42 protein-coding genes and 1 rRNA gene (1 of these 43 running past the window's edge) are annotated in these 57,671 nt (G+C 53.5%); 29 read left to right on the top strand and 14 right to left on the bottom strand.

Features of this window, described 5'->3' with window-relative positions:
* The 3 genes from FJM65_RS10445 to FJM65_RS10435 form a co-directional block, all read right to left on the bottom strand.
* On the bottom strand, positions 1-585 hold the 5' portion of the coding sequence (locus tag FJM65_RS10445; protein ID WP_239022922.1) for an OmpA family protein. Its footprint begins 147 nt before the window's first position; only the first 585 of its 732 coding nucleotides appear in the window; it begins with the start codon at positions 583-585; its stop codon lies beyond the left edge, outside the window.
* Positions 586-798: 213 nt separating this feature from the next.
* Positions 799-1,695, bottom strand: a complete 897-nt coding sequence (gene accD / locus FJM65_RS10440; protein ID WP_140621728.1) for an acetyl-CoA carboxylase, carboxyltransferase subunit beta — start codon at positions 1,693-1,695, stop codon at positions 799-801.
* A gap of 150 nt (positions 1,696-1,845) precedes the next feature.
* Positions 1,846-2,904, bottom strand: coding sequence for a class I fructose-bisphosphate aldolase (locus FJM65_RS10435; RefSeq protein ID WP_140621469.1), 1,059 nt, complete (start codon positions 2,902-2,904; stop codon positions 1,846-1,848).
* A gap of 343 nt (positions 2,905-3,247) precedes the next feature.
* Between FJM65_RS10435 and FJM65_RS10430 the strand changes: the two genes are divergently transcribed.
* Entirely contained in the window at positions 3,248-3,901 is a 654-nt protein-coding gene (locus tag FJM65_RS10430; RefSeq protein ID WP_140621468.1) for a DUF4136 domain-containing protein, read from the top strand.
* Between the two features lie 73 nt (positions 3,902-3,974).
* Here FJM65_RS10430 and FJM65_RS10425 read toward each other — a convergent pair whose 3' ends face one another.
* The 3 genes from FJM65_RS10425 to FJM65_RS10415 form a co-directional block, all read right to left on the bottom strand.
* The gene (locus FJM65_RS10425) at positions 3,975-4,991 is read right to left on the bottom strand and encodes a M28 family peptidase (protein ID WP_140621467.1); all 1,017 of its coding nucleotides are present in this window, start codon (positions 4,989-4,991) and stop codon (positions 3,975-3,977) included.
* Complete coding sequence (gene cysS / locus FJM65_RS10420; protein WP_140621466.1) at positions 4,981-6,477, bottom strand: cysteine--tRNA ligase; 1,497 nt, start codon at positions 6,475-6,477, stop codon at positions 4,981-4,983. Before cysS ends, FJM65_RS10425 begins: the two co-directional genes overlap by 11 nt.
* A 103-nt stretch (positions 6,478-6,580) precedes the next feature.
* Positions 6,581-7,675 carry an endonuclease/exonuclease/phosphatase family protein gene (locus FJM65_RS10415; protein ID WP_239022921.1) on the bottom strand — a complete coding sequence of 365 codons (1,095 nt, stop codon included), beginning with the start codon at positions 7,673-7,675 and terminating at the stop codon, positions 6,581-6,583.
* 380 nt (positions 7,676-8,055) lie between these two features.
* Here FJM65_RS10415 and FJM65_RS10410 point away from each other — a divergent pair, with 380 nt between their 5' ends.
* The 3 genes from FJM65_RS10410 to infB all read left to right on the top strand — a co-directional run bounded on the left by FJM65_RS10410 (position 8,056) and on the right by infB (position 12,897).
* The gene (locus tag FJM65_RS10410) at positions 8,056-8,529 is read left to right on the top strand and encodes a ribosome maturation factor RimP (protein ID WP_239022920.1); all 474 of its coding nucleotides are present in this window, start codon (positions 8,056-8,058) and stop codon (positions 8,527-8,529) included.
* A 7-nt stretch (positions 8,530-8,536) separates the two neighbouring features.
* Entirely contained in the window at positions 8,537-9,790 is a 1,254-nt protein-coding gene (nusA, locus tag FJM65_RS10405) for a transcription termination factor NusA (protein WP_140621464.1), read from the top strand.
* A gap of 119 nt (positions 9,791-9,909) precedes the next feature.
* Complete coding sequence (gene infB / locus FJM65_RS10400) at positions 9,910-12,897, top strand: translation initiation factor IF-2 (protein WP_140621463.1); 2,988 nt, start codon at positions 9,910-9,912, stop codon at positions 12,895-12,897.
* A gap of 208 nt (positions 12,898-13,105) precedes the next feature.
* On the opposite strand, the gene FJM65_RS10395 is transcribed toward infB, so the two are convergent.
* The 3 genes from FJM65_RS10395 to mscL all read right to left on the bottom strand — a co-directional run bounded on the left by FJM65_RS10395 (position 13,106) and on the right by mscL (position 14,967).
* The gene (locus tag FJM65_RS10395) at positions 13,106-13,459 is read right to left on the bottom strand and encodes a hypothetical protein (protein WP_140621462.1); all 354 of its coding nucleotides are present in this window, start codon (positions 13,457-13,459) and stop codon (positions 13,106-13,108) included.
* A 92-nt stretch (positions 13,460-13,551) separates the two neighbouring features.
* On the bottom strand, positions 13,552-14,502 hold the full coding sequence (locus FJM65_RS10390) for a DUF3078 domain-containing protein (protein WP_140621461.1): 951 nt from the start codon (positions 14,500-14,502) through the stop codon (positions 13,552-13,554).
* A 15-nt stretch (positions 14,503-14,517) separates the two neighbouring features.
* Complete coding sequence (gene mscL, locus FJM65_RS10385; protein ID WP_140621460.1) at positions 14,518-14,967, bottom strand: large-conductance mechanosensitive channel protein MscL; 450 nt, start codon at positions 14,965-14,967, stop codon at positions 14,518-14,520.
* Between the two features lie 170 nt (positions 14,968-15,137).
* Between mscL and FJM65_RS10380 the strand changes: the two genes are divergently transcribed.
* From FJM65_RS10380 to FJM65_RS10300, 17 genes are all read left to right on the top strand, one after another.
* Positions 15,138-15,920 carry an enoyl-CoA hydratase/isomerase family protein gene (locus FJM65_RS10380; RefSeq protein ID WP_140621459.1) on the top strand — a complete coding sequence of 261 codons (783 nt, stop codon included), beginning with the start codon at positions 15,138-15,140 and terminating at the stop codon, positions 15,918-15,920.
* A gap of 33 nt (positions 15,921-15,953) precedes the next feature.
* Entirely contained in the window at positions 15,954-17,450 is a 1,497-nt protein-coding gene (locus tag FJM65_RS10375; protein ID WP_140621458.1) for a lipopolysaccharide biosynthesis protein, read from the top strand.
* Between the two features lie 15 nt (positions 17,451-17,465).
* Positions 17,466-17,918 (top strand): dUTP diphosphatase, encoded by a 453-nt coding sequence (gene dut, locus FJM65_RS10370; protein WP_140621457.1) that lies wholly within the window; start codon positions 17,466-17,468, stop codon positions 17,916-17,918.
* 114 nt (positions 17,919-18,032) lie between these two features.
* Positions 18,033-19,040, top strand: coding sequence for a sugar nucleotidyltransferase (locus FJM65_RS10365; RefSeq protein ID WP_140621456.1), 1,008 nt, complete (start codon positions 18,033-18,035; stop codon positions 19,038-19,040).
* A 3-nt stretch (positions 19,041-19,043) separates the two neighbouring features.
* Positions 19,044-20,801 carry a tetratricopeptide repeat protein gene (locus FJM65_RS10360; protein WP_140621455.1) on the top strand — a complete coding sequence of 586 codons (1,758 nt, stop codon included), beginning with the start codon at positions 19,044-19,046 and terminating at the stop codon, positions 20,799-20,801.
* Positions 20,794-21,546 (top strand): DUF4292 domain-containing protein, encoded by a 753-nt coding sequence (locus FJM65_RS10355; protein ID WP_140621454.1) that lies wholly within the window; start codon positions 20,794-20,796, stop codon positions 21,544-21,546. Before FJM65_RS10360 ends, FJM65_RS10355 begins: the two co-directional genes overlap by 8 nt.
* Positions 21,547-21,622: 76 nt before the next feature.
* Complete coding sequence (locus tag FJM65_RS10350) at positions 21,623-22,858, top strand: murein hydrolase activator EnvC family protein (protein ID WP_140621453.1); 1,236 nt, start codon at positions 21,623-21,625, stop codon at positions 22,856-22,858.
* Positions 22,859-23,631: 773 nt separating this feature from the next.
* A complete protein-coding gene (gene tatA / locus FJM65_RS10345) occupies positions 23,632-23,844 on the top strand; it encodes a twin-arginine translocase TatA/TatE family subunit (protein ID WP_140621452.1) in 213 nt (70 codons plus the stop codon).
* 31 nt (positions 23,845-23,875) lie between these two features.
* Positions 23,876-24,094, top strand: coding sequence for a Sec-independent protein translocase subunit TatA/TatB (locus FJM65_RS10340; RefSeq protein ID WP_140621451.1), 219 nt, complete (start codon positions 23,876-23,878; stop codon positions 24,092-24,094).
* Positions 24,091-25,530, top strand: a complete 1,440-nt coding sequence (gene gatA, locus FJM65_RS10335; RefSeq protein WP_140621450.1) for an Asp-tRNA(Asn)/Glu-tRNA(Gln) amidotransferase subunit GatA — start codon at positions 24,091-24,093, stop codon at positions 25,528-25,530. Before FJM65_RS10340 ends, gatA begins: the two co-directional genes overlap by 4 nt.
* An 8-nt stretch (positions 25,531-25,538) precedes the next feature.
* Entirely contained in the window at positions 25,539-27,056 is a 1,518-nt protein-coding gene (locus FJM65_RS10330) for a lytic transglycosylase domain-containing protein (protein WP_140621449.1), read from the top strand.
* Positions 27,057-27,300: 244 nt separating this feature from the next.
* Positions 27,301-29,574, top strand: a complete 2,274-nt coding sequence (locus FJM65_RS10325; protein ID WP_181163690.1) for an NADP-dependent malic enzyme — start codon at positions 27,301-27,303, stop codon at positions 29,572-29,574.
* Positions 29,575-30,165, top strand: coding sequence for a Holliday junction branch migration protein RuvA (gene ruvA / locus FJM65_RS10320; protein WP_140621448.1), 591 nt, complete (start codon positions 29,575-29,577; stop codon positions 30,163-30,165).
* Positions 30,166-30,184: 19 nt separating this feature from the next.
* Entirely contained in the window at positions 30,185-37,357 is a 7,173-nt protein-coding gene (sov, locus tag FJM65_RS10315) for a T9SS outer membrane translocon Sov/SprA (RefSeq protein ID WP_239022919.1), read from the top strand.
* Positions 37,358-37,415: 58 nt separating this feature from the next.
* Positions 37,416-37,796, top strand: coding sequence for a glycine cleavage system protein GcvH (gene gcvH / locus FJM65_RS10310; RefSeq protein WP_140621447.1), 381 nt, complete (start codon positions 37,416-37,418; stop codon positions 37,794-37,796).
* 50 nt (positions 37,797-37,846) lie between these two features.
* Positions 37,847-38,197, top strand: coding sequence for a VanZ family protein (locus FJM65_RS10305; protein WP_239022918.1), 351 nt, complete (start codon positions 37,847-37,849; stop codon positions 38,195-38,197).
* A 485-nt stretch (positions 38,198-38,682) separates the two neighbouring features.
* Complete coding sequence (locus FJM65_RS10300; protein WP_219855975.1) at positions 38,683-39,972, top strand: M28 family metallopeptidase; 1,290 nt, start codon at positions 38,683-38,685, stop codon at positions 39,970-39,972.
* Positions 39,973-40,047: 75 nt separating this feature from the next.
* Here the strand turns inward: FJM65_RS10300 and FJM65_RS10295 are convergent, their stop codons facing one another.
* Positions 40,048-40,929: a YicC/YloC family endoribonuclease gene (locus FJM65_RS10295; RefSeq protein WP_140621446.1), complete on the bottom strand. Its 882-nt coding sequence runs from the start codon at positions 40,927-40,929 to the stop codon at positions 40,048-40,050.
* A gap of 132 nt (positions 40,930-41,061) precedes the next feature.
* On the opposite strand from FJM65_RS10295, the gene purQ reads away from it, so the two are divergent.
* The gene (purQ, locus tag FJM65_RS10290) at positions 41,062-41,754 is read left to right on the top strand and encodes a phosphoribosylformylglycinamidine synthase subunit PurQ (RefSeq protein WP_140621445.1); all 693 of its coding nucleotides are present in this window, start codon (positions 41,062-41,064) and stop codon (positions 41,752-41,754) included.
* 723 nt (positions 41,755-42,477) lie between these two features.
* Positions 42,478-44,019 (top strand): SulP family inorganic anion transporter, encoded by a 1,542-nt coding sequence (locus FJM65_RS10285; protein WP_140621444.1) that lies wholly within the window; start codon positions 42,478-42,480, stop codon positions 44,017-44,019.
* A gap of 106 nt (positions 44,020-44,125) precedes the next feature.
* Here FJM65_RS10285 and FJM65_RS10280 read toward each other — a convergent pair whose 3' ends face one another.
* Genes FJM65_RS10280 through FJM65_RS10270 form a run of 3 tightly spaced genes read right to left on the bottom strand, consistent with a single transcriptional unit; the run spans position 44,126 to position 49,577 of the window.
* Positions 44,126-45,277, bottom strand: coding sequence for a serine hydrolase domain-containing protein (locus FJM65_RS10280; protein WP_140621443.1), 1,152 nt, complete (start codon positions 45,275-45,277; stop codon positions 44,126-44,128).
* Positions 45,278-45,292: 15 nt separating this feature from the next.
* Positions 45,293-48,481, bottom strand: coding sequence for a hypothetical protein (locus FJM65_RS10275; protein WP_140621442.1), 3,189 nt, complete (start codon positions 48,479-48,481; stop codon positions 45,293-45,295).
* A gap of 4 nt (positions 48,482-48,485) precedes the next feature.
* Positions 48,486-49,577, bottom strand: coding sequence for an NAD(P)/FAD-dependent oxidoreductase (locus FJM65_RS10270; RefSeq protein WP_140621441.1), 1,092 nt, complete (start codon positions 49,575-49,577; stop codon positions 48,486-48,488).
* An 85-nt stretch (positions 49,578-49,662) separates the two neighbouring features.
* Here FJM65_RS10270 and FJM65_RS10265 point away from each other — a divergent pair, with 85 nt between their 5' ends.
* The 6 genes from FJM65_RS10265 to FJM65_RS10240 all read left to right on the top strand — a co-directional run bounded on the left by FJM65_RS10265 (position 49,663) and on the right by FJM65_RS10240 (position 57,316).
* Positions 49,663-50,298, top strand: coding sequence for an MBL fold metallo-hydrolase (locus FJM65_RS10265; RefSeq protein ID WP_140621440.1), 636 nt, complete (start codon positions 49,663-49,665; stop codon positions 50,296-50,298).
* 21 nt (positions 50,299-50,319) lie between these two features.
* On the top strand, positions 50,320-51,027 hold the full coding sequence (gene pssA, locus FJM65_RS10260; protein WP_140621439.1) for a CDP-diacylglycerol--serine O-phosphatidyltransferase: 708 nt from the start codon (positions 50,320-50,322) through the stop codon (positions 51,025-51,027).
* Positions 51,024-51,275, top strand: a complete 252-nt coding sequence (purS, locus tag FJM65_RS10255) for a phosphoribosylformylglycinamidine synthase subunit PurS (protein WP_140621438.1) — start codon at positions 51,024-51,026, stop codon at positions 51,273-51,275. Before pssA ends, purS begins: the two co-directional genes overlap by 4 nt.
* A gap of 110 nt (positions 51,276-51,385) precedes the next feature.
* On the top strand, positions 51,386-54,829 hold the full coding sequence (gene porU / locus FJM65_RS10250) for a type IX secretion system sortase PorU (RefSeq protein ID WP_239022917.1): 3,444 nt from the start codon (positions 51,386-51,388) through the stop codon (positions 54,827-54,829).
* A 49-nt stretch (positions 54,830-54,878) separates the two neighbouring features.
* Positions 54,879-56,015: a type IX secretion system outer membrane channel protein PorV gene (porV, locus tag FJM65_RS10245; RefSeq protein WP_140621437.1), complete on the top strand. Its 1,137-nt coding sequence runs from the start codon at positions 54,879-54,881 to the stop codon at positions 56,013-56,015.
* 17 nt (positions 56,016-56,032) lie between these two features.
* Positions 56,033-57,316 carry a M16 family metallopeptidase gene (locus FJM65_RS10240; protein WP_140621436.1) on the top strand — a complete coding sequence of 428 codons (1,284 nt, stop codon included), beginning with the start codon at positions 56,033-56,035 and terminating at the stop codon, positions 57,314-57,316.
* A 280-nt stretch (positions 57,317-57,596) separates the two neighbouring features.
* On the opposite strand, the gene rrf is transcribed toward FJM65_RS10240, so the two are convergent.
* A 5S ribosomal RNA gene (rrf, locus tag FJM65_RS21810) occupies positions 57,597-57,671 on the bottom strand; the annotation flags it as partial.

The following is a 57,671-nucleotide window of genomic DNA, read 5'->3' as shown; positions in this document are numbered from 1 at the left end:
CGAGCCGTCTACACCCAGGCCTTGGGCATAGGTCTTTACAGCCTGCGCACGGCGCTCCGACAGTTTCTGGTTCAGCTCGTAAGAGCCGGTGTTATCGGTGTGGCCTTCAATAATCACGTCGGTGCCAGGGTAGTTCTGCAGTGTTTTGGCCAGCTTCTGGATGTCCTGCTTGGCAGAGGCGCTCAGTTCCGCAGAGTTCACCGCGAAAAGTATACCCGAGTCGAAGTTCACACGGATGGCCTCGCCCACGCGCTCCACATTGGCGTTTTCCATCGACTTCTCCAGTTCCTCAGCCTGCTTATCCATGCGGCGGCCAATAACTGCACCTGTTGCGCCACCCACCGCGGCACCCACAATGGCACCGGCGGCAGTGTTGCCCAGCCTGTTACCAATCAAACCGCCCAGCACTGCTCCACCACCGGCTCCAATCAAGCCGCCCTTAGTGGTTTTGCTCATCCCTTTCTTTTGTGTCTGGGTAGTGGTTTCTGTATTTCCTGAGCCAGCAGCAGGGGCCGTTGTTTTACAAGAGGAGAACAACATGGTAGTAGCCAACATGGCACTCAGGGATAGTTTAAGGAATTTCATGGTTGTAGAATTTGGTAAATGTGTGTTTGTTGTTTTTAGTTTCTGCTATTGGCGCAAGGCTGTTGCCCCGCTTACACCTGCAAACGCAACTCTTGTGCCAAAACGTATATACCGGCTGTTTAATATTTGCCTTACCTTATATTCTTTGGGAGGCATAAAAAAAACCTGCCCGTTTACTGCGGGCAGGTTCTGCAATGGCAGTTTATACTTCTATCAGGAAGCTTTCTCGGCTTTTTTGTTCTTGGCAGGCACCGTCACGTCCTCCGGCAGCAGCACCATGCTCAGCAGCTCGCTCAGGCGGGCCTTCAGCTGCTTGCGGTCGATGATAAAGTCCAGGAAGCCGTGCTCCAGCACGAACTCAGCGCTCTGAAAGCCCTTCGGCAGGTCCTTGCCAATGGTCTCCTTGATCACGCGCGGACCGGCAAAACCGATCAGGGCGCCCGGCTCGGCAATGTTAAAGTCGCCCAGCATGGCATAAGAGGCTGTTACGCCACCTGTGGTTGGGTCGGTCAGCAGGGAGATGTATGGCAGTTTCTCTTCGCTCAGCAGCGCCAGCTTGGCCGAGGTCTTTGCCATCTGCATCAGCGAGAAGCCGGCCTCCATCATACGCGCGCCACCTGACTTCGAGATCATCAGAAAAGGCGTGCGGGTTTTGCGGGCGTGGTCAATGGCGCGGGCAATTTTCTCGCCAACCACCGAGCCCATCGAGCCGCCGATAAAGGCAAAGTCCATACAGGCGATGGTCAGGTTCTGGCCATTTATTTTGCCGTAGGCTGTGCGCACCGCGTCTTTCAGGCCGGTGGCCTTTTGGGTGGCGGCAATACGCTGCGGGTATGGCTTGGAGTCCACGAAGTTAAGTGGGTCGCCTGAGGTCAGGTTCTCGTCCAGCTCCGTAAACTCGTTGTCGTCAAACAAAATGGCAAAGTACTCTTTAGACCCGATACGGTCGTGGTGGCCGCACTGCACGCAAGTGTTCAGGTTCTTGCGGTGCTCGGCCATACTGGTCACGGTTTTGCAGCTAGGGCATTTGTACCAAAGTCCGTCCGGGGTTTCCTTCTTTTGCTCAGTAGGCGTCTGGATTCCTTTATCAGCTCTTTTAAACCAAGGCATCATAGTTAACGGCGTGCGTTCTGCACATTAAAGTTATGGCTATACTTAACAGTAAAGTATAAAATCAAAAAGTGGCCTGCCCCAGCCACCCAACAGGTTTGGCACAGGCAGGCCACAAAAATATGTAATATTCAGCAGTTCTGCTACAAATTACGCCACTGTAATCTCTTTTGCCAAGTATACATCCTGAATGGCATGGAGCAGCTCCACCCCGGCTTGCATGTCTTTCTGAAAAGCCTTGCGCCCCGAAATCAGGCCCATGCCGCCCGCACGCTTGTTTATCACGGCCGTACGCACCGCATCCGCCAGGTCCGACTCGCCCTTAGACTCCCCTCCGGAGTTGATCAGGCCGGCGCGGCCCATGTAGCAGTTAGCCACCTGGTAGCGGCACAAGTCGATCGGGTTGTCCGAAGAAAGCTCGGTATACATCTTCTCGTTGGTCTTGCCAAAGCCGATGGCCTTAAAGCCGCCGTTGTTCTCCGGCAGCTTCTGCTTGATGATATCCGCCTGGATAGTGACGCCCAAATGGTTGGCCTGGCCCGTCAGGTCGGCGGCTACGTGATAGTCCACGCCGTCTTTTTTAAAGGCATTGTTGCGGGTGTAGCACCACAGGATGGTAGCCATGCCCAGCTGGTGCGCCCGCTCAAACGCCTCGGCCACCTCTATGATCTGGCGGTCCGACTCCTCCGAGCCAAAGTATACGGTGGCCCCCACGGCAGCGGCTCCCAGGTTCCAGGCCTCGTCCACGGAGCCAAACATGATCTGGTCATACTTGTTGGGGTAGGTCATCAGCTCGTTGTGGTTGATCTTCACCACAAACGGGATTTTGTGCGCATACTTCCGCGACATCATGGCAAGCCCTCCGAAGGTAGTGGCCACGGCGTTGCAACCGCCCTCTATGGCTAGTTTAATTATGTTCTCAGGGTCGAAGTAGATGGGGTTAGGTGCAAAAGAGGCACCGGCGGTGTGCTCGATGCCTTGGTCTACGGGCAGGATGGAAAGATAGCCGGTGCCCCCGAGGCGACCGTGGTCGAACAGCTGCTGCAGGCTGCGCAGCACCTGCGGCGAGCGGTTCGACTGGGCAAAGATCCTGTCCACAAAGTCGGGGCCGGGCGTGTGCAGCTGCTCTTTGGCGAAGGTGCGGCTCTGGTGCTGCAGCAGGCGCTCAGCGTCGGCCCCCAGCAGCGATACAAGCTTGTCGTACGTCATCCGTTCTGGTTTTTTGGGTAGCGTGTAAAATGAGAAATCTTTGGTATAGAAATTTTAAACTCAGATTATGATCATCTACCAGAGCGGCAAAAGCCCGGAACAGGCTTTCAACCGCAGTGTTTTCTATAGCATTGGCAGGCACCTTGTCTGGTGACGTAAGCACAGGGCTTACCCCAAAACTATACTTTAACCAACCAAAAAAGTTTTGCCCGCCGCCTTTATACTTTGCCAAATCTGAGGCTAAACATCAATCTATGCTTCCGGCCATACTTTCCCGACTGTCGCAGGCATCAAAATAAAATGAAACTCGTTTAATATTTTATACTATAAGCTATTGAAAACAATGAACTTAAGCAGCAAAAGAGTCCGCCATTTCTGCGCATTCCTGCTCGTTGCCTGTGTGGTGTGGGGCTGCACCCCCTCTACCAGGATTATGGGCACCTGGAAAAACCCGGAGGCAGGCAGCCGCATGTATGAGAAAATAGTGGTAGCCGCCCTAACCGACAACGTGCGGGCCCGCCAAACCGTGGAAACCGACATGCAAACGCAGCTACAGCAGCGTGGCCTTAAAGCCGTCAGGAGCATTGATATGTTCCCGCCCACCATGACAAGTAAAAACGGACCGGACGTTAACCAGCTACTCCGAAAAGTAAGGGAGCAGGATTTGGGAGCCATCCTAACCGTGGCCCTGATTGATGAGGAGACAGAAACCCGCTACGTGCCCGGCAACTACGGCTACTCGCCCATGACGCGCTACGTATGGTACGGCCGGTTCAGGGGATATTATACGTACTGGTACCCCACCCTCTACGACCCCGGCTACTATACCGAAGAGAAAACATACTTTGTGGAGACTAACCTGTACGATGCCGACACGGAGAACCTGCTGTGGTCGGCACAATCGGAGGCGTACAGCCCGGCCAGCCTGCGCAAGGCTTCTGCAAACCTGGCAGAGCTAACCGTTAACCAGATGCGGCAGGAAGGGCTCATTAAATAACAAAGGCCCTCCGGACATATGCGGTCCGGAGGGCCTTTGGCTTTGCCCCTGCTGAGGCAAAGTATGGTTATGGCTACTCGTTATACACCACGTGCAGCAGGGTTTGCCCTACCGCTTTCAAAGTGTTTTTGCTGATGATGTCCATCGTGTCGGTGTGCCGGTGGTGGTATGGCCCGAAGATGTCGCCGTTGCCGGCGTTGGGGTTCAGCTCCACGATATCGATCATACGGATGTTGCCCAACGTGTTCACATAGTAGTGGTCATCGGTAATGGCCGGTGCGTTTTTATACTTAAAGTAGTCAGAGTAGCCGATGCTGTTGCCGGCCTTCCATACTTTGTCTACGATCTCTTTGGCAAACTGCCTGGAGTACCCTTCGCGGGCGAAGCGTGCATTCTCGGCTCCCACCATATCCAGCAGGATGCCATAGTTAGCCCGGTAATTTGGCACATGCTTGTTCTTGCTCCAATACTGCGAGCCCAGGCACCACGAGTCTTCTATGTAAGGCATGCCGCTGTCCTCGGGCTGGCCATAGTCCTCCCCGTCAAAGAAGATCAGGTCTACGCCAACGTCCGGCTTCTGCTGCGCCTCGTGTATGGTTCTGGCAATCTCCATAAGTATACCTACTCCGCTGGCGCCGTCGTTGGCGCCGTCAATCGGCTCTTTAGGGTTGTTCTCATCCTTGTCAGCGATGGGGCGGGTATCCCAGTGGGCGGCAAGCAAAATACGGTTGGCGGCGCCGGGGTTATACGAGGCCACAACATTGCGCAGGTTCAGCATCGTCCCGTCGTAGGCCTTCATCTGGAACTTCTGGTCCTGCACCTGTGCACCGTACTCCTTTAGCTTTGCCACCAGCCACTCGCCGGTCTGGAAGTGTGGCCCCGTGTTCGGCACGCGCGGCCCAAAGGCCACCTGCTTCTCCACAAAGGCATAAGCCGAATCGGGGTTAAAGGCCGGGGCCTGCACCGTGGCAGCGGCCTCCTCTGTAGCCTTGGTTGCCTGGCCGTTTCCGCTTTTCTCTGCCGAGTCGCAGCTGGCAAAGCACAGGGTGCCGCAGAAAAGCAGCGACAGCATCGTTAGTTTATTCTTCATAAGCCCAGTCTATTCCGGTTTTCATGTCTTTTATCACGATGCCCTGCTTCTTCAGCTCCGCCCGAATGGCATCTACTTTGTCATAAGCTTTCTGGTCCTTCGCCTCCTTGTAAAACGAGAGCACCAGGTCCAGCACCTCATCCATGTCGCCGATGGTCTCCTCTTTCAGCCCCAGCACGTGCAGCACCAGCTCCTGGTAGGTATCGCGCAGCATGTCGAAGGTACCTCTGGAAACCTGCTCCATTTTGATCTGCCCTAAGTATAAGCTGTTGATCTTTTTAAGCAGGTTGAAGAGCGAGGCGATGGTTCTGGCCGTGTTCAGGTCGTCGTTCAGGCCACGGAAGCAGTCCTGCGTCAGCTTCTGCAGTTCCTCGTCCAGCTTGGCATCCGGCACGGCTTCTGCTACTTCCTCCGTATACTTCAGCTTCTTCAGCACACGCAGCCCGTTCATCAGCTTGGTATAGCCTTTGCGCGCCGCCTGCAGCGCCTCATTGCTGAAGTCGAGGGTGCTGCGGTAGTGCGCCTGCAGGATAAAGAAGCGGACGGTCATGGGCGTGTAGGCCTGCTCCAGCATCTCGTGGTTGCCGCTGAACAGCTCGCTCAGGTTAATAAAGTTGCCCAGCGACTTGCCCATCTTCTGCCCGTTCACCGTGATCATGTTGTTGTGGACCCAGTACTTGGCACCGTCACTGTGGTCGCAGCTGGCCTGGTTCTGCGCAATCTCGCACTCATGGTGCGGGAACATCAGGTCCAACCCTCCGCCGTGTATATCAAAAGTGGTGCCGAGGTATTTGCGGCTCATGGCCGAGCACTCCAGGTGCCAGCCCGGGAACCCGTCGCTCCATGGCGAGGGCCAGCGCATGATGTGCGTGGGCGAGGCTTTTTTCCAGAGGGCAAAGTCAAACGGCGAGCGCTTCTCCTCCTGCCCCTCCAGGGTACGGGTGTTGCCGATCAGGTCCTCGATGTTGCGCCCGGACAGCTTGCCATAGTTGTGGTCCTTGTTGTAGGCCGCCACGTCAAAGTATACCGACCCGTTCACCTCATACGCCAGGCCATTATCCAGGATCTCCTGTATCATCTGCACCTGCTCGTTGATGTGGCCGGAGGCGCGCGGCTCTATGTCCGGCCGCAGCACGTTCAGCTTGCCCATCTCTTCGTGATAGATGTTGCTGTAGGACTGGGCTACCTCCATCGGCTCCAGGTGCTCCAGTTTTGCTTTTTTCTCGATCTTGTCCTCGCCTTCGTCGGCATCATTCTCCAGGTGCCCCACGTCAGTGATGTTGCGCACGTAGCGCACTTTGTAGCCCTGGTACTTCAGGTAGCGGTACAGCACATCAAAGGTAACGGCGCTGCGGGCGTGGCCCAGGTGCGGCTCCCCGTACACGGTAGGGCCGCAAACGTACATGCCTACAAAAGGCGGGTGCAGCGGCTCAAACTCCTCTTTCTTCCGCGTCAGGGTATTGTACAGGTTCAGTTTCTGTTGCATAGTTTTATGAAGTATAGGCATCCCGTCGGGGGCCGTACTTTTATGATTTCAGCTTGTCAGGCCGATTTAGGTTCAAAATTAATAAATAATTACCTTCCTTTCCCTAACGCTGTTCCGCGCCCTTTGGCTGCAGCACGTAGGTGGCAGAGATCGGGTAGTGGTCGGAAAGGGCCATCTCGTCGTGGGTTTCAAACCTGTACGCCTCCAGCCCCTGGCTGTAAAACTGGTTGTCGATGCGCAGGAACGGGAGCGGTCCGTTGTAGGTGGCCCCTACGCCGTTGCCGGCCCTAACGTGGGCATTCTCCAGCTCTTTCGCCAGTTCGTTATAAGTATAGCTAAACGGGATGTCGTTAAAATCACCGCACACGATGACCGGGTAAGGCGATGCCTGCACGTGCTCCAGCAGCTGCTGCACCTGTGCCGCGCGGGCCACAAACCCCATGCGCAGGCGCCGCACCAGGTTTCTACTCTCCTTCTTAAAGCTGTTTTCATCGCCAATGGCCGAGTACGTGTTCTCAATGTCCTCCGACCTGATGCTCATGGACTGCAGGTGCACCGCGTATACCCGCACCGTATCCCCTTTCACGTTGATATTGGCCCAGGCGGCCCGGTTTGCGCTGCGCTCCCTGGTGTTGTTAAACTTTATCGTGCCGCCTTCCACTATCGGGTACCTGGAGAAAATCACCACCCCCAGATCCGCCGCCACCCGGTCACCTACCGAGGTAGAGGCATACTTATACTTGCCGTAGCGCGTGCCGATGCGGTTAAAGTTGTTGTACTCCACAGAGTTTACCCGGCTGTAAAACTCCTGCAGGCAGAACACATCGGCCGGGTGTTCTGCCACCCAGTCAATCATGTCGGTGGATACCTGCGGCACGCCCTTCACAATCTTATCGTAGGCATTAAACACGTGGGTGTTAAAGCTCATCACCTGCAGTGTTTTAGCCCCCTTCGGTATTTCTTTCTCAAAGTTGATGCTCAGCAGGCGGGCATAGTAGCTCCAGGCAAGTATACACGCTGAGAGCGGCAGCACCAGCAGCCACGAGCGGCGCAGCACCCAATACACCAGGAACAGGATGTTGAGCGCCAGCGCCCCGGGAAGCGAGAAGGCAACAAAACCCGCCGGCCAGAACGTGCTCGGCGGCACCTGCAGGCACAGCACGCCCGCCAGCATCCAGAGCACCACCAGGGTGTTCATAACGAGCCATACCCGCGTTCTAATCGATTTGAATGTTCCTGACACAAGAGCAAACTTACGAATTCTGCACCTATCTATTCCAAGCTATACTCCAGAATATCTGTGCCTCCTCCCAAACGTGCTTTTAGGCTGGTTTTATACACAACCCAGCCACGAAACTAAAGTATAACTGCGGCTGTTATGGAAACAAGTGCCGGAGCCGCTCCCCCGACACCCAAACACCCAGCATGGTCTCCTGCAAGGCGGCAGAAAAACTTCGGCAGGATATCATCACTACATAATTTGTTGTGTATATAATGAATTTGTAGTAAATTTGCAGCAATATTTCCAAAGAGCTGAGGGGACACGAAGTCCCCTTCTTTATTTCTTAACCGTTTGCTATGGCACTAACCGCGAAGAATATAAGAGAAATGGCCGAGGCCAGCCTGCCGGATAGCGAGCTGTTCATCGTGGATGTCGCCGTGTCGGCCTCATCCGCAAGGCCAAAGATTACTGTGCTGGCCGATGGCGAGCAGGGCATTACAATAGACCAGTGCGCTTCCATCAGCCGCCGCATCAACGCTAAAATAGTAGAAGCTTTTGGCGAGGAGTTGTCTTACGTGCTGGAGGTAAGCTCGCCGGGCGTGGACTTTCCGCTCACGCAGCCGCAGCAGTTTAAGCGCCACACCGGCCGCAGCCTGAAGGTAAAGCTGCAGGACGGCACCGAGAAAACCGGCAAGCTGGAGGAAGTGACCGACACAGGCCTGAGCCTGATGGAAGAAGTAAAACAAAAAGGAAAAAAGGCAACGTATGTGCCTGTGCAGATACCCTTCGGGGACATTGTAAAAGCAAATGTTGTAATCTCATTTAAATGATAAGATAATGAACAGTTCAGTCCTGATCGAGTCGTTCGCCGAATTTGCGAAATTCAAGAACATAGACCGCCCGACCATGATGCGCATCCTCGAGGATGTGTTCCGCACCATGATCCGCAAGAAGTGGGGCACCGATGAGAACTTCGACATCATCCTGAATGTGGAGAAGGGAGACCTGGAGATTTGGCGCAACCGCGAGATCGTGGACGACAACTCTGAGGATATCTGGGACCACGATAAGATCGCCTTGTCTGATGCCCGCAAAATAGAGCCGGACTTTGAGGTGGGCGAGGAAGTGTCGGAAGAGGTGAAGCTGGAGGACTTTGGCCGCCGCGCCGTACTGACAGCCCGCCAGACGCTGATCCAGCGCATCAAGGACATGGAGAAGGAGCTGCTGTTCCAGAAGTACAAGGACCTGGTGGGCGAGATCATCTCCGGCGAGGTATACCAGGTGTGGAACCGCGAGGTGCTGCTGCTGGACCAGGATGAGAACGAACTGTTGATACCAAAAGGCGAGCAGATCCCGAAAGACCGTTACCGCAAAGGCGACGTAGTAAGAGCGGTGGTGCAGCGCGTGGAGATCGTGAACGGGAATCCGAAAATCATACTTTCGCGTACTTCTCCTACCTTCCTGGAGCGTTTGTTCGAGAACGAGGTACCGGAGATCTTCGATGGCTTGATCGCTATCAAGAAAATTGTGCGTGAGCCCGGCGAGCGTGCCAAAGTAGCCGTAGAATCGTTCGATGACCGTATAGACCCGGTAGGTGCCTGCGTAGGCATGAAAGGTTCCCGTATCCACAGCATCGTGCGCGAGCTGGAGAACGAGAACATCGACGTGATCAACTACACCGAGAACCTGGAGCTGTACATTCAGCGTGCGCTTAGCCCGGCTAAGATCAGCAGCATGAAGATAGACGAGGAGAGCGGTCGCGTGTCTGTGTTCCTGAAGCCGGACCAGGTATCGCTGGCTATCGGTAAAGGCGGGCAGAACATTAAGCTGGCCAGCCGCCTGGTAGATATGGAAATCGACGTGTTCCGTGAATCTGAATCGTACGAGGAAGACATCAGCCTGGAAGAATTCTCTGACGAGATCGAGGACTGGGTAATAGCAGAGCTTCGCCGCATCGGCTTGGATACCGCCAAGAGCGTACTGGCCGTAACGAAGGACGATCTTCTGCGCCGCACGGAGTTGGAGGAAGAAACCATCGACGATGTGCTCTCTATCCTCCGCGAGGAGTTGGAAGAAGAAGACAATCAATAGTTGTGAGTTGTGCTCCGTTACGCTAATTTTGAGAAAAGTTGGCTCGGGGCACAGCTTATACCTTAAGAATAAGGCAACTATACTTTAAATACGAACAAAAGACAGCATATTAGAACAAAATGGCAGAAGAAAAAACAAGGAGGCTTAAACAGGTTGCGACTACTTTAAACATTGGTACATCTACCATCGTGGATTACCTCTCTGCTAAAGGGTTTGAGGTGGAAAACAAGCCAACCACCAAAATCACGGCAGAGCAGTTCAATATGCTGGCTAAGGAGTTCGCCGCATCTATGCAGGAAAAGCAGGAGGCGGATGAAATCAGTATAGGTAAAAAGCCGCAGACGAACCAGGTGGTTGAGTCGGAGCCTGCTCATGAGCCCAAAAAGACAAGTGAGCCCGAGGAGGAGATCCTGATTAAGAACGTGAAAGCGCCGGAGGCACCGGCCCCTAAAAAAGAAGAGGCTCCCGCCGAGCCGGCATCTAAGCTGCCAGGCATAAAGGTATTGGGCAAGATTGAGCTGGATGCCAAAGGCAGACCGGTTCAGAAGCAGCCAGAGCCAAAGCCTGAGGCCCCTAAAGCCGAGGAGAAGAAGCCTGAGCCAGCTCCAACTCCAGCGCCGGCGCCTGAGAAAGAAGCTGCCCCGGCACCTAAGGCCGAGGAGCCTGCAAAACCAATTGAAAAGCCGAAGGCTGAAGCGCCTGAAGCACCTGCTGCCCCTGCCGAAAAAGCACCTGAGGCGCCTGCCAAGCCCCAGCAGCCAGAGGCACCGAAGCAGCAGCCAGCCAAGCCAGCCGCTGAAACTCCGGCTGCACCGGCAGCTCCGAAAGAGCCAGCTGCAGAGAAGGCGCCACAGCAACCGGCCGCTCCTGCAGAGGAAAGCAAAGGCACTGAAACAAAAGAAGACATAGAAAAGATTACAGCAAAAGCAGACCAGCTAAAAGGTCTTACTGTACTCGGCAAGATTGAATTGCCGGTAGAGTCGCGCAGAAAAGGCGCCAAGCCCGTTGCCTCCTCTGATGAGCGCAAAGGCAAAAAGAAAAAGCGCAAGCGCATTATGGTGGCTACAGAAGGTAACCAGCAGCAAGGCCAGAACCGCCCTATCCAACCTGCCCAGCAGGGTGGCCGCCCAGACCGCAACCAGCGCCCTGGAGGCAAGCCAGTCAAAGGCAAAGGCGCAAGGCCAGAGAAAGCCGAGGTTACTGACAAGGAAATCCAAGAGCAGATTAAGGCAACGCTCGCTAAGCTTAGTGGAGGCAAAGGTGGCGGAGGTAACCGCGCCAAGTACCGCCGTGAAAAGCGCTCAGCTATTGCCGATGCCACTGAGGAGCGCCGCATGCAGGAGCAGGCAGAGTCTAAGACACTGCGTGTAACCGAGTTCGTGTCGGCCAACGACCTGGCTTCCCTGATGGATGTAAGCGTGAACGACGTGATCAAGGTGTGTATGCAGTTGGGTATGTTCGTATCCATCAACCAACGCCTGGATGCGGAAGCCATCACCATTATTGCTGACGAGTTTGGCTACAATGTTGAGTTTATCACTACCGAGGAAGAGCAAGGCCTGGAGGATATTGTAGAGGAGAACGAGGAGGACCTGGAAGAGCGCGCGCCGATCGTGACGATCATGGGCCACGTTGACCACGGTAAAACTTCCCTGCTCGACTACATCCGAAACGCCAACGTAACTGCCGGTGAGGCAGGCGGTATTACGCAGCACATTGGTGCCTACAAGGTAAAGACTGAGAGCGGCCGTACCATTACTTTCCTGGATACGCCTGGTCACGAGGCCTTTACCGCGATGCGTGCCCGTGGTGCCAAGGTAACGGACGTAGTTATTATTGTGGTAGCTGCCGACGACGCCGTGATGCCGCAGACCAAAGAGGCCATCAACCACGCCCAGGCTGCCGGTGTACCGATCATCATTGCTCTGAACAAAATAGACAAACCAACTGCCAACCCGGACAAGATACGCGAGGAACTCGCCCAGATGAACATGCTGGTGGAAGAATGGGGTGGTAAATACCAGTCGCAGGAAGTATCGGCTAAGTCTGGCTTAGGCGTGCAGGACCTGCTGGAAAAAGTATTGCTTGAAGCGGAACTGTTGGAGCTGAAAGCTAACCCAGACCGTCAGGCTATCGGTACAGTAATAGAAGCCTCCCTGGACAAAGGCCGTGGCTATGTGGCAACGGTACTGGTGCAGACAGGTAAGCTGAAGATAGGTGATGTGGTATTGGCCGGCTCTCATTACGGTAGAGTAAAAGCCATGACCGACCACCGCGGCAAGAAAATGAAAGAGGCTGGCCCATCAACCCCAGTGCAGCTATTAGGACTGGACGGTGCGCCGCAGGCAGGTGATAAATTTATAGTGATGGACTCTGAGCGTGAAGCCAGAGAGATTGCCGCTAACAGATCACAGGTACAGCGTGAGCAAAGCCTTCGCACCCGTAAGCACATTACCCTGGATGAGATCGGTCGCCGTCTGGCAATCGGTACCTTTAAAGAGCTTAACGTGATCGTGAAAGGTGACGTGGACGGTTCGGTAGAAGCCTTGTCAGACTCATTGCTGAAGCTTTCAACAAACGAGGTACAGGTAAACATCATCAGCAAAGGTGTAGGTGCCATCTCAGAGTCCGACGTGCTGTTGGCCTCTGCCTCCGACGCCATCATCATTGGCTTCCAGGTGCGCCCTTCAGCCAATGCACGGAGGCTGGCAGAGCAGGAGCAGATCGACGTACGCCTGTACTCTATCATCTATGATGCCATCAACGAGGTGAAAGACGCCATGGAAGGCATGCTTGCTCCTACCCTGAAGGAGGAGATAACAGGTAACGTAGAGGTTCGTGAGGTGTTCAAGATCAGCAAAGTGGGTACCATTGCCGGCTGTATGGTTACCGACGGCACTATACAGCGTAACGCCAAGGTTCGCCTGGTACGCGATGGCATTGTAGTGCACGACGGCGAGATTCTGGCACTGAAGCGCTTCAAAGACGATGTTGCCGAAGTGAGACAAGGTTACGAGTGCGGTATCAGCCTGAAAGGGTACAACGACATCCAGGTGGGCGATATCATCGAGGCCTACGTAGAGAAAGAAGTGAAACGTACATTGTAGTAAGCATAACTACTGTACAAAGTATAAAAACACCCGCTGCGGCAAAGTATCCGCAGCGGGTGTTTTGTTTTTGTTCCTGGTCTCTTATACTTAAAAGTATAAACAGCACAGGCACGCGCCAGCCTTTGGCATAGAACAAAAAAGAGGGCTGCCCGCTTTGGGCAGCCCTCTCGTTTTATAAGCTCCGTTATTTATACTTACTTATACTTTAGTGGCCATCAGGTCCTTTGAGCAAACCCAGGCTTTTGAGGTTACGACGATCCCGCTTGCGCTTTTTCATCATCTTATCCTCTTTCTTCAGAATCTCTTTCATGCGTTTGCTGTTGGCAATTCTCTTTTTAGCAAAGCTAGAGCGCGTCTGGCCTTCGTAGGTATTAAAACGTGCATCCAGCCCAGAGGCGCGCTGCCCAACAGCATCTGCCGAAGTGCCTTTCGTTTGCGCTTTGGTTGTACCCCAGAACTCATCCTTGCCCGAGTCGCTACTTAAGGAGGACTGAGCTTTGGCCTCTGATACAAAAAGTACAATTCCAAGAGAAAACAGCAACAGAATCAATTTCTTCATAACAGCTTCACAATGTTTAGTGTATACAACGCAAACATGCTCTAAAAGTATACATTTTTTGTAAAACGCAAAGCGGCTGCAGAAAATTCCTGCTATTTAAATTTGTACGAAACCCCTAAACCCAAGGTCTGTTTCAGCTGCAGGCGCGGCCCCTTCCCGTCTACTTTGCTGTCGTTGTCGCGGTCAACGTCTATATCCACATCGTCATCATAGATCATGTGCGCAAAAAAGCTGGCCGATATAATTTTGTTAACCTTAAAGTTGATGAGGTTCTCCCAGTTCAGGTCCACGTTCTCCGGTTTCTTCAGGTAGTTAGAGAACATGTCCAGCTTAGACTGCAGCGTTACGTTCTTGAGGATCTCGTTTTTGTAACGCACGTTGATGTAGCCACCGAACTCCCTCCGCACGTGGTCGCCTGTGCCCGGTATAGGATTCCCTTCAGCGTCTTTATCGGCCGGGTTCACGCCAAAAGCACCCTTATCGGCCAGGCCCTGGTTAGCCACAATCGTGAACTTTCCGGTAAACGGCGAAATAAAGACCGATAGCTTATCGTTCGGTTTATAGTCCATACCCAGGGAGGCAAGCACAGCGGCCGGCGAAAAGAAGTTAGACTTTAGCGTGTCGCGGGTAATGGTGTAGGTGGGCATTAGCTGAGAGCGTATGTTTAGCTGCGAGGTATAGTACCAGCGCTTAGAAGCCCGGTAGCCATACTTCAGGTTCAGCTCCAGCTTATCGTCGCTTTTCTGCACGCGCCTCCCTTCCAGCTTCACCAAGCCGTAAGTCAGGTCAGCGGAGTTGTTCCAGGTGTTCTTCCCTTTTTCGTAATTGGCGTATAGGTTGGCGTTGCCCAGCACCGACACGGTGTTTTGGCCACCGGCAGCCCAGTTAGACAAACTAACCTGGCTAAAGTTGACAGCACCCATCCCCCCGAAGTCCCAGATATTGGTGGAGTCCGCAGCCGCCGACTGCGCGACGGCTGCGGCATTAGATATAACAGTAAAGATCAGAGCAAATAAAAATGAACGGCAATAGTAAGAAAACATGATGTGGCAATATACTTATACTACTTTATTATGAGGATCGGAGGCTCCGGCAGGATGCTCTCCCTTTAACAGGTCTCGGATTTCGGCCAGCAGCACTTCCTGCTTGTTTACTGGCGGGGCCGGCTTGGCAGCTTCTTTTTCACGCATGCGGTTAATGCCGCGCACCAGCAGGAAAATGGCAAAGGCAATGATGATGAAGTTAAGGACCACTTGCAGGAAATTTCCGTAACGGATAGCCACGGCCTGGGTAACTACCTCACCGTTCTCCACCACCGCCTCCTTTAGCACCACTTGCAGCGAGCTGAAGTCTATGCCGCTGATCATTAGGCCAAGCGGAGGCATGATGATGTCATCTACCAGAGACTTGGTGATGGCGCCAAAAGCGGCACCGATAACCACACCTACCGCCAGGTCGATCACGTTGCCCTTCACGGCAAACTTTTTAAACTCTCCGAAAAAGCTCATACGTATAATGTTTAGAGTGAAATTTCATCTGAAGCACCTAAAAAAGCACGGCACCAGCCCATACCCTGCTCCTCCGTAAGGCCTGCGCTTTCAACAGCTGTTCCTAATTGAACTAAATCCTTATATTTGTGGCAAAGAAAACAGATTCTAACCAGAACTGACACGAAACTATGGCAATATACGAAAACCTCCTGCTAGACCTGCAGCAAGGCATCCTGACCATCACCATTAACCGCGTTGATAAATTAAACGCCCTGAATATAGACACTATCAGGGAAATAAGAAACGCCATGCAGCAGGTTTATGATGATGAAGAAGTAAAAGGCGCCATTATTACCGGAGCTGGCCCCAAAGCGTTTGTAGCCGGCGCCGACATTACAGAGATTGCCGAGCTGAGCGAGGTGACGGCCCGTAGCTTTGCAGAGCGTGGCCAGGACGTGTTTGCCATGATTGAGCGCAGCAACAAACCCGTGATTGCGGCCGTGAACGGCTTTGCTCTGGGCGGAGGCTGTGAACTGGCTATGGCCTGCCACATACGCGTGGCCGCAGAAAACGCACGCTTCGGGCAGCCGGAAGTAAACCTGGGCCTGATTCCGGGCTACGGCGGCACCCAGCGCCTGACACAGCTGGTTGGCAAGGGCAAAGCCATGGAACTGATGATGACAGCCGACATGGTTGGGGCGCAGGAGGCCCTGCAGCTTGGCCTTGTAAACCATGTGGTGCCGCAGGAGCAGCTGATGGCAAAGAGCGTCGAGATTATGGAAAAGATCATGGGCAAGGCCCCGCTAGCCGTAGGTTTGGTTATTGAGTGCGTAAACGCCGTGTTCAACAACGATGAGAACGGCTACCAAACAGAAGCCAATGCCTTTGCCCGCTGCTGCACCTCCGAGGACTTTGTAGAAGGCACCAGTGCCTTTATCGAGAAGCGCAAGGCCAACTTTACCGGCAACTAAAATACACCTTACCCCGACCCTGATACAGAACGCATGAGTATAGCCAAGAAATTGGTCGGGCAAACTGCCGCCTATGGTCTAAGCAGTATTGTTGGCAGAGCCTTAAATTACCTGTTGGTACCAGTTTATACCGCCGTCTTTATGCCGGCTGAGTATGGCGTGGTGTCGTACCTGTACGCTTTTGTGGGCTTCTTCAACATACTGTATACCTATGGCATGGAGACCGCTTTTTTTCGGTTTGCCAACAAGCCGGATGCAGACCAGCGCAAGCTCTACAGGCAGGTGCTCAGCCTGATCATCGGCTCCAGCGTCGTCTTCACGTCCATACTTATACTTGCCTCCGGGGCCATTGCCGATTACAAAGAATATACTGCGCAGGAGCAAAACTACATCATCTGGCTGGCGCTTATACTTGCCATAGATGCCATTGTGGCCATACCCTTTGCATGGCTCCGGCTACAGAACAAAGCGGTAAAGTTTGCCTCCATCAAGATGGCAAACATACTTGTAACCGTGGGGGCCAACCTGTTCTTCCTGGTGGTGTGCCGCAGCATTTACCTGGGCGAGTACCTGCAGGAGCTAAGGCCGCTGATTTCGAAAATCTATGACCCGGATTTCGGCATCGGCTACATCTTCCTCATCAACCTAGTGGCCAACGCGCTGCTCATACCCATGCTGTGGCGCGAGCTTAGCATCTTCAGGTTTGAGTTTAACCGGGAGCTGCTGCGCCCGATGCTGGTGTACGCCTACCCGCTGCTCTTCATGGGCCTGGCGGGCATGGTAAACGAGGTGATAGACCGTATACTCTTGGAGGAGTGGCTGCCGGAGGGCTTTTATCCCGCACACAGCAACGAGGCCGTGGTGGGCATCTACAGCGCCTGCTACAAACTCTCGATCTTTATGACGCTGGCCATACAGGCTTTCCGCTACGCCGCCGAGCCGTTCTTTTTCTCGCAGGCTGAGGACAAGAACTCGCCGCAGACCTTCGCGCTGATCATGAAGTGGTTTGTGATTGCCTGCGCCTTTATTTTCCTCTTTATCTCGGCCAACCTGGAGGACTTTGCCCTGTTTCTGCGCAGCGAGGCCTACCGCGAGGGCATCATGGTAGTGCCGGTGCTGCTGCTGGCCAACCTGTTCCTGGGCGTATACTATAACCTGTCGGTGTGGTTCAAGCTTACGGATAAAACGCAGTATGGCACCTACATCAGCTTTGGCGGCGCGGCAGTTACGCTGCTTTTCAACCTGCTGCTCATACCTGTAATCGGTTACATGGGCTCGGCCATCGCCACCCTGATCTGCTACTTTAGCATGGCCCTTGTCAGTTACCTGCTGGGCAACCGCCATTACCCTATTCCTTACCCAACAAAGAGCATCCTGGGCTATATCCTGCTGGCTATAGGCCTGGTGTGGCTAGCTTTATACATTGACATTGAGAACTTCTGGCTGCGCCATGCCTTCCGGATGGCGGCCTGCGCGGTCTTTTTAGCCATAGTATGGCTGCGGGAGCGCCCTCGCTTCCTAAAATTTTAATCTGTATATTTAAAGATGACCAACAACAAGAACCTGCCGGTTAACGTCATTAACCAATCAAAGCATGCTTTACCCGGCTACCAAACCATACATGCTGCCGGCATGGATTTGCGGGCAAACCTGGAGGCGCCGGTTACGTTGAAGCCACTGCAGCGCGCCCTTATCCCGACAGGTATTTTTATAGAGCTGCCTGAGGGCCACGAGGCGCAGATACGCCCCAGGAGCGGTTTGGCCTACAAGCATGGTATTTCCATTGTAAACAGCCCCGGCACGATAGATGCTGATTACCGCGGCGAGATAAAAGTGCTGCTGGTAAACCTATCGGACCAGGCTTTTGTGGTGGAAGACGGCGAGCGCATTGCCCAGATGGTGGTGGCTAAGTATGAGCGCGTGGAATGGCAGGAGACAACCGCCCTTACCGACACCGAGCGCGGTGCGGGCGGCTACGGCAGCACGGGAGTTAAATGATCGTTGACCGCACTCAAGTATAACCCCGGTTAACGCACAACAATTAACCAACAACAAGTAAAAAACTGCAGCAAAGCGCTGTAGATCGAATATAAAAACAGATACAAAATAGCTATGAGGATTATTGTACCGATGGCCGGAATGGGCAAACGCATGCGCCCGCACACACTTACAGTCCCAAAACCGCTTATACCTATCGCAGGCAAACCAATTGTGCAGCGCCTGGTGGAGGATATCGCCAAAGTCTGCCACGAGCCGATTGAGGAAGTAGCCTTCATTATCGGGCACTTCGGAGAGGAAGTGGAAAACGACCTGAGGGAAATCGCCACGCAGATTGGCGCCAAAGGCACTATCGTATACCAGGAGGAAGCCCTGGGCACGGCACACGCCATACTTTGCGCCAAAGAATCTCTGGAAGGAAAAGTAGTGGTGGCCTTTGCTGACACGCTCTTCAAGGCCGATTTTCAGCTAGACACCAACGCCGACGGCACCATCTGGGTACAGCGCGTGGAGGACCCGCGCCCGTTTGGCGTAGTAAAGCTAAACGAGAACAACGAAATCACCGACTTTGTGGAGAAGCCGGAGCACTTCGTGTCGGACCTGGCCATCATCGGCATCTACTACTTCCGCGACGGCGCTTACCTGCGCGAGGAGCTGCAGTACCTGCTCGACAATGACATCAAGGACAAAGGCGAGTACCAGCTGACCAACGCCCTGGAGAACATGAAGAACAAGGGCACCAAGTTTATACCTGCCGTTATCTCTGAGTGGCTCGATTGCGGAAATAAAAACGCAACTGTTTATACTAATCAACGCTATTTAGAGTATATAAAGGATGAGGAAGGCCTGGTGGCCTCGTCGGCGAAGCTGGAGAACGCAGTGATCATTCCGCCGGTATACATTGGCGAAAACGCACAGATCACCAACTCGGTGGTTGGGCCGCATGCCTCTATCGGCAACGGCACAAGCGTAGTAAACTCCGTGGTGAGCAACTCCATTATTCAGGAGAACACCGTCCTCAAAAACGGCAACGTTGCAAACTCAATGCTCGGCAACTTTGTTGTGTATGAGGGGCGCCAGTCTGACCTCAGCCTCGGCGACTACAACACACTTGCGGAGTAACACATGAACACATTCAGAAACTTTATACTTGCCACCTGCTGCCTGGCCCTTGTAGCCACCCACCAAAGTGCGGCACAGTCCTCGAAAAGGAAAAAGGCGAAGGCCGCACAGGAAGCCCCTGCACCGCAGGCACCCGCCCCTAGCGAGCACGACAAGCAGGTAAGCGAGGCTTTGTTTCTGGATGGGATGAAATATTTTATGCTGGAGGACTACCAACAAGCCCTCCAGCTTTTTCAAAAAGCGTACACGGTAACACCCAACAACGCTGCGCTGAACTATAAGATCGGCGAAACCTACCTGCACCTGAAGGAGTTTAAATCTGCCATGCCTTTTGCGCTGGCTGCTTCTAACCTCGAAAAAACAAACGCCTACTATTATTTGCTGCTGGCGCAGCTATACTCTGAGCAGCAGCAGTTTAATGCCGCCGCACAGGCTTTTAACGACCTGCTGCGCAATGTGCCCAACTCCAATGAATACCTCTTTAACCTGGCTGACCTGTACCTGGCCCAATCGCGCTACGATGATGCCCTGCGCACCTACGACCGTATTGAGAAGGAGTTTGGCGAAATGGAGCAGCTGCTGGTAAACCGCCAGCAGATATACCTGCGCCAGAAAAACGTGGACAAAGCCATTGCCGAGGGCGAGAAGCTATTAAAGGCCAACCCGTCGGAGATGAATTACTTCCTGTCGCAGGCAGAGCTGTATAATGCGGCCCGGCGCCCCGAGGAAGCCATCACTACCCTGAACAAGGCCCTGCGCCTGGACCCGAACAACCCGTTTGCACACCTCATGCTCTCGGACCTGAACCGCCAGCAGGGCAAGCTGGAGGAGTCGGAGAAGCAGGTAAAGCTTGCCTTTGCCAGCGCCAACCTCGATATCGATACGAAAGTGCGCATTTTGGTGGATTTTATTCGACAGCTGCCTAACCCGCAGATAGAGCCCCTTGCCCTGGAACTGGTAGACCTGACCATTGAAAAGCACCCGGATGAGGCCAAAGCCTACGCCGTAGCCGCCGACCTGCAAACGATTGTAGGACAGAAAGAAACGGCACGCAATAATTATTTAGAGGCTGTAAAGCTCGATGATTCCCATTTTAAGATTTGGCAGCAGATTGTACTGTTAGACGCAGAACTAGAAGACCCTGCCGCCATGGTAAAGCATGCAGAGCAGGCGCTGGAGCTGTTCCCGAACCAGGCTGTGTTCTGGTTCTACAGCGGCACGGGCCATTTAATAGAAAAGAACTTTGAGAAGGCAGTAAAGTCTCTGGAGTACGGTAAGCGCCTGTCTTTGAATGAGCCTGAGCTGGAGATGCAGTTTAACATGCAGCTGGGCGACAGCTACAACTCCCTGAAAGATTATACGAAGTCTGACGCGGCGTATGAGGCGGTTTTGGCGCAGGATGCCGACAACGAGCATGTGCTGAACAACTACAGCTACTTCCTGTCGATGCGGGGAGAGAAACTGGACCAGGCCAGGCAGATGTCGGAGCGCCTTGTTAAACAGCACCCCACCAACCCCACTTACCTGGATACCCATGCGTGGGTGCTATACAAACAGGGCAACTATAGCGAAGCCCGCAAATACCTGGAGCAGGCCGTGGCCATCTCCGATGATGCCACTATTGTAGAGCACTACGGCGATGTGCTGTTTAAACTAGGTAAAAAAGAAGAAGCCGTAAGCCAGTGGCAAAAAGCAAAACTCAAAGGCGAGGCCTCTGCCTTTATCGACCGCAAGATCAAAGAAAAGAAACTCTATGAGTAAATATTTGCTGCTTTCCCTGTGCAGCCTGCTACTGTTGGCAAGTTGTAAGAAGGAAACCGTGCCTACCGCCGCCTCCGCTGCCACTACTACCGTAGGCGAGGTGAAGGTAGACAACCTGGAATTCACCTATCTCAGCGCCAAAGGCCAAATCACGCTAAACGACAAAAACGACAACCTGTCTTCGGGTGTAAGCATTCGCATGCGGAAGGACAGTGTGATATGGGTGTCGGTGCTGCCTGGGTTGGGCATAGAAGCCGCCCGGATGATGCTTACCCAGGATTCCGTATACTTTATGAACCGCCTGAAGAAAGAGTATGCCGCCACGGATTATGGTTTTCTGCGCAACAAGCTACAGGTAGACCTGAATTTTGAAGTGCTGCAGTCCATACTTTTGGGCAATTACCAGGCTGCGGGCGCTGAGAAGGTAATGGACACCGGAGACCTGCAACACGTGCAGCAGCAGCGCCAAAATCTTACGTTCGACTACTTTATCAGCAGCCTCAACAACAAGCTGAAGCAGCTGAACGCCGAGGATATCAACACAGGCAATACCATCACCGTGAAGTATAACAGCTTTGAGCCGATTGGGCAGGTGCCGTTCGCGCATGAGTTAATTGCACAGGTGCTGCAAAAAGGCGAAGTGTCGGACTTTACGCTGCGCCACAGCCGTGTAACCGTGTCCGAGGAGCCGCTCACTTTCCCGTTTGGCGTGCCCGGCGACTATAAGCATCTCACGTTTAATTAAATCCCCTACCCTGTTGGTTCTTCCGTTATAGATTCGCCATATTTGTAGACTTAGAGAAGAAGAACCATACGTTTTGATGAAGGCCCTTTACAGATTAGCCTTTTTCTTTTTTATACTTTGCCTGCCGCTGTCCGCTGTGGCCCAGAAATCAAAATCGAAGGCGCAGTTGGAGAAAGAGAAAAAGGAAAACCTCACCCGGATTAAAGAAGCTAACAAGATTCTGCAACAGACCAAAAAGCAGAAGCAGACTTCTATTGGTCAACTCAATGCCATTAAGGAGAAGATAACGGTACAGAAGGGCGTTATCCAGAACATCACCCGCGAGATCAGCCTGCTGGAGAACGATGTGCAGGAAACAGAGGGCATAGTAGGGGCGCTGCAAAACGACCTGAAAAAGCTAAAGGAGGAGTATGCCACGATGGTATACGCAGCCTCTAAAACTGCCAACAGCTACAACAAGCTCATGTTCTTGTTTGCCTCCGACTCTTTTAACCAGTTTGTGATGCGGCTGCGCTATTTGCAGCAGTACTCAGAGGCCCGAAAAAAGCAGGTGGAGCTTATAGGGAAAGTACAGGCAGCCCTAAACGGGCAGCTGGCCGTGCTGGAGACAAAGAAAGATCAGAAAAAAAGCCTCTTGGACAAGCAAATAGCTGAGAACAAGAACCTTTTAAGCCTGAAGCAGCAGCAGGACGGCATGATCACGCGCCTGAGCCAGCAGGAAAGCCGACTTAAAAAAGAAGTGGCACAGCGCCAGCAGGCTGTTAAGAAACTGGACAAACTAATTGCCGACATCGTGCGCGAAGAGATTGCGCGGGCGGCAAGGGCAGCCCGAGAGGCCGGCAAGGCTACCAGCGGCAGCCCGAACAGGGTTACCCTAACACCAGAGGCGGCTCTTATCTCGTCTTCTTTCGCGGGTAACAAAGGCAGGCTGTCGTGGCCTGTGGAGCGTGGCTTTATCTCGCAGAAGTTTGGCCGCCACAACCACCCGGTGCTGAAGGGCGTGGTGGTAGAAAACCGAGGCGTAGACATCCAAACAGAGCAGGGCGCTACGGCCAGAGCCATTTTTGAGGGTAAAGTACTAACCGTAGCCAGCGTGCCCGGCATGAACAACATTGTAATGGTGCAACACGGCGAGTACTTTACCGTGTACGCCAAGCTAAAGACCGTGAGCGTGAAGCCAGGGCAAACCGTTAAACTGAAGGATACCATTGGCACCGTATACACCGACAGCGACGGCACGACAGAACTGCAGTTCCAGATTTGGAAAAACAGCACCAACATGAATCCGGAGGGCTGGATCATGAGCAAGTAAGACAAAAGCCTATAAACCAGAAAAAGCCACGGCGGTTGCCGTGGCTTTTTCATTTGGTGCTTTGCCTCCCCCAGGCAAAGCCAACTTTAGTAACTAAAGGCCGTTTGTGTTATAAAACCAGAACAGCACAAAATAAAAAAACACCCCACAATGCAGGGTGCCTTTCCAAGCTATGAAAACAAACTTAATATTATATCTGAAACAGGTGCTGTGACCTGCGAGATTCCATGACACTAAATTACAACCTTGTTCATAAAGATGCAACTTTGAGGCAAAAACTAATTTCTTCTCTTAAGCATCCCTGTATAGCTATACTGCTATTTTAAATTTAGGTTGCAGCTTTTTCAGATTTTTGCTTGAAAATCTTTACAAACGCTGGTATTGTACCTTTAGAGCAGCGGCCCCGCCCCATTTATCAACTTTCTACAGGGACGTGTCCCTGTCGTGAATTACGATAATCAAGTTCTGTGCCAATACAATTGCTGCGGCATAAACAGCCAATTTTTAGCTTGAAGGCATCTTTGTAAAGTATACTTTTCCATAAATTAGACTAATCTTGTGCCAATATTCCCAAAAAAGGAAAAACACTATACTGCATGCTTGCACGGTTTAGAATACTATGTTCTGTTTAGGGAGCGTTAAAAAAAGTAGCTCATCCTGTTGTATATAATTTAAATCACCTTACTTTTAGGCGTTTTAAACTAATCCCGTCTGATGTAGGTTTATTTAAAATATTAACCCTAATTTTGTAACACACTTTAAACATTAAAAACATGGCTATCACCAACATTTTCTTATTTATTGGAGGCCTAGGCGGTACAGAAGTAATGCTCATCCTGTTTGCTATCCTGTTGCTGTTCGGCGCAAAGCGCATTCCTGAGCTGGCAAAAGGTTTGGGCCGCGGTATTCGTGAGTTTAAGGATGCCACCAAAGAAATCAAAAGTGACATTGAGTCTTCGGTTAAAGACGACAACAGCTCTAAGTAGTCTCCTGCACTAACCACACAAGGTATTTAGCATGTGCCTTAGTACTATTTTCCTTTTCCTGGGAGACCTGGGGGGAGGCGAGATGATGGTTATCTTAACCGCCGTCCTTTTGTTGTTTGGTGCCGACAGGATTCCGGGCATCGCCCGCTCAATGGGCAGGGGCATCCGCGAGTTCAAAGACGCAACAAACGAAATCAAACACGAACTAGAGCAATCCATTAAAGACGATCCTAAGTCCAAAACAGATTGAGACAGTATAATTCGCTACGCGACATCCGCACAGACATTGCTAATGGCCAGGTTTCGTGCAGGCAACTGGTAGAGCAGTACCTCCGCAACATTAAAGAGAAAGCCGAACTGAACGCTTTCCTGGAGGTTTTTGAAGAAGAGGCATTGGCCCAGGCTGACGCTGTGGACAAAAAACTGGCTTCCGGCACTGCCGGTAAGTTGGCAGGTATGGTGATTGGCATTAAGGACGTGCTGGCCTACGAAGGCCACAGTCTGCAGGCCTCCAGCCAAATCCTGAACGGTTTCAAGTCACTATACACAGCTCCGGCAGTGCAACGCATGCTAGCTGAGGATGCCATCATCATTGGCCGCCAGAACTGCGACGAGTTTGCCATGGGCGCGTCTAACGAAAATTCTTCTTTCGGTAACGTACTGAATGCCGACGACCACGCCCGCGTACCGGGAGGTTCTTCGGGAGGATCGGCTGTAGCAGTGCAGGCCGACCTGTGCCTGGCCTCTATCGGCTCCGACACAGGCGGTTCGGTGCGCCAGCCTGCCTCGTTCTGCGGTGTTATCGGCCTAAAACCAACCTATTCGCGTATTTCCCGCTACGGCCTGATCGCCTACGCCTCCTCTTTTGACCAGATTGGCACCATCACGAGAAGCGTAGAAGATGCGGCCCTGCTACTGGAAGTAATGGCCGGTGCCGACGGCATGGACAGCACTGCCAGCCAGCGCGAGGTGCCGGCGTATAGTCAACTGTTGCAGGCAGACGATAAAAAGTATAAGATCGGCTACATCCGCGACTGCTTTGAGCGTGAAGGCCTGGATACAGAAGTGAAAGACGCTATTTTGGGCGTAAAGGACATGCTGCGCGATGCCGGGCATGAGGTAGAGGCGGTGGATTTCCCATACCTGGACTTCATGGTGCCAACTTACTACATCCTAACCACCGCAGAAGCCAGCTCCAACCTGGGCCGCTACGATGGGGTGAAGTATGGCTTCCGCTCCGAGAATGTAACCGACCTGACCTCGCTGTACAAAAAGACCAGGGCCGAGGGCTTTGGCCAGGAAGTACAGCGCCGCATTATGCTTGGCACTTTTGTGCTAAGTGCCGACTATTACGACGCCTATTATACGAAGGCACAAAAGGTAAGACGCCTTATAAAAGAGAAGACTGACGAGTTGCTGCAGCAGTATGATTTTCTTATATTGCCTACCGCTCCTACTACCGCTTTTAAGATAGGGGAGAACACAGCGAACCCATTGGCCATGTACCTGGCCGATATCTTTACGGTCCAGGCCTCTCTTGCAGGCGTGCCAGCCATCTCTATACCGGTTGGCCGCGATGCCAACGGCCTGTCCATCGGGTTGCAGTTAATGACCCGCTCATTTGAGGAGCCGCAACTGCTCGCTTTCTCAAATTACATCCTGGACAAGATCACCGTTGAAGCATAAACCTTGACATGACATTTAGCAAATCCTTTACATTGCTTGCGGCTATGGCCGGTAGTATCTGCGCGTTAAACGCCAGTGCCACCGGCCATAGCCGTTTGTCTTCGGAACCATACTCCCTTAGCGACTCATTGTCTATCACCACGGACTCGCTGGCGCTTACTGTGTCAACTACAGCCGTAACTGATACCAGTGTTATGGTCATGTCGCCGGAAGAGCTGGCGCTGCTGGTGGAGGTAATCCCAAACGAGCCGGATGACGTGATTGCCGACAGGCTGAGCTGCATGGAAGCAGACATTCCGTTGGTGTATAACGACTTTGTAAGGAATTTCATCGACTACTTCACCATCCGCAACCGCAAGTATACACGCACCATGCTGAGCCGTGAGAATGTATACTTCCCGGTGTTTGAGAAGTACCTCAAGAAGTATGGGATGCCAGATGAGCTGAAGTACCTGGCCATTGTAGAGTCCGGCCTAAACCCGAAGGCGCAGAGCCATGTGGGTGCTGCCGGCCTTTGGCAGTTTATGAGGCCGACAGGCCGTGAGTATGGCCTGGAGCAGACTTCCTACATCGACGAGCGCCTGGATCCTGAGAAATCGACAGAAGCGGCCATGAAGTTCCTGCGCCGCCTCTACAATTACTACGACGACTGGGAACTGGCATTGGCCGCCTACAACTGTGGCCAGGGCAACGTGAACAAAGCTATCCGCAGGGCGGGCGGCAAAAGATCGTTTTGGGATATCTTCCCGTACCTGCCGCGTGAAACCCGGGGCTACGTGCCCAGCATGACAGCCGTGTGCTATGCCATGAACTATGCCGGGGAACATAACATTTTCTCCGACTCCATACTTTACCAGCCTGATGTGGCCTACCTGGAGATTACGCAGGAACTTGACCTGGACAGGCTGGCCGGAGAGCTACACCTTGCCCCGGAGGAACTCGCGTACCTAAACCCGGAGCTCCGTAAAAATAAGGTGGGCAAAAACTATAAGCTGCGCATCCCGGCAAGCAGAACCACGCTGATTGCCACCGCACAAGATAAGAACTGCATACTATTGGCAGCGGCCCCAGCCCTGCTTCAACCAAGAGAGCCGGAGCAGACGCCGGTGCTGCTGGCATCTGCCAAAACCGAGCAAGCCCCAGCCAAACCCGCTGAGCCTAAAGCGGTAACTTACAAAGTGCGGCCAGGCGATAACCTGATTAGTATAGCCAAGCGCCACGACGTAACCGTGGACCAGCTAAAAGAATGGAACAAGCTGAGCAACAGCTACATCAGGGCAAACCAAAACCTCACGATCCTGCAGCCAGGCCAGGCAATGGCCGGTACGGCACTGGCTTCATCCAAAGGTATGAAGGACAGCAAGGCCTCTGCCAGGAACGAGGAACTGATCTACCATGTACAACCGGGCGACACGCTTTGGCAGATCTCCCGCAAGTATGAGGGCATTACAGTAGAGCAGATAAAAAAACTGAATAAGCTAAAGTCTAACAACCTGAAGCCAGGTCAAAAGCTTATCCTGAGCTAATCATTAGCGGCAACAGCCGTCAGGAGCACCTTCTGCCACAGGAGGTGCTCTTTGTTTTAACAGATTGGGGCAATATCAAAATTAAAAAGCACCTGATGCTGCCCCCGAAACAGGAACACCCTTTATCTTTGGAGGCTCAGCTTTGGATTACGCGTAAATTCTTAGGAAATTAGTATTTCCGGATAACTTTAAAGAAAACGAAGAACCGTTCGCTGAGTCGGCATACTATTTACAACAACACAACATGATTAAAGTTAACAAAGAGGACGCTTTAAACTACCACATGGACGGCAAACCCGGGAAGATAGAGGTAGTACCCACTAAAATGGTAAGCACACAGCACGACCTGGCCCTGGCTTACTCACCGGGAGTGGCAGAGCCGTGCAAAGAAATCGCCGCTGATAAAGAAAATGCATATAAGTACACGGCCAAGGGCAACCTGGTAGGCGTTATTTCCAACGGCACCGCCGTGCTGGGCCTCGGCAACATCGGCCCAGATGCCTCCAAGCCTGTGATGGAAGGCAAGGGCGTGCTGTTCAAGAAGTTCGCGGGCATAGATGTGTTCGACATTGAGATAGACAGCTCAGACCCGGAAGAATTTATCCGCATCGTGAAATCGCTGGAGCCGACGTTTGGCGGCATAAACCTGGAAGACATTAAGGCACCGGAAAGCTTTAAGATAGAGAACGCGCTGAAGACGCAGATGAACATTCCGCTGATGCACGACGACCAGCACGGCACAGCGATCATCTCCTCGGCAGCCCTGCTAAACGCCCTGGAGATAGTAGGGAAAAACATTGGCGAAATAAAGATGGTGGTAAACGGTGCCGGTGCCGCTGCCATTGCCTGCGCCAAGTTGTATGTGGCCCTTGGGGTGAACATAGACAACATCGTGATGTTCGACAAAGGAGGCATCATCCGTCCGGAGCGCGACAACCTGGACATTTACAGGGCCCAGTTCGTAACGACACGCAAGATCGACACGCTGGAGGAAGCCATGGCGGGCGCAGACGTGTTTGTAGGGCTTTCCGCAGGCAACGTGCTGCCGGCAGAGTATGTGAAGCTGATGGCTGATAATCCGATCATCTTCGCCCTTGCCAACCCAGACCCTGAAATTGCTTACGAGGCAGCCATGGCTACCCGCGAGGACCTCATCATGGCCACCGGCCGCTCCGACCATCCGAACCAGGTAAACAACGTGCTAGGCTTCCCCTACATATTCAGAGGGGCGCTGGATGTGCGTGCCACGGAGATAAACGAGGAGATGAAGCTGGCCGCCGTGCGTGCGCTGGCAGAACTGGCCAAGGAGCCCGTGCCGGAGATCGTGCACAAAGCCTATGGCGACAACACCATCAACTTCGGCCGCTTCTACCTGATCCCGAAACCGCTGGACCCGCGCCTGATCACCACCGTATCGCCGGCAGTGGCCAGGGCAGCCATGGAGAGCGGCGTGGCCCGTCGCCCTATCACCGACTGGGAAGCGTATGAGGTGGAGCTGAAAGAGCGTATCGGCATAGACCAGAAACTGATGTCGCGCATCACCACGCAGGCTAAGAAAGACCCGAAAACAGTAGTGTTTGCCGAGGCAGATAATTACAAGATCCTGAAAGCGGCCCAAACCGTGCAGGAGCAGCGCATTGCCACCCCTATACTTTTGGGGAACCCAAACCGGATCAAGGCCATCATCGCGGAGAACAACATGGACCTGCAGGGCGTGCAGATCATTGACCCGCAGGCTGAAGAAGCGAAGAAAGAGGAGTACGCGCAGATACTGTACAAGAAGCGCCAGCGCAAGGGCGTCACATTATTTGATGCACGCCGCCTGATGCGCGACCGCAACTACTTCGGAAGTATGATGCTGCACACCGGAGAGGCTGACGCACTTATCTCTGGCCTTACCCGCGACTATTCTAAAACCATTTCGCCGGCGCTGCAGGTAATTGGCGTGGAAGAGGGCGTGAACAAAGTGGCAGGCATGTACATTGTGCTGGGGCAGAAAGAGCCATACTTCTTTGCCGACACCACCGTAAACGTAAACCCAAGCGCCGACGAGCTAGTGGATATCATTGGCCTGACAGCCCGCACAGTGCGCTTCTTCGACACGGAGCCGCGCGTGGCCATGCTGTCGTTCTCAAACTTCGGTTCGGTGCGCGGCGACATTCCGGACAAGGGCGCTGAGGCAGTGCGCAAGGCAAAACAGCGCTACCCGGACCTACTCATAGACGGAGAGATGCAAGCCAACACAGCCGTGAACAAAAACCTGCTGCGCGAGCACTACCCTTTCAGCGAGCTGGCCGAAAAAGGTGCCAACACCCTTATTTTCCCGACGCTTACGGCAGGCAACATTGCCTACAAACTGCTGCAGGAACTAGGTGGCGTTGAGGTAATTGGCCCTGTGCTGATGGGCATGCGCAAACCGGTCCATATTCTTCAGCTCGGCTCCTCTGTACGAGACATCATAAACATGGTGGCCATTGCTGTCGTAGATGCTCAAAACTATAACAATCAACATATATAGATGATAGCCTATATAGATGGCAAATTAACGCACAAAGATCCAACCTACGTCATTATCGAAGCTAATGGCGTAGGTTACCAGATCAAGATCTCGCTCAGCACCTACTCCTCGCTGCCGGCCGGCGAGCGCTGTAAGCTGCACACCTACCTGCACATCAAGGAGGATGCCCATACTTTGTATGGCTTCACCACCGTGCAGGAGAAGGAGGCGTTCCTGCACCTGATCTCCATCTCGGGGGTAGGGCCTAATACAGGGCTTATGATTCTCTCGTCGTTATCAGTAGAGGAGATACAGCAGGCCATTGTGCGGGAGGATGTGCGCACGATACAGCACGTGAAAGGCATAGGCGCCAAAACCGCTCAGCGCATCATTCTGGAGCTAAAGGATAAGATGAAAAAAGAGGTGATGCTAACCGATGCTCCTGTCTCTGCCGCTGCATACAATACCAACCGTGCCGAGGCGTTATCAGCATTAGTAACCTTGGGCTTTGCCAAAAACGTGGCCGAAAAAACGCTGGATGCGATTATAAAGCGCGAAGGCGGCAGTTTGAGCGTAGAGGAGTTGATTAAATTTGCCTTAAAATCTTCATAATAAGAGAGAACAGCTTATTTTGATCTGGAAAAGTACAAAGCACAACCTGCTGCTTGCCACGGTTGCTACAGTATCTTTGCTTGCCTGGTGGTCGCGGGCAGAAGGGCTACGCGTGCCGGATCAGAAAAGCTTATCAGACCTGCAGGACTTTCTGCACTGGCAGGATACCGTACGCCAGGACACAGCCAAGTATATCCCAAGCCGCAGGCCTACGTTTACCCCCTCCGACCGCTACGGCAGCCCTTTCGGCACCCGCAGCAGCACCTCTCCCCTGCTGCTTGGCCAACCCGGCAACCTGCACCTTAATGTAGAGCTGGACGATAGCCTGCAGCAGTACAACATTACTGAAACCATCGGCGACAGCATGCTGTACCGCCCACCGTCTTCCATGTCGCTGCGGGAGTACTCGGAGTGGCAGCAGCGGGAGGCCATCCGCAACTACTGGCGCGCCAAATCCGCCGGCCTCGACGGCGAGAGCGTGGTCAGCAGCAACCGCCTTATACCAAAGCTATACATCAGCCCGGTGTTTGACCGCATTTTTGGCGGCAACTATGTCGATATCCAGCCCAACGGTAACGTGTCGCTGAAGTTTGGTGCCCGCTTTAACCGCAACGAGAACCCCACCATACCGCTCAGCCAGCAGCGCACCGGCGATTTTGATTTTGAGCAGAACATCTCCCTGAACCTGGTAGGCAAGATCGGCGAGAAAATGCGCCTCAACTTTAACTGGGACAACAACGCCAACTTCGACTTCGAGAACAACATGAAGCTGGATTACACCGGCTACGAAGAGGAGATCATCCGCAAGGTGGAGGCCGGTAACGTAAGCCTGCCGCTTAACAACTCACTGATAACGGGGGCACAGAACCTGTTTGGCGTAAAGGCGCAGCTGCAGTTTGGCCGCCTGGGCGTTACCACCATTGCCTCTAGCGTGCGTGGCACCAACGACGAGGTAGTGATCCAGAACGGAGGGCAGAACAAGCCCTTCGAGATCAGGGTGGACAACTATGACCGTGACCGCCACTTCTACCTGTCGCAGTTTTTCAGGGGCCGCTATGATGGTGCCCTGCGCAACCTGCCGCTCATCAACTCCGGCATCGTGATACGCCGCGTGGAGCTATACGTTACGAACAACAACCGCTCTACGGAGAACCTGCGCAACATAGTGGCTTATATGGACCTGGGTGAGGCCGATCCCTACCGCGAAGCCTTTGACACGGGTCGCCCCAGCACTGCCCCTGCCGACAACCAGGCCAACTCGCTCTACAGCCAGATCTCTCCGCAAAACAGCCAGGCCCGCAACAACGCTCGGGTAGATGGTTACCTGCAGTCGCTGGGGCTGGAGAAAGGCGTGGACTTTGAGCATGTGCGCGCCCGCAAACTGGAGCCAAACGAGTATAAATTCAACCCGCAGCTGGGCTATATCTCCCTTAACACCGCCCTCCTGCCTGACCAGGTGCTGGGCGTGGCATTCGAGTATACTTACAACGGCAAAACATACCAGGTAGGCGAGCTGATGGATGACTACCAGAACCTGGACTCGGACAAGGTTATCCACATGAAGCTGCTCCGCGCCACCAGCCCTTTGCTCAATTACCCGACCTGGGATTTGATGATGAAGAACGTGTATGCGCTGGATGCCACGCAAATCAACCGGGAGGATTTTAAGCTGCAGGTTATTTACAAGGACGATGAGACTGGCGTGGACCTGACAAGTATAAAGGAGCCGAGCCCGATCCAGAACATCCCGCTGGTGGAGGTGCTGAACCTGGACAACGTGAACTCAAACAACGACAAGCCAAGCGACGGCAATTTCGACTTTCTGCCCGGTATCACGATTGACACGGAGAGCGGCCGGGTATACTTTCCGCAGGTGGAGCCTTTTGGCAGTTACCTGGCCGGCAGGCTGGAGGGCTACCCGAACCTGATAGACCAGTACGTGTTTCAGGAACTGTATGAGCAGACGCAGACAGACGCGCAGCAGAACAACGTAAAGGCCAAGTTTTACCTGAAAGGCCGGGTGCAGTCCACTTCATCGGACGAGATCATGCTGCCGGGCTTTCAGATTGCAGAGGGCTCTGTGGTGGTATACTCTGGCGGCACCCGCTTGCAGGAGGGCACTGATTACCAGGTATTCTACGATTTGGGCCGCATCAAAATCCTGAACCCGAGCTATCTGAACTCGGCCAACGACCTGCGCGTGACCTATGAGAAGGCAGAGCTGCTGAACATACAGCCCCGCACCATGCTGGGCGCCCGCTTCGATTACCGTCTGAATGATGACGTGAATATCGGGGCAACGGTGCTGCACCTGAACGAGCAGACCTTTATCAACCGCGTAAGTATAGGCGACGAGCCCACCAACAACACCATCTACGGCTTCGACGTGAACCTGCAGAAGGAATCGCGGATGCTGACGCGCTTTGTAGATGCCATTCCGCTGATACAGACAAAGGCGCCTTCGCTGATTACTTTTAGCAGTGAGTTTGCGCAACTGGTGCCGGCTAAGTCTAAATCTAACGCAAACGAGGACGGCGCTTCTTATATTGATGACTTTGAAGGAGCCGAAACGCCCTACAGCCTGGGCGGCTTTAACAACAGCACCTGGCGCGTGGCCGCCACCCCTGCGCCGCTTGTCCCCGGCGACAGCCTGGCCTATTCTTACAACCGCGCCAAGCTGGCCTGGTATACCATCGACCAGATCTTTTACCGCAACTCCGATAACCTGAAGCCCGACAACATTACGGATGAGGAGCTGAAGAACAACTATGTGCGCCCCGTAAAACGCACCGAAGTGTTTAAGGGCCGCGATGCGGAGGTGACCACCAGCTACGAGTATACATTTGACCTGGCGTACTACCCACGCGAACGGGGCCAGTATAACTACAACCCGAACCTGACGTCGCAGGGGCAGCTGGCCGGCGACCCGCGCAACAACTGGGGCGGCATCAGCCGGGAGATATCTTTTGACACCGACTTTGACAACGCCAACATTGAGTATGTAGAGTTCTGGATGATGGACCCTTTCCTGCAGGGGCCGAACGGCAGGGACGGCGCCTTTGGCGGCAACGTGAACAGCCAGGACCCGGGGCAGTTGGTGCTTAACCTCGGAAGCGTGTCGGAGGATTTGCTGAAGGACAACGAGTATGCCTTTGAGAACGGCCTGCCCGCCTCTGCCGACGATGTGCAGGACCTGGAGGAAACCATTTGGGGCCGCATTACGCAGCAGCAGTTCCTGACCGATGCCTTTACGGGTATACCGGGCGGGCGGCAGCGCCAAGACGTGGGCCTGGACGGATTAAACGACACCGAGGAAGCCGACTATTTCCGAAGCGCCTTCCTGAGCCGCATACCGGGCTCGCCGCCGCAGTCGGTCGTAGACGACCCGTCGGCAGACAATTTTCTGCACCACCTGGACCCGGTGTATGACCAGCAGAACGCCGGCATCCTGCAGCGCTACAAGAACTTTAACGGCATGGAGAACAACTCACCGGAAAACAGCCGCTTTGCCAACTATGCCTACCCGGACAAAGAGGACCTGAACGGCGATAACGTTATCACAGACCTGGAGCAGTACTATGAGTATAAAATCAACCTGAACCCGAACCAACTGGATGTAGGCCAGAACTACATTGTAGACAAAGTGGAGGGCGAAGGCGGCGCTACCTGGTACCAGTTCCGGATACCGGTGCGCCAGCCAACCGGCAGTGTCGGCAACATCAACGGCTTTAAGTCTATCCGCTTCATGCGCCTGTACATGACCGGCTTTGCCGACCCGGTGGTGGTGCGTATGGCCCAGTTCCAGTTTGTGGCAAACCAGTGGCGCAAGTTTGAGCAGCCCCTGACCGAGGGAACCCCTTGCCTTACCTGCACCGACGATGCCCGCAGCTTTACCGTATCGACGGTGAACGTGGAGGAAAACGGCATTAACAACCAAGCCAACGAAAACAACATCCCGTATGTGCTGCCTCCGGGCATAGACCGCCTCCGCGACTACGCCTCCACCAACGACCGCCGCCAAAACGAGCAGTCGCTGCAGCTGTGCGTAGAGGATCTGAAAGACTCCTTCTCGAAGGCGGTGTTTAAAAACCTGTCGCTGGACCTGCTGGCATACAAGCAGCTGAAGATGTTTATTCACGCACAGTCTGACGAGCCGGGCATACAGGACGGTGAGATGCAGGCTTTTATCCGGATCGGCACGGACTTTACGCAAAACTACTATGAGTATGTGGTGCCGCTCAAGTTCACCGCGCCCGGCAGCAACACCGCCACCTCCGTGTGGCCAACCGAAAACGAAGTAAACATACCGCTGCAGGAGTTGGTGGATGCCAAAGCAAAACGCAACATCGCTACCCCTGACAATATCTTTGTACCCTTTACCGTCACGTTGGAAGATGGCAAGATGATTCGGGTGGTGGGTAACCCGGACTTCAGCGAGGTGGAGGGCATCATGATCGGTATCCGCAACCCCTCTGACGTGAACTCGGATGTGCAGGCGCACTCGGCTTGTATTTGGGTAAACGAGCTGCGCGTTACCGACTTTGTAAACCGCACCGGCTGGGCCTCTAACGCCCGCATGAACGCCAAACTGGCTGACTTTGCCAACGTAACCGCCACAGGCGCTTATACTACTGTAGGCTTCGGAGGGCTACAGCAGCCGCTGTCGTTGCGCTCGCGCGAGGATGTGGCGCAGTTTGACGTAAGTGCCAACATGGTGCTGGACAAGTTCTTGCCGCAGCAGTGGGGCGTGAAAGTGCCGATGACAGTGCAGTATGGCGTTACGACTGCCGAACCGCAGTATGACCCGCTGGACAAGGACATGCCATTGGAGCAGTCGCTGACCAAGTTTGACACAGACGAAGCCCGCGATGAGTATAAAAAAGAGGTGATTACCCGCGAAACGCGACGAAGTATAAGCCTGCTGAACGTACGCAAAGAGCGAACCGACCCGGAGGAGAAAGCGCACCTGTACGACATCGAGAACTTTGCCCTCTCCTACTCTTACTCAGAGCGCCTGTTCTCCGACATCGAAACCGACCGCGACTATACCAAAACCTACACGGGCGGCTTGGCTTATACTTACGAGAACACGCCGCGGAGCTACCAGCCATTTGCCAACAGCGAAAAACTGAACTCGCCATACTTGCGCCTGATCAAGGACTTTAACTTCTCGCTGCTGCCAAGCCGCGTGTCGTTCCGCGCTGACCTGAATCGTTTTTACAACGAGACATACTTGCAGCGCCCTGACCCGGAAACGCGGTTTGTGACCACCCGCGGCATTGAGCCCGTGTTCCAGAAATCGTTCTTCTTTAACCGCATCTACGATATGCGCTGGGACCTGACCAAGAGCCTGTCACTGGACTACACTGCCACTAACCGCTCGGTTATAGATGAGCCGGATGGCCGCATCAACAACGACATAGACTCGCTGCAGTACAAGAACGACAGAATACGGAAGAACCTGCTGCAGGGCGGGCGCAACACCAACTTTAACCAGTTGATCGCCCTGAACTATAAGCTGCCGTTCGATAAGTTTCCGCTGACAGACTGGCTCAGCGCCGACACCCGCTACGCCACCACCTATATCTGGACGGCAGGCTCCACGGCCCTGAACCAGGACACCACCTTTAGGCTGGGCAACACCGCTGAGAACAACGTGGAGTTTAGTGTGAACGGCCGCGTAGACCTGGTGAAGCTGTACAACAAGGTAAAGTTCCTGAAAGAGGTGAACTCGCCTACGCCAAACAAACCAGCCAAGCCAGCCGCCAACGATACAGCTGCCACCAAGGCCCCGGCCAATATGAAGTTCCTGAAAAGCCTGGCGCGTGTGCTGATGATGACGCGCTCGCTCAACGTGACGTACCTGGAGAACCGCGGCTCTATGCTGCCAGGCTATCTGCCGGAACCGGAGTTCTTCGGGTTTGATGATTCGTTTGACGCCCCTGGGCTGCCGTTTATACTTGGTAAACAGTATGGGCTGAGCGAGCTGTACAACCGGGCTAATACCAATGGCTGGTACACCGACAGCAGCCAATACCTAAACACGCCGTTCAGCAACGTGCATACCGAAACCTTTACCGGCCGCGCCAACCTGGAGCCGTTCCGAAACTTTAACGTGACACTGGATGTGCGCCGCAACAAATCAGATATTGAGGAAGTTTTTTACCGCAAGGAGTTTGACGACTTCGGGAATGTGAGCGAGCAGGACCAGCGCCAGAACCCGTTCACCTCCGGCGCCTTCAGTACCTCGTTTATGGCTTTGGGTACTTTGTTCGAGTCTACCCAGGATGGCACCTCGGCGGCTTTTGAGCAATTTATCCGCAACCGCTACCTGGTGCGCGACAGGCTGACAGTGGCCAACCCAGCCGCCGGAGACTCCGGCTACAGCCTCAACTCGCAGGAGGTACTGCTCAAGTCGTTCCTGTATGCCTACCAGGGCCGCGAGATAAGCGGCTACGAGGCCAAAGCCGATGATCCGTTTAGCCGCCTGCCGATCCCGAACTGGAGCATTACTTACAACGGCCTGGAGCGCCTGCCAATCTTCCAGAAGTGGTTCAGCCAGATCAGCCTGCAGCATGCCTACAACTCCAGCTACAACATCACCAGCTACTCCACGTCGCTGTCCTATCAGCAGAAGCCTGCGGGCTTCCCGACGCAGCTAAACGAGTTCGGGCAGATAGAGCCATATTACATCGTGAACCAACTGACGGTGATAGAGCGACTGGCGCCGCTGCTGGGGGTTAACTTCAGGACGAAGACCAACCTTACCGGGCGCCTGGAGTATAAAGTGGAGCGAAACCTATCGCTGAACCTGACCAATGCGCAGATAACGGAAACCAACGTGAAAGACTATGTGCTTGGCTTTGGCTACACAACCACCAGCTTTAAAGTGCCGTTTACCAGCACCACCCTGGACAATGAGCTGACCATGCGCCTGGACCTGCAGGTGCGCGACAACCAGACGGTGCAGCGGGCCATCTCTACCGACGATTCCGGCACAGAGCGCAGCCAGAACCAGATTACCAACGGCACGCGCCAGCTGCAGCTGCGCCCAACCGTAGACTATGTGCTAAGCCAGCGCCTGAACCTGCAGTTCTACGTGCTGCGCACCGTATCGGATCCTAAGATTTCTACCTCGTTCCGCAACAGTGTAACCGAGGGCGGCGTTCAGTTGCGGGTAAGCCTGCAATAAAGTTTTGCCATTGCAAAAAAGGACGTATTTTTGAGCAACAAAATTAAAACTTACATATATGAACCTACCTGAGAACCTAAAGTATACAAAAGATCACGAGTGGGTGCGCGTAGAAGGCGACGTAGCTTATGTTGGTATTACCGACTTTGCTCAGAGCGAGCTGGGCGACATCGTTTACGTAGACATCGACACTGTAGACAAGGATATTAACCAGAACGACGTATTTGGCACAGTAGAGGCCGTAAAAACAGTATCAGACTTGTTCAGCCCACTAAACGGCACGGTGCTGGAGTTTAACGACAAGCTCGAGAACAACCCGGAGCTGGTAAACTCAGACCCATACGGCGAAGGCTGGATCATCAAAATGTCGATGAGCGACGCTAGCCAGGTAGACGCCCTGCTGACAGCAGAGGGATACCGCGAGGTAATCGGTCAGTAAGTAAAGCTTAAAAAGGAGTAGAGTTGATTATACGCTACAACCTGTTTACTATGATGTGGGCAGCAGTGATCCTGCTGACAACGCTGCTGCCCTCAACTTCCATGCCCGCCTCCCTCTCTCTGTGGGAGCTCCTCTCTTTTGATTCTTTTGCACACGCCGGTATGTTCTGTGTGCTTTGTTTCCTGATGATCGTGGGCTTTTCCAAACAGTATACTTCCCTCACGCTGCAGCGCAACCCCGTCCGCTACAGCCTGCTCATCAGCACTTTGTTTGGCGTTACCATCGAGCTGCTCCAGTACTTTCTGGTATACGGCCGCCACGGCGATGTGCTGGATGTTATAGCCAACACATCCGGCTGCCTGCTGGGCATCGTGTTCTTTAAGTGGATCTATGAGTGGTAACAGGCGGTGGTCTGTTTTCGTTATACTTTGCTAGCTGCGGTTCCTCCTAACAGCTACCGCAGGTTTGCTCCTCAACTGGCTATAAAAGCCATTCTTGTCCTTAGGCCATTCTTTTATACTTGCCAGTTATACTTTATACTTCTCTGGCGCCCGAAGGCTTTCGGAGTGCCTCGCCACCGCTTCCTGAAACCGACACTAAGCTATACTTGCTAGCTACCGTTTATCCTCAGTCTTACATACCCTAAAGTTACATTTCACACTTTGGTGCCCTCCAAGGCCGAGAGGCCTCGCCTTGGGGGTAGGGGAATGATAATCGTTCCCTAATTCCCCTCCTCGGAGGGGCTAGGGGTGGTTGGACCCGGTGCTACAGGTTTCCCTTCCTCCAAACTAGCCAGAACACAAGTTTTAAGCTTGGGAGCATCGCGCTGAGGGGGAAACTACAAGTACCAGCCCCACACATAAAATTATCCCCTATCTTAGCACCTATGAATAAACTATATACTTTCCTGCTGGCTCTTTGCCTTGCGGTGCCACATGTTCTGCAGGCGCAGGACATGGCCCGGGTGCACCAGACGCTGGATACGCTTACCTCTAAAAGCATGTATGGCCGTGGCTATACTTTTGGGGGTGATTTAAAAGCAGCCAAATATTTACAAAGCAGGTTTCAGGAGATGGGGCTGCAGCCGCTGAGTGGCCAATCATACTTTCAGGAGTTCAGCTTTCCGGTAAACCGCATTGTAGAAACGCCGCAGTTGCAGGTAAACGGGCGGCAGCTGGTGCCGGGGCAGGACTTTGTGGCCCGCTCCTCCTCCGCTTCAGGCGCTGGCAAGGCCAAGGTGCTACCCCTGGACACGCTTGTTTTTACAGATGCCGGGGTTGCGCAAAAGTTTTTCCGCAGGAATTTCTCGAAGGTGGCTTTGGTATACGCACTGCAGGATCAGAAACGGCTGGCGCAGCTGCCGCCACAGTATAAGCAAAAGCTGCAGGAGGCAAAGCTGCACATCATACTTCAGCCTAAAAACCTGCTTACCACGGTGGCCCGGCAGCAGGATACCCTGCCCATACTGGAGGTGCTGCAAAGCGCATGGCCGCAGCAGGCCAAGAAAGTACACTTTAGCGTAACAGCCGACCTGAACCCGCAGCACCAAGCGCAGAACGTGGCCAGTTTTATAAATGGCAGCGAGCATCCGGACTCGGTGCTGGTGTTTACGGCCCACTACGACCACCTGGGCAGCCAGGGCCAGGACGTATACTTTCCGGGGGCCAACGACAACGCCAGCGGCACCACCATGCTGCTGGAGCTGGCGCAATACTACAGCCGCCCCGAAAATCAGCCCAAGTATAGTATGGCCTTTATTGCCTTTGCCGCCGAAGAGGCCGGTCTGCTGGGCTCCTTATACTATGTGCAGCACCCGCTTTTCCCGCTGCAGCGCATTTCCTTTTTGCTAAACCTGGATTTGCTGGGCACCGGCGACGAGGGCCTGATGGTGGTGAACGGGCAGGTGCATACGCAGGAGTTTGCCCTGCTGCAGCGCCTGAACGAGCAGCACCAGTACCTGCCCCAGATCAAAAGCCGCGGCAAAGCAGCCAACTCTGACCACTACCCTTTCTCGGAGGCGGGCGTGCCGGCGTTCTTCTTTTATACTTTGGGCGGCACCGCCGCCTACCACAACCCGCAGGACCACGCTCAGCAGCTGCCGCTCACTAAGTTTCAGGAGGTGTTCAGGCTGATAACAGACTTCGCAGCGGCACGGATGCACCACGAGACAGAGTAAAGTATAAAAGGCTGGGCCGCTGCAGTTAGTTTGCAGCGGCCCAGCCTTTTATACTTCGAATGTAGAATTTTATACTTACAGGATGTTGTTTACCTGTTCTTTAATCTTCTCCAGCTCCTCCTTCATCTCCACTACATAGTGCTGTATGGTAGCGTCGTTGGCTTTGGAGCCGATGGTGTTTATCTCCCGCCCGATCTCCTGCGAGATAAAGCCCAGCTTTTTGCCTGTTGGCTCCGGCAGGTAAACGGTTTCGGTGAAATAGTGCAGGTGGTTTACCAGGCGCACCTTCTCCTCGGCAATGTCGAGCTTCTCCATGTAGTAGATCATCTCCTGCTCAAAGCGGTTTTGGTCGAAGTGCTCGGAGGTGGAAAGCTCTGCAATGTGGCCGCGGATGCGGGTACGGATGTGCTCCATGCGCACCGGGTCGTGCTTTTCTACCTCGGCCAGCAGAATCCGGATGCGGTCTATGTACGACATGATTTCGGTGGTAAGCGCTTTGCCCTCGTCGGCCCGGAAGGTGTTGATGCTCTGCAGCGCCTGCTGCAGCAAGGGCTGCACCTGCTCCCAATCGGCATCGTTCTCCTCCTCGTCCGGCTCGTCCTGCTGCAGCACCTCGGGCATGTGCAGGGCCAGGCGGAACAGCTCGCTTTTGTCGGCGCTTACCTGGTCGGCCACTTCGCTCAGCTCCTTGTAGTAGGACTTCAGCAGCTCTTTGTTTACGGTGTTGCGGGCCCTCTGTGACTTGTTTTTGGTGTACTCCACCGTTACGCTCACCTTTCCACGCACCAGCGCCTTCTGCACCATGTTCCGGATCTCATACTCTTTATCAGACAAGAATTTAGGAGTACGCACGCTCAAATCCATACTTTTGGAGTTAAGCGATCGGATCTCAACAGAGATACAATACTGGTCGGCATCGAGGCGGGCACTGCCAAAGCCTGTCATAGACTGCAACATAAGCTCTTTACAAAATGATACTTTGGCAAATTAGTTATAAATATCCAAATTTGTACAGCCACAGCCTCTAAAGCTGCGTAAAAGCCGCGCTTTATGTGTGTTGCGCAAGTATAAATTACTTAACTTTGATCCATGAAATTTGGTGTAGTCGTTTTCCCGGGGTCCAACTGCGACCAAGATCTTGTAGATGCCATAAGCCTTGGCATGGGGCAAGAATGCGTAAAGCTGTGGCACAAAGACCACGATTTGCAAGGATGTGATTTTATACTGCTGCCAGGCGGCTTCTCTTACGGCGATTACCTGCGCTCCGGAGCCATTGCGCGCTTCTCTCCTATAATGCAGGAGGTGGTGCAGCACGCCAACAAAGGCGGCTACGTGATGGGCATCTGCAACGGTTTCCAGATACTGACGGAGGCCGGCCTGCTGCCGGGCGCCCTGCTGCGCAACGCCAACCAGAAGTTTATTTGCGACAACGTGTACATTAAGCCGGTTTCTACCACTCTGCTGCCTACGCGCCACCTGGACCAGAACAAGGCCTATAAAATACCGGTGGCACACGGCGAGGGCCGCTACCATGCCGACAAGGACACGCTGCGCAAGCTCGAGGATAACGACCAGATCATGTTCAAGTACAGCAGCAACATTGCCGATACCCACGACATCTACAACATCAACGGCAGCCTGCTTAACATTGCCGGCGTAGCCAATGCGCAGAAAAACGTGTTCGGCATGATGCCGCACCCGGAGCGCGCCGTGGACCCGGAACTGGGCAACACCGATGGCCGCGCCATCTTTGAGTCTATCCTGGATTTGGTGAACGCGTAATACAGTATATACTATACTCCAAAAGCCCTGGCGAACTTCATCGTAGCCGGGGCTTTTGCTTTTATACTTCTACTGCTGTCCCTATTTTATGTACAGCTTTAAATATACAAGATCAAAAAAGTCGCAAGCATGTGGGTAGTCATCAAGTTGCTGCTGATTGTGTTCTTCGTGAGGTTCTTTAACTATCCAGGTGCTTATATAAGATATGTTGCTGGCGACAAATCAAAAAGCTTTAAACAAATTTTAAATGATGACAAGAACCTAAACGCTACCATCGGCTTTGCGATTCTTTTCTTGATGGCTTTCATACTTATTGCTGTCTTTGAGCTGTTTTTCCCTGACTTTCATTGGTATTTATATGTATTTTAGAAGCCTGAAAAAGTAACTGAAACCTAAATTAACAGGAGCTTTATACACCACAACAACATCTGAAGCACACCACCAGGAACTAAGGCTCCTATACTCTTATCTGCAAGCATAAGCCGGATTTGCATTTTATCACTCTCCACAGCTGCATTTTAAGGTAAAAGCCATACTTTTGCAGGCATTATGAGAAAACCGTCTCCACTTTTCAAGCTTACTCCACCCTGAGTTCTTTGTGATATAGCCCAACTTCTAGGGCAAATCTAAACAGCACCTCCTGCGCTTTGTCAACTTCCGGCGCAAGGCTCCCGGTGCTGCAGTACCCTATTTTCTTTTTTCGCTAATCCTTTCATTCTCAAGATGAAACCTTTCTTACGTTTATTCGACTTCAGCCAGAAGATCGACTATAAAATAGAGGTTTTGGCAGGGCTTACCGTTGCCATGACCATGATACCCGAGTCCCTTTCTTTTGCCATACTTGCCGGGTTTCCGCCGCTGGTTGGTTTGTACGCCGCCTTTATCATGGGCTTGGTTACAGCAGTGCTTGGCGGCAGGCCAGGTATGATATCGGGTGGTGCCGGCGCCACAGCCGTAGTGCTGATCGCCCTGATGCAGGCGCATGGGCTGGAGTATGTGTTTGCAGCGGTAGCCCTGGCAGGCACGCTGCAGATGCTGGTTGGTGTGTTTAAGCTCGGCAAGTTTATCCGTTTGGTGCCGCAGCCGGTAATGTATGGCTTTGTAAACGGCCTGGCAGTCATTATTTTCATGTCGCAGGTGGAGCAGTTCAAGACTATACAAAACGGTGAAGTTACCTGGCTGTCGGGCACGCCTTTATACATCATGGCTGGTCTCGTGGCGCTGACGATCGCTATCATCGTGCTGCTGCCGCGCCTTACCAAGGCTGTTCCGCCGTCGCTGGTGGCCATTATTGTGGTGTTCGGCGTTGTGCTCGGTTTCGGCATCGACACAAAGCTGGTGAAAGATATTGCCGCCGTGAGCGGTAGCCTACCGCCGTTTCATATACCGGAAGTGCCGCTAACGCTGGAGATGCTGCAAATTATCTTCCCGTACGCCCTTATTATGGCCGGCGTGGGCCTGACAGAGAGCCTGCTGACCCTGAACCTGGTGGATGAGATAACCGGCACCCGTGGCAACGGCAACCGCGAAAGTATAGCCCAGGGAAGTGCAAACCTACTCAATGGCTTTTTCTTTGGCATGGGCGGCTGCGCCATGATTGCCCAAACGCTGGTTAACCTTTCTGCCGGGGCAAGAGCACGCCTGGCGGGTATTGTTGCCGCACTGGCCATACTTACGATCATACTTGTTGGGGCGCCTGTTATTGAGCTGGTGCCTATGGCAGCCCTGGTGGGAGTTATGGTGATGGTAGCTATCGGCACGTTTGAGTGGATCAGTTTCAGGATCATCAATAAAATGCCGAATCAGGATGTGTTTGTAGGTATCCTCGTGGCTGTTATTACTATTTGGCTGCACAACCTGGCCCTGGCTGTGCTGGTTGGCGTCATCATTTCAGCGCTGGTGTTTGCCTGGGAGAGCGCCAAACGCATCAGGGCCAGAAAATATGTGGATGCCGCCGGTGTTAAGCACTATGAGATTTACGGGCCTTTGTTCTTTGGGTCAGTGGCAGCTTTCTCAGAAAAGTTTGATGTACAAAACGACCCGAATGAGGTGATCATAGACTTCCGGGAAAGCCGGGTGGCTGATATGTCGGGGATTGACGCACTAAATAAACTAACCGAGCGCTACCAGGCGGCGGGCAAAACCCTGCACCTAAAACACCTGAGCCCCGACTGCAGAAGGCTGCTGAAAAATGCCGAGCAGGTAATAGAAGTCAACATCCTGGAAGACCCGCACTACGCCGTGGTTACCGACAAGTTGGCGTAAGTATAGCCGGCTCCAAAGTATAATCCCCACCGCTGTTCTAAGTATGAATAGCAGCGGGGATCTTGCTTTTACGGCCTGATGGGCAGGCACTTTATACTTGTGTTTGCTACTCCGTCATTTTATTCACGGCATCAATCATGGCCATCACCTCGCCGGGGTGCACCCCCACCTTTTCGGCCCGCTGCTTGCCCAGTCGCACAATTACCACGTTCTTCTCGGGTATTACCACAATGTACTGCCCCAATATGCCGCGTGCGTAAAAGATGTCTTGGCCCTTGTAGTTGGGCAAGAGCCACCATTGGTAGCCGTAGAAGTCCACTTTCTTACCGTCGTCGGCGTTGATAAGGCCGTTGGGTGTGAGCGAGGCTTGCACATAGGCGGGCGGCACAATGGTATCGCCGTTCCAGACGCCGTTGTGCAGGTATAGCCTGCCCAGGCGCGCAAAGTCGCGGGCGTTGGAGAAGAAGCAGCAGTAAGCTTTTTCTATGCCCTTGGGCCGATCTACGCTCCACTCGGCATCGTGGGCGGCACCCAAAGGCTTCCAAAGCTTTTCCTCGGCATACTCGCTCAGGCTTTTGCCAGTGGCTTTCTGCAGCACAAAGGCCAGTACCTGCGTGTCGCCGCTCTTGTACGTCCACTGCCGCCCCGGCTCCGCTACCGCCTCCAGCCGGTTGATGATCTTTTTTAGGTTAGAGCCATAGTATGCCTCGGTGGTCATGGAGAGCGGGTTGGCGTAAGACTCGTCCCAGTTCAGGCCGGAGCTCATCCAAAGCAAATGCTTTATCTTGATCTTTGCCTTATCGCCTTTCCGGAAGCGGGGCAGGAAGTCGCCCACCGGCTGCTCCACGCTCCTGATCTTGCCTTCCTTTATCGCCACGCCCACCAGCATGCTCACGATACTTTTGGCCATCGAGAAAGAGTTGCTCAGCGACTCGTCGGAGTAGCCATCCCAGTACTGCTCGTAAAGTATGGAGTCGTCCTTCACTACCAGAAAAGCGACAGATTCCAGTTCCTCGTTCAGCTTTTCCATTTCCTGGGGCAACTGCACTAGGTTATACTTTTTTGCCAGCGGCCACTCCTGGGGAACGGCAGGGGCAGTTATCTGGCGCTGCTCAAATATGGCGTTGTCATCTATGTCGGCAAAATTGTAGTACAGGGCCTTGTACACATAGTTCTTGTCTGCCATGTTCAGCCAGGCTGCCAACAGCCCCAGCAACAGCAGCGTGCCCAGCCCAAAGCGTTTGGCTTTGCGGTTCATGTGGTGTGGTTTGCTTTAGAAATCGTAGCCCAGGGTAACGTAGATTTTAGGCCCGACACGGTTATCCTCTGCCTCTCCCCAGGCTACATCCAATTTGCCGTACACGCCCAGCAAGGTGGTACGGGCGCCAAAGCCATAGCCTACCAGGAAGGGGTTTCGGTAGTTTATCACAGTAATATCAAAAGGATCGACGCCAAACTCCCCGCTTGGCCCGCCTGTGATGCGGGTGTTAATGGAGTTGTCGCCGGAGAATGGGTTTGCCCCGCTATAGGCAGAGCCGGCATCAGCAAAGGCTGTTAGCTGCAGGTTACGGAAAAAGCCGGAGGAGATTGGCCCGTTGTACAGGTACTGCACGATGGGAATGCGCAGCTCTGCGTTGGCCAGCAAATGGTTACTGCCGCTGCGCACGTTAAAGTTAAAGCCCCGGAGCGGCGTGATGTACTCCAGGTAGAAAAGGTCTGCCGGAGAGTTTACCGGCACATCGTTCAGCTCTGCCTCCTCATCCTCGTCGGCCAGCAGCCAGTTGTCCATGCCGCCTATCAGGAATTTTTTAGCTGAGTTTCCGAAGAAGCGGCCATAGCTCAGGTGAGTGGCCAGTATGATCTGCTTGTGTATTTTTAGGTAGTGCCTGAAGTCGGCGTAGAACTTATTGAAATTGCCCTCCGGACCTTCAAATCCTTTCAGGGATAGCACGCCCAGCTTAAAGCGGGTGCCTTCGCGCTGGTTCACGCCCGTTATCACGCTGTTATCATACACCAACTCTGCGTTGCCGCCCCAGAAGGTTTCCAGGATATCAGGCTCTGCAAAGTCGATGATATTAGTATAGCGGGTGCTGACGAATTTAGGCTTCAGGTGCAGGCTAGTGCTGTGGCTGAACGGGTACTTAAGCACCGGCGACAGCTCATTTTTAGAGAACCGCACAATAGAGCCGGGCGCATTCTGCCAGCTACCGCGCAGCATGCCGCGCTCAAACTGTAAGCCCAGGTCCACCCTGCCCGTCAGGTTCATGTACTCGGCAAAAAAGTTCTTGGTCTCAAAGTCGGTGCGCATAAAGGCGGTGCCGCTGATGCGGTGATTTTCAAATAAATCGGCCATTCCTACACCCGCTACAAAACCAAAGCCCATCAGCGGGTCTGCATTTACGGAAGTGATGATCTCCTGCACGCTAAAACGCAGGTCATAGTCCAAGGGGCCCACCATGTTGGGGTTGCCGCCGCTCCTGCGCACAGGCGCTGTACTGCTTTTTTGCTGCTGGGCCTGCTGCTGCGCTTCGTCAAACTGGTAGTTCTCAATGTTTATCTCGCCTTCCTCCCGGACCCCGCTTGGCACTTTCTTCTCTTTTTCCAGCAGTTTGCGGCGGTTGGCAACGGCGTTCTCCGCAGTACGGGCGCGCGTTTCCAGGATGATCTGGCGTGAGGTACGAGGCAGTTCAGTTAGGGCAACGGGCGTATAGTTCGGCATCAGGTACACAAAGCTATTGCCCTCATCGCTGGCAACCAGCGCCAGCACATTAGCCGAAGCCACGTAATCATATTGCTTTATGTTTTCTACAAAGTTGGTAACCGGAGCGCTAACGCCACTGCTCAAATCATACTTGTACACACTCCGGATGCCGCTTTCTTCGCCCAGGTATACCAGGTTGCCATCGGCCGTAGCGCGCGGCTGCATTTCGCTGGCAATAGAGCTGGTCAGCTGCGCTATGTCGCTGTTAGCATCCTGCTGGCGCAGCAGAAAAATATCATAGTTGTTTACAATGCTACTGAAGCTGGGGGCCACGGCCTGTGCAGTGGTGTCGCTCCAGCGGTTAGAGCTAAAGGCGATGCCGCCGTTGTTGCGCAGGTATACCGGGTCTATGTCATCAAAAATATCGTTGGTGAGCTGCCGCTGCAGGCGGCCATTGGCACTTAGCACAAACAGGTCCGTCTGGCCCTTCCGCACAGCGCTCAGCACCAGGCTTTGGCCGTCTTCTGAGTAGCTCATGCTGTTTACATGCTCAAACTCGTTTAGCGTGGCCGCCGGGGTTGTCAGGTTCTCATAGAACGGGATGAAGGAATAGCGGTTCCGGGCCTCTATCTGACGCAGCACCATCTTGCCTCTGCGCGACTCGATAAGCCCGAGCTGGCCATTGGAGCGCCACCCCAGCACCGGCATGTCGAAATCCACCTGCTGGTCCAGGTTTTTGTAGCCGGCGCGCCATACTACCCAATCTTTGCCGCTGCGCACATCCTGCACAAAAATTTTAAAGATGCCGTTGTCGTTCTTCACGTAGGCCAGCAGCGCCCCATCCGGGCTCAGTTGCGGCTTTCCGTAGTAGTACCCCTCCTTGTTGCGCTTAAAAAGCTTTGCCTCTGCGGGCAGTTGCACCAGTGGGCTCTCCGTGCTGGAGTTTATCTGCACGTAATAGTTGTACCAGTCCTCCAGGAAGCGCTTGTAAGGCACGTTCAGGCTGCTGGTGATGCCGATCTCCACATCGCGTGTGATGCGGGTTAGGTTTAGGATGTTCTGGATAGCCGTGTAGCCGTAGCGCTCGGCGATGTAGTTCCAGACGCTCTGGCCGGTCAGCTTCGGGCTTTTCAGGAAGACCTTTTCCGGGCGGGGCTTGTCCTGCTTCAGCAGCATATCGCGCATAAAGCTGTCCATCTCTATGCTCCACCCTTCTGCCGTGTAAGCCGACACGCCGCTGATGAACCACTCCGGCAGGCGCAGCAGATAGCTGCTCTGCAGCGCCTCCTTCAGGCTGCCGCCGTACATCATGTCGTTCATCAGCAGCTCTGTGAGCTGGTAGTTCAGGTCTTGCTTAAATTCTGTCTGGGTGCCCCCGTAAGCCAGCTCGATCTTGCTCTTCATAAAAAGCGTCTCGCCGCCGGTCTGGTACTGGTCGTTGTTCAGGCCAATGTTGCTTTGCAGCAGGTCGGTGGGGGAATTATAAAGTATGAGCGTGATTTTGGAGTACGGGTAATACCCGATCAGGCTGGTGATGCGCTTCAGCTCCTGCTCCGCATATTCTGCCGCGTTTGTGGCTGTCTCCTGGCCGCCCTGGTAGAAGTACACGTTAAAGTTCTGCGTGCTGTAGAGCTTCCAGTCGAAGTTCTTATACTGTATCCGGCTTTTGCCGAACGAGTCTACGTTTGGCTGCGCCTGCAGGGCAGAAACCGCCAAAAGGGCAAGTATGAACAGCGGTAGGAATCTGGAGATAAAACGCATGCGCTTATGGTTGCTGGTTCTGTTGGTCTATATACTCGTAATATAACGATAAATATCTAAAAATGTGTATCTCCGGCATTAGCTCCTCTTCGTCGGCCAGTGCGGCGGCAAAGTTTTGGGCCAGGTAAGGTGCCATCAGCACGCCTTTAGAGCCCATGCCGTTAAACACGCTCAGCTGTTTATACTGGGGGTGCGTGCCGGCCAGCGGCCTGCGGTCGCGCACGGCCGGCCGGATGCCTGCCCACTGCCCTGTAACCTCAAACTTCTGCGGTGTGATCTGCCGGAGCCGCTCGCTGAGTTCCTCTCTTCCCTGTGGTGTCGTTTCCTCGTTAGGGTTGCGCCAGTCGTAGGTGGCCCCGATAATGAAGCGGCCTGCTCCTTCCGGAACAACGTAAACTGCTTTGTTATAGATGCGTTCCGGGGCTAAATTCTCATCGGCCTGCACCTCCAGCACCTCGCCCTTGGTAGGTTGTATGGGCAGCCACTTAAAGTATGGGTTGTGGATGACCTGGTACCCTTCGCAAAAGATGAGCTGACCGGCCTCCATACTTTTATACTTCACGCCGCTCTCCGTCAGCTGCAGCTCCTGCATGTCAAACCGCTCGGGCAGCAGCAGGTTTTGCTTCACAAGGTCTTCCGTCAGCAAGTCCAGCATCGCAAACACGTGCAGGTAGCCGCCCCGCCCGATCATAATGCCGCCAAACGGATCGTTGATGCCCGGCTGGTTTATACTTTGGGTGTGCGTCGCCAGGATATAGTCGCCCCAGTTGCCGCCGGCGCTCTTGGCCATCCAGGTGTTTTGCTCTTCTATGGAGGAGAAAACCTTATAAATAGGTTTATGGAAGAACAGCTTTTGCCCATAACGTGCCTCCAGCGCATCGTAAAAAGCATCGGCGGCAGGTATAAACGTATCGGCCATCCACGATTTGGCGAAGCGCTTGCCCGCCACGGGGTTCAGCAGACCGGCCGCCACCCTGGAGGCGGAGTTCTCTTTCGGCTCGTCTATCACCAGCACCCTGCTGCCGCGGCTGCGCAGCGTTTCGGCCAAAATAGCGCCCGCCAAGCCATGGCCCACCACTATAAAATCGTATTTCATAGGGGCAAGTTACGAGATGTACAGCGTAAATTAGTAACTTAGAGCCACGATTTTGCGCATACCCGATCATCAAGAAGAGAAAGCTATGGAGGTTACCTGCCTTACTTTTAACCCATTTCAGGAGAACACCTACCTGCTGCACGACGACACCAACGAGTGCGTAGTGGTAGACCCCGGCTGCTATGAGCGGCAGGAGCAGGAGCAGCTGAAAAAGTACATTGCCGACAATAACCTGAAGGTGGTGCGCCTGCTAAACACCCACTGCCATATAGACCATGTGCTGGGCAACAAGTTTGTGGCCGATACTTATAACGTGGGGCTGGAGATCCATCCGGACGATGAGCAGACGCTGCGCGCGGTGCCGGTTTACTCGTCTAACTACGGCTTTCCGCAGTATGCCGAGCAGCTGCCGGCCTCCTACCTAAAAGAGGGGGATAGTATAAAGTTCGGCAACACGGAGCTGGAGGTGATATTTGCGCCGGGCCACGCACCAGGCCATGTGGTGTTCTACAACAAGGCTGATAAGACCGTGATCGGCGGCGATGTGCTCTTCCAGGGCAGCATTGGCCGCACCGACCTGCCCGGCGGCGACTTCGACACGCTCATCCAAAGTATAAAAACAAAGCTTTTCACGCTGCCCGATGAGGTGACGGTATACCCTGGCCATGGCCCGGAAACCACCATTGGCTATGAGAAAAAGTATAACCCCTTTCTGCGGTGACCCTGCCGCCATACTTGCCGCATGAAAAAACACATTCCGAACGCCATTACCTGCCTGAACCTGTTCTCTGGTTGCCTGGCGCTATACTTTGCCTTTAAAGGAGAGTTGGTTACCACCGCCTACCTGGTGGGCATCGCCGCCGTGTTCGATTTTCTGGATGGCATGGTAGCCCGCCTGATCCACGCGTACTCTGAGATTGGCAAGCAGCTGGACTCGCTGGCGGACATGGTATCGTTTGGCGTGGTGCCGGGCACGGTGATGTTTATACTTTTGCAGCGCGCCGGCGCTTCGGTGGCGGGCATCCCTGCGGATATCGTCCCTTTCTTCGGCTTCCTGATCACCATTTTCTCGGCACTGCGCCTGGCCAAGTTCAACATCGACACCCGCCAGACCACCTCGTTTATCGGCTTGCCCACACCGGCCTGCACGCTGTTTGTGGCCTCGCTGCCGCTGATTCTGGAGACGGAGGGGCTGCTGGCTTTCGAGATCATCCTGAACCCGGTGGTGCTGCTTTCGCTGACGCTTATACTCTCGTACCTGCTGGTGGCGGAGCTGCCGCTGTTTGCCCTTAAGTTCAAGAACTTTACGTGGCAGGATAACGCGATACGCTTTATTTTCCTGGGCTTGTCGGTTATCTTGGCGGCTATGCTTAAATTCGCGGCCATACCGCTTATCATAGTGCTGTACGTTCTATTGTCTATCATCAAAAAAACATCCCATACATCATGAAATTTGTTGCTGAAATTGACGTAATGCCCCGCCCTGAGCTACTGGACCCGCAAGGCAAAGCTGTATTGTTAGGTCTGGAGCACCTTGGCCTGGACCAGGTAGACGACGTGCGCATAGGCAAGCACATCACCCTGAACCTGGAGGCGGAAACAGAGGCGATTGCCCGCGAGAAGGTGGAGAAAGCCTGCAGCAAACTGCTGGCCAACCTGATCATGGAGTCTTATACCTTTGAGCTGAAGCAGGCCTAACTGGCTGCTCTATTTCAACATTTTAGCCGTATCTTTGGTAGCATAGCAGAAAAGCTGCCAGTGCCTGTGCCTGCGCAACACTGGCAGCTTTCCCTAACTTATACTTGCTTATGATGTGGCTCAACCGCTTGGTTTACGCTTGTGCGCTCTGTCTGCTCTCCGGCCTGACTGCCGCTAACGCGCAAACCACAGCTACTGCCTCTTTCTCTTCTAACTCCGTTCTCAGCACCGGCAACTGGTACAAGCTGGCTGTTACCCAAAGCGGCATCTATAAAATAGACAAAAGCCTGCTGCAGGACTTGGGCATCAGCGCCCAAAGTATAGATCCCAAAAAGATTCAGCTCTTTGGCAACGGGGGCGGCATGCTGCCCCAGCCCAACGGCGCCCCCCGCCCCGACGACCTGCAGGAGAACGCGATCCTGGTAGTGGGCGAGGCCGACGGGAAGTTTGACGACGGCGACTTCGTGCTGTTTTACGCGCAGGGACCGCACACCTGGGCGTATGACGAGGCGCAGGAGCAGTTCAGGCATTCATTTAATGTATACTCCGACACGGCTTTTTACTTTCTTCGGATAAACCAAAGCCCCGGTGCCCGCATTAACACCCGCGCCCAGGCCAGTGGCGCCGCCCAAATCATCACCAGCTACAACGAGCGCCTGTTCCACGAAAAGGACTTGAAAAATATGGTGTTTTCGGGCAGGGAGTGGTACGGTGAGGAGTTTAGTACCTTTCAGCCCAGCCGGAGCTTCAGTTTTGATGTTTCTGATGTGGTAGCCGGCTCGCAGGTAAAGCTGACGGCGGCCCTCATGGCAAACTCCCCTTCCAGCTCCTCTTTTACCGTTCAGCTCAACAACCAAGCACTCGGCACGCAGCAGATCGCGGGCCGCGGCACCTCCAAATATCACCCTGAGGGAGTAAACAGCACCCAAACCTATGCTACCGGGCAACAGCAGCTGGGCAGTGAAGGCTATACTGTGTCGCTAACCTTTAGCCCCGGGGGCAGCTCGGGCGCCGTGGGTTACCTGAACTACCTGGAGCTGCGGTATGAGCGCCAATTAAAGCTGTATGGGGCGCAGACTTCTTTCCGGTCGCTGCAAAGTATAAAACAGCCTGTCAGTACGTTTATACTTGCCGACACCCCCAACGATGCCTCGGTTTGGGATGTAACGAACCCGCTGCAGCCCGTGGTACAGCAGCACGACAACGGGCGTTTTAGCGTAGCCACCGATGTGCTACGCGAGTTTGTGGCTTTCCAGGGCGGCAACATCAGCAGCAAGCCTGTGGCGGTGGGCCCCGTACAGAACCAAAACCTCCACAGCCTAAACCAAAACGGCTCCCTCGACCTTGTCATCATCACGCACCCGGCTTTTCTGCAGGAGGCGCAGCGCCTTGCCAGCCACCGGGCGCAGCATAGCCAGATGGAGGTACAGGTGGTAACCACGCCTCAGGTCTTTAACGAGTTTGCGTCGGGGGCGCAGGATGTAACGGCCATCCGCGACTTTATGCGCATGCTCTATGGCCGCAGCAGCAAGCAGGAGGGGGAGGCAATGTACCTGCTGCTCTTCGGCGACGCCTCCTACGACTATAAGGACCGCATCCGCAACAACACCAACTTTGTGCCGGTGTATGAGTCGCGGGAGTCGCTGCACCCGATTGCCAGCTACAGCTCTGAGGATTATTATGGCTTTTTGGATGAGGACGAGGGCGAGTGGGCAGAAAACTCGCAGGGCGACCACCTTCTGGACATCGGCATTGGCAGGCTACCGGCAACATCTGCGGCAGAGGCGGCCACGTTGGTAAATAAGATCATCAACTACGACAGCCCGAGCCACTTTGGCAGCTGGCGCAGCCGCATTACGCTGGTAGCAGACGACGGCGACTATAACGAGCATCAGAACGACGCTGAGTTTCTGGCTGATTACCTGGAGGCGCAGTTCCCAAAGTATAATCCTACCAAAGTATACCTCGACCTTTACCAGCAGGAGGCAGTAGCCAACGGACAGCGCGCGCCAGAGGCCTCCGCCGATCTGGATAAAGCGATAGAGCAGGGCTCCCTCATCACGAACTACACTGGCCACGGCAATGAAGTGAGTTGGGCAGCAGAGCAGGTGCTCACGCTGCCGCAGATAAGCAACTGGCAAAACAAAGACAACTTGACTTTTCTGCTGACCGCCACCTGCGAGTTTGGCCGCTACGACGATCCGGGACGCCCATCCGGGGCTGAACTGGCGCTGCTGCACGAAGGCGGTGGCGCTGTGGGGCTGCTCACCACCACCCGGCCCGTATACTCTAACGGCAACCGCGTGCTCAACCGCAACTTCTTTAGCGCCGCCTTTACCCCTATCAATGGCCACATGCCGCGCCTCGGCGACCTGGTGCGGCTAACCAAGAACAACAGTATAAACGATAACTCCAGAGGCGTTAATAACCGTAACTTTTCGCTTCTCTCCGACCCTTCCATGCAGCTGGCCTATGCCGACCTGGAGGCGCAAATTACAAGTATAAATGGCCGCGAGGCCGGAGCCGACACGCTCAGTGCCCTGTCGCTGGTGACGCTGAGCGGGCAGGTGCAGCACAGCGCCGGCAGCCTGGCCAGTGGCTTTTCCGGTGAGCTGTACCTGAAAGTATACGAAAAGCCTGTTACACGCGAGACAAAAGGCGACGAAGGCAGCCAGCAGGTGCCGGTGCAGGTGCGCGAAAACGTGCTTTACGACGGCAAGGCAAGTGTGCGGCAGGGGCTGTTTGAGGTGAGCTTTGTCGTGCCTAAGGACATTTCCTATGAGTATGGCCCCGGCAAGATCAGCCTCTACGCTACCAACGGCAGCCAGGACGCCCTGGGCACTGACCATGATGTAGTAATAGGCGGCACCGCTAAAAGCATCCTTCCCGACTCTGCCCCGCCCACCGTTAAGCTCTATATGGATGACGAGTCCTTTGTATCAGGAGGAGTCACCGGCCAAACCACCACGCTCCTGGCAAACCTTTTTGATGACAGCGGCATCAACACGGCAGGCTTGGGTATAGGCCACGAGATCACCGCCGTGCTCGATGACAGGGCTGACTCGCTTATTGTCCTGAACAACTTTTATACGTCGGTGGCAGACACATATCAGCAGGGCCAGGTAAGATACCCGCTCAAAGATCTGCAGCCCGGCAAGCATACCCTGCGGCTCAAGGCCTGGGACACACACAATAACTCCGCAGAAGGCTATATAGAATTTTATGTATCTAATGATGCCCATCTTGCGTTAGAGCAGGTGATAAACTACCCTAACCCGTTCTCTGATAATACGACATTTCTTTTTGACCATAACAGGGCCGGTGAAGACCTCGAGATTGAGGTACAGATTTATACTATAGCCGGCAAACTGGTGCAGACATTGCAAACCATCAGCAACGGCAGCCGCACGCGTGTGGCAGAAATTAACTGGGATGGCCGCAACGAGCACAATGAAAAGTTGCCGGGCGGCGTTTACCTGTATAGAGTAAATGTGCGGTCGCGGCAGGATGGCGCGAAAGCGTCCCGGTTCGAGAAACTTGTAATTTTAAAGTAGTATAGTATTAAAAATTTCTATATTTGATATAGCTATCAATACCCTTCTTATGCAGAAAAATAGTAAGTTACTGAAGGCCGCCGCGTTAGCGTTTGCCTTACTTTCGGCGCCAGCTGCAATCGCTCAACAAACACCTCCGCCTACAACCACAACAGGCTCAGATCTAAATGCTGTTACCACAGCTGTGCCTATCCTGACGGTGGGGCCTGACTCTCGTTCAGCGGCTTTGGGCGACGCCGGTGTGGCTATATCGCCAGATGCGAATGCCTCTTACTGGAACCCGGCAAAGTTGGGTTTTGTGGAGAACGACCTTAGCGTTTCTTTCTCCTACTCCCCGTGGTTGCGCAACATCGTGGACGACATGTCGCTCAATTACCTGTCGGGCTATAAAAAGCTGAACGAGACTTCTGCCCTTGCGGTGTCTTTGATGTACTTCGACCTGGGAGAGATTCAGTTTATAGACGCGAACCAGAATCCGCTTCGCAATTACAACCCGAAAGAGTATGCCGTGGCTGTTTCTTATGGTCAGGCGCTGAGTGAGAACTTTAGCGTAGGCATTAGCGCCCGCTTTATCCACTCTAATCTTGCCGGAGATGTAAACGTGAGTGGCACCAGCAATACTGAGTCTCAGCCCGGAAACACGGCCTCGGTTGATGTGGGTGTATACTACAACAAGGACCTGAGCCAGAACCTGAACCTGGCGCTGGCCGGCAATATCTCCAACATCGGGGGCAAAATCGCCTACTCCGAGAATGAGGATAAAAGCTTTTTGCCAACCAATTTAAAGCTGGGAACAGCGGTTAAGTATAACCTGGACGCCTTCAACTCCCTCACTTTCCTGCTCGATGCGAACAAACTGCTTGTACCATCGCCAGGCGCGGATACCGACCAGAGCGTGATCAGCGGCATCTTCTCATCTTTCGGGGATGCTGAAGGAGGCGCAAGCGAAGAACTGAAAGAGGTAAACCTTTCTGCAGGTGTAGAGTATTGGTATAATGAGCTTTTTGCAGCCCGTGCCGGATATTTTTACGAAAATCCTGATAAAGGAGGAAGAAAGTATTTCTCCGCTGGTTTAGGAATACGTTACCAGAAATTTGGCCTGGATGCTGCCTATCTCATCCCGAACGAGCAGGGCAACCCGCTGGCCGACACCTGGCGATTTACCTTAGCCCTTAACCTGGAATAGTAAATAACTTAAAAAGAATGCTTGATAGAACAAAAGCACCAGACACATACGAAATAGATGCCGTCAGCTTGCAGATAGCCGAGGTAACGCACCTAAGCAACGGAGCCAGACTGCACCTAATCAAAAGCGAAACCCAGCCTGTTGTCAGGCTGGATTTTGTTTTTAAAGCCGGTAAGTGGTTTGAAGCTGAGAAAGGATGCTCCGACCTGGCCGCTAAAATGCTGCTGGAGGGCACCATTAACTATACAGCTAAGCAAATAGCTGACAAAGTTGGCTACTATGGCGCCTCATTTGAGAATAACCATGGCTACGACCGTACGGAATTTACCCTGTATTGCTTAGCCAAGTACACTCAGGAGCTGTTACCGCTTGTACTGGATGTGCTTCAGAACCCAGCTTTCCCTGAGGAGGAGTTTAAGCTCCTGAAGCAACGGACGATACAATCGTTAAAGGTGCAGCGCCAGAAGAACAATTACCTGGCCACCCATAGCTTTACCCAGCAAGTATACGGTTCCAGTCACCCTTACACTTATGGTTTTGATGAAGGCGTACTGGAGGCTATCACCAAAGAGGAGGCTCAGGCATTCTACAAAGGCAGATTCATTAGCCAGGAGCTTGAGGTATTTGCCTGTGGGGCTATAGATGATTTGCTACAGCGAAAACTGGAGCACGAGATAGCTCAACTGCAACTTCAACCGGCTGCTGCATCAGTCTCCTCTCCACATCCTGAAATTGCTCCTACTGACAAGTATAAACTGGTTCATATGAAGGATAGTCTACAATCCTCTATCCGAATCGGTAAACGGCTGCCCAAGCTAAGCCACCCGGATTACCAGAAGCTGCTTGTGCTAAACGAAGTGCTTGGTGGTTATTTTGGTTCCAGGTTAATGCGCAACATCCGGGAAGACAAAGGGTATACTTACGGAATATATTCAGTTATATCTCCTAAAGAGCATGACAGCGTTTTCTACATCGGCACTGATGTGAATTATGCCGTTACAGATAACACCATAGAAGAGGTTCTAAAGGAAGTAAAGCAGCTACAGCAAGAGGAAATACCGGCTGAAGAACTGGAAATAGTGAAGAACTATATGCTGGGTAAGTTTCTGAATGACATCGCTACTATTTTCGACCAATGTGATAGATACAAACGCATTGTGCTATACAACTTGCCTCTGGAGCATTACAACAATTACCTCACAACGATACGAACAGTAACAGCCCCAGAACTTCAAGCTCTTGCAAGCCAGTACTATAAGGAAGAAGAACTTTACACTGCTGTAGCTGGAAGAAAGGAATAAATCAAAGACCATATTAACAAAAAAAGCCTCTGTCATGTCTGGCAGGGGCTTTCTTGTTTTTATATATTAAACAATTAGGCAAAGGTTCAGCTTTCAGTATAATTTCATTAAGTCTAAAACAGGCTGGAGTTCTATACTTTGAATCAGGGCCAGATGTTGGGGGGGAGGGCAAGGGCAAGCCCTGCCTTATACAGCTCGGGCTTCATCTCCTTCCCGTGGGGGGGTGGGTGTGAAAAAGGGAAGGGCCCCGTTCCGCGTGGGGAGGGGCCCTTCTTGTTGGGGTTGGCGGCCACCTACTCTCCCGGGTGTGACCCCAGTACCATCGGCGCGCCCGGGCTTAACTGCTCTGTTCGGA

Source organism: Pontibacter mangrovi, from assembly GCF_006385705.1.
Classification (GTDB): Bacteria; Bacteroidota; Bacteroidia; order Cytophagales; family Hymenobacteraceae; genus Pontibacter; species Pontibacter mangrovi.
The sequence above is the reverse complement of the archived record's forward strand: the minus strand, read 5'-3'. Positions and strand labels throughout refer to the sequence as shown.

Excerpts from the sequence above, each read along its gene's own strand:
- FJM65_RS10275 (WP_140621442.1), bottom strand. The coding sequence starts at position 48,481 with ATGCGTTTTATCTCCAGATTCCTACCGCTGTTCATACTTGCCCTTTTG.
- FJM65_RS10265 (WP_140621440.1), top strand. The coding sequence starts at position 49,663 with ATGGAGGTTACCTGCCTTACTTTTAACCCATTTCAGGAGAACACCTAC.
- mscL (WP_140621460.1), bottom strand. The coding sequence starts at position 14,967 with ATGAGCTTTTTCGGAGAGTTTAAAAAGTTTGCCGTGAAGGGCAACGTG.
- FJM65_RS10340 (WP_140621451.1), top strand. The coding sequence starts at position 23,876 with ATGTGCCTTAGTACTATTTTCCTTTTCCTGGGAGACCTGGGGGGAGGC.
- FJM65_RS10305 (WP_239022918.1), top strand. The coding sequence starts at position 37,847 with ATGATGTGGGCAGCAGTGATCCTGCTGACAACGCTGCTGCCCTCAACT.
- infB (WP_140621463.1), top strand. The coding sequence starts at position 9,910 with ATGGCAGAAGAAAAAACAAGGAGGCTTAAACAGGTTGCGACTACTTTA.
- FJM65_RS10300 (WP_219855975.1), top strand. The coding sequence starts at position 38,683 with ATGAATAAACTATATACTTTCCTGCTGGCTCTTTGCCTTGCGGTGCCA.
- FJM65_RS10410 (WP_239022920.1), top strand. The coding sequence starts at position 8,056 with ATGGCACTAACCGCGAAGAATATAAGAGAAATGGCCGAGGCCAGCCTG.
- FJM65_RS10350 (WP_140621453.1), top strand. The coding sequence starts at position 21,623 with ATGAAGGCCCTTTACAGATTAGCCTTTTTCTTTTTTATACTTTGCCTG.
- pssA (WP_140621439.1), top strand. The coding sequence starts at position 50,320 with ATGAAAAAACACATTCCGAACGCCATTACCTGCCTGAACCTGTTCTCT.
- gcvH (WP_140621447.1), top strand. The coding sequence starts at position 37,416 with ATGAACCTACCTGAGAACCTAAAGTATACAAAAGATCACGAGTGGGTG.
- FJM65_RS10425 (WP_140621467.1), bottom strand. The coding sequence starts at position 4,991 with ATGAAGAATAAACTAACGATGCTGTCGCTGCTTTTCTGCGGCACCCTG.
- cysS (WP_140621466.1), bottom strand. The coding sequence starts at position 6,477 with ATGCAACAGAAACTGAACCTGTACAATACCCTGACGCGGAAGAAAGAG.
- FJM65_RS10435 (WP_140621469.1), bottom strand. The coding sequence starts at position 2,904 with ATGACGTACGACAAGCTTGTATCGCTGCTGGGGGCCGACGCTGAGCGC.
- FJM65_RS10325 (WP_181163690.1), top strand. The coding sequence starts at position 27,301 with ATGATTAAAGTTAACAAAGAGGACGCTTTAAACTACCACATGGACGGC.
- FJM65_RS10365 (WP_140621456.1), top strand. The coding sequence starts at position 18,033 with ATGAGGATTATTGTACCGATGGCCGGAATGGGCAAACGCATGCGCCCG.
- purQ (WP_140621445.1), top strand. The coding sequence starts at position 41,062 with ATGAAATTTGGTGTAGTCGTTTTCCCGGGGTCCAACTGCGACCAAGAT.
- FJM65_RS10390 (WP_140621461.1), bottom strand. The coding sequence starts at position 14,502 with ATGTTTTCTTACTATTGCCGTTCATTTTTATTTGCTCTGATCTTTACT.
- FJM65_RS10295 (WP_140621446.1), bottom strand. The coding sequence starts at position 40,929 with ATGTTGCAGTCTATGACAGGCTTTGGCAGTGCCCGCCTCGATGCCGAC.
- porV (WP_140621437.1), top strand. The coding sequence starts at position 54,879 with ATGCAGAAAAATAGTAAGTTACTGAAGGCCGCCGCGTTAGCGTTTGCC.
- FJM65_RS10355 (WP_140621454.1), top strand. The coding sequence starts at position 20,794 with ATGAGTAAATATTTGCTGCTTTCCCTGTGCAGCCTGCTACTGTTGGCA.
- dut (WP_140621457.1), top strand. The coding sequence starts at position 17,466 with ATGACCAACAACAAGAACCTGCCGGTTAACGTCATTAACCAATCAAAG.
- FJM65_RS10360 (WP_140621455.1), top strand. The coding sequence starts at position 19,044 with ATGAACACATTCAGAAACTTTATACTTGCCACCTGCTGCCTGGCCCTT.
- FJM65_RS10280 (WP_140621443.1), bottom strand. The coding sequence starts at position 45,277 with ATGAACCGCAAAGCCAAACGCTTTGGGCTGGGCACGCTGCTGTTGCTG.
- FJM65_RS10240 (WP_140621436.1), top strand. The coding sequence starts at position 56,033 with ATGCTTGATAGAACAAAAGCACCAGACACATACGAAATAGATGCCGTC.
- FJM65_RS10415 (WP_239022921.1), bottom strand. The coding sequence starts at position 7,675 with ATGAACACCCTGGTGGTGCTCTGGATGCTGGCGGGCGTGCTGTGCCTG.
- accD (WP_140621728.1), bottom strand. The coding sequence starts at position 1,695 with ATGCCTTGGTTTAAAAGAGCTGATAAAGGAATCCAGACGCCTACTGAG.
- purS (WP_140621438.1), top strand. The coding sequence starts at position 51,024 with ATGAAATTTGTTGCTGAAATTGACGTAATGCCCCGCCCTGAGCTACTG.
- ruvA (WP_140621448.1), top strand. The coding sequence starts at position 29,575 with ATGATAGCCTATATAGATGGCAAATTAACGCACAAAGATCCAACCTAC.
- nusA (WP_140621464.1), top strand. The coding sequence starts at position 8,537 with ATGAACAGTTCAGTCCTGATCGAGTCGTTCGCCGAATTTGCGAAATTC.
- FJM65_RS10375 (WP_140621458.1), top strand. The coding sequence starts at position 15,954 with ATGAGTATAGCCAAGAAATTGGTCGGGCAAACTGCCGCCTATGGTCTA.
- tatA (WP_140621452.1), top strand. The coding sequence starts at position 23,632 with ATGGCTATCACCAACATTTTCTTATTTATTGGAGGCCTAGGCGGTACA.
- FJM65_RS10380 (WP_140621459.1), top strand. The coding sequence starts at position 15,138 with ATGGCAATATACGAAAACCTCCTGCTAGACCTGCAGCAAGGCATCCTG.
- FJM65_RS10285 (WP_140621444.1), top strand. The coding sequence starts at position 42,478 with ATGAAACCTTTCTTACGTTTATTCGACTTCAGCCAGAAGATCGACTAT.
- FJM65_RS10395 (WP_140621462.1), bottom strand. The coding sequence starts at position 13,459 with ATGAAGAAATTGATTCTGTTGCTGTTTTCTCTTGGAATTGTACTTTTT.
- FJM65_RS10270 (WP_140621441.1), bottom strand. The coding sequence starts at position 49,577 with ATGAAATACGATTTTATAGTGGTGGGCCATGGCTTGGCGGGCGCTATT.
- FJM65_RS10430 (WP_140621468.1), top strand. The coding sequence starts at position 3,248 with ATGAACTTAAGCAGCAAAAGAGTCCGCCATTTCTGCGCATTCCTGCTC.
- porU (WP_239022917.1), top strand. The coding sequence starts at position 51,386 with ATGATGTGGCTCAACCGCTTGGTTTACGCTTGTGCGCTCTGTCTGCTC.
- FJM65_RS10330 (WP_140621449.1), top strand. The coding sequence starts at position 25,539 with ATGACATTTAGCAAATCCTTTACATTGCTTGCGGCTATGGCCGGTAGT.